Here is a 57,671-nt window from a genome sequence, read left to right as displayed (position 1 = left end):
TCTTTAAAAAAATCAATTTGTTCGTTTGGGTCATCTGGAGTTATTCCTGTGTAATGGTCACGGTCGGTACGTTGCCCGCCGTAATAGAAGATTAATGAATTTTTATCATCATTAAAATTTATTTGGTAATCTAAACTTGCCATAAGAACGTGGTGGTCTCTTTCTTCCGACTGTTGTGTTAAATAAGCGGGTTTGTCTACAATTTCTCCGCCATAGCGATATTCATATAGTTTGCTTAAATTGACTTCTAATTTAGAATTTTCTGTAGGCAAATAAAAGGCATTTACGCCAAAAGAAGTATTTTTAAGTTCGGGTAATTCTGAGAAGTTGTCGTTATTAGCGTCGTATGCTGTTCTCTTTCGGTTGCTTATAAAGAAAGTAGCCCCTGATTTGTAGTCTTCACTTACTACGGTTGCGTTTCCGTTTATTAAATTTTGATCCGCACCGCCATCTATATTTTGGTAAGCATAACTAAAGTTATAACCATTTTTTTTTGGTATTTTGGTAATAACATTAACGGTTCCACCAATGGCACTGGATCCGTAAAGCGCCGAAACGCCACCGCGAACAACTTCAATGCGTTCGATCATATTTACTGGGATTTGTTCTAGGCCATACAAACCGGTTAGTGGGCTAAAAATTGGACGACCATTAATAAGAATTTGAGAATAACCACCTTGAAGCCCATTCATGCGAATTTGACTGTAGTTACAAGTTTGGCAATCCATCTCTACGCGTAATCCTGGTTGGAAGCGTAAGCCTTCAGAAAGATCAGTAGCGACTACTTGTTGTAATGTTTCACTGTCAATTAAATTTACAATTACGGGAGAGTCTGTGCGTCGTTTTTCTGTCCTTGTTCCGGTAATAACAACTTCATCTAAATCGTTTTTATAGTCTAAATCAAAAGAAACATAAGCATTGTCATTGGTTATTATGGCTTGCTTAGTTTTTGTTTTAGCGCCAATAAAAGAAGCTATTATAGTATAAGTGCCTGGTTTCAGGTTTTTAATGCTGTAGTTTCCATTTTTGTCAGAGACTGCTCCCTCGGAGATGTCTTCAATATAAATATTTGCAAACGATAGAGGTTTTCCTTCTGAGGTTATCTTCCCTTGAATTTGATAAGTGTTTTGTGCGTTTACAAAAGCACATGATGTTAATATGAAAAGTATTATTAGTCTCATCTTTATTTAATTTTGCGCAAATATAAAATTATTTTTAGATGAGTCTAAAAATATTTTAATAAAGATATCTTTTCTATATTTGCAGAACACGATAAATCTATGATTACACTAACAGAGGAAAACTATATTAAAGCTATTTACCACTTAGGAAGTAATGGTGAAAAAAACGTTAATACTAACGCGATTGCAACAGCTTTAGAAACCAAGGCGTCTTCTGTTACGGATATGATTAAGAAATTATCTGAAAAAGGATATGCTGATTATAAAAAATATCAAGGAGTTACTTTGACAGACGAAGGGCGCCGTGTTGCTTTAAATATTATCAGAAAACATCGCCTTTGGGAGGTGTTTTTGGTGGAAAAATTAAATTTTTCTTGGGATGAGGTCCATGAAGTTGCCGAGCATCTTGAGCATATAAAATCTGAAAAGTTAATAGACGAATTAGATGTCTTTTTAGGTTCTCCTTCTCACGATCCGCATGGTGATCCAATACCAGATAAAGCGGGTAACTTTAAGCATATTGAAAAAATAGTTTTAGCTAAAGCTGAAACCGGAGGTGTCTATAAGTGTGTTGGAGTGGATGATACGTCCTCAGAATTTTTGAAATATTTAGATAGTAATAATATTGCGTTGGGAACAATAATTACAATACAACATAAAGAGCCTTACGACAATTCGGTGAAAATTGAATTTGATAAGACAGAGATAGTGGTGTCTCAGAATGTTGCCAAAAATCTTTATTTAAAGAAGGTTTAGTTCCTAGAAATAATGTGCTTGTAATTAACCACTATAAACTATTGTAAATAAGTTTTTTTTTGATTTATGGTTTTGCTAAACGATAAAAATAAAAACAATTTAATTCTAAAATTGTTGATAAAAGTATGTCGTTTTAAATCCTTAGAGCCTGATTGTTTTTGAAAAGATAATTATGCTAAAACACAGGAGGTTTATCATGTAATAGTTTATTATAGGATGTGTCATGTGTCATGTGTCATGTGTCATGTGTAAGTGTTAGTTGTTTTTTTAACTACAAATTTCTAATAGCGGTAAATCTTATGTCTCGGATTTGCTTTTTGAATAGTGGGAGGGTATGGTTTTTGATAGTTATCTGAAAACCAATCTTATGAAACCTTCTGTAATTATCCTGCTTTTTGTTTTTTTAACCTCTTGTATACCTGTAAAAATTGCACCCACCATAGAAGGGGATAAGATTATGGTTGCTAAAAAGTTTAAAAGGAAGTTACCTAAACAGTATTCGTTAATCTTTGAAGATCCTAAAGAGGCTAACGAATTTTACAATTTTATAAATACAAAGTATCAGTTAGATCATGTAAATGTGGAAAATAATGTGGCGTTTAAGATTGAAAATCAACCGTTTTATTTTTCGTTTTACGAAACAAATAAAGATACTAAGACTATAAATTTAGTGCCGATTTTAGTTGATGCAAAAAGAGACGCTAATGGTACTGATCCTTTGTTTTCCGATATGCATACTTCCAGAAAAGGCAAGTGGTATTTGGTTTTAATAGCTACGGATTATGATAGTAATGATTGTTTAAATCCCAAACACACAGATTCTAAAATAGTCGAAAAATATCTCAGAGATTTAAAAGTAGAATATCTTAACACTAGTAATTATATAGAGTCTATGTTGCGAAACAATTAATGGCAACCACAGTCATCCGTTCCGCAAGCTTTTTTTGATTTCGTTTTAACGAAATATTTTTTATACAGAAAAAACAAAGCAAATCCTAAAGTGGTAAATACAAGTATATTTTGAATAATTGCGTTCATAATTTTATTTTAAAAATTGATAGGCTATTAATGCACTAATATAGGCAATAGCTGTCATGATTAATAGTTGTAAGGTTGGCCATTTCCAAGTGTTAGTTTCTTTTTTAACAACAGCTAGCGTGCTCATGCATTGCATTGCAAAGGCGTAAAACAATAGCAAGGAAACGCCGGAGGCAAATGTAAACACCGGTTTATTGGTTAGTTGGTGTGTTTCTGATTGCATTTTGGCTCTAATTGTTTTATTGTCTTCGTCTTCTATTTCGCTTCCTACGCTATATATTGTAGAAAGGGTGCTTATAAAAACTTCTCTGGCAGCAAAACTGCTTACTATAGCAATTCCTATTTTCCAATCATATCCCAAGGGTTTTATTGCTGGTTCAACAACTTTTCCTATGTAGCCTAACACTGAATTTTCTAATCTTAAAGAAGCTATTTCATCACTTATGACTGCTTCTTTAAATAAAGGTGTTTTGGATTTAGTGGAATCCATAACTCGAGTTAAACTAAGTGTTGAATCGACCTCTCTTAAACTTTTTTCATAACGATCAATCTTGTTTTGGATAGAAATTTTTTGAATTTCACTAAAGCCATTTTGAGTAATCTCTTGATTTACAATTTCTTTAGCATTTGTGTAATTAGAATTGATACCTATTGATCCTAAAACCCAGATTATTATTGAAATTGCTAAAATGATTTTTCCAGCTCCAAATATAAAGGACTTTGTTTTTTCGAGTACTGTTATTGCTACATTTTTAAATAAGGGTAATTTGTAGTTCGGCATTTCTACTACAAAAAAGGTTTTACTCTTTATTTTTAATACTTTATTTAATACGTATGCAGACATAACTGCAGCCCCAAAACCTAATAAATACAATAGCATTAATGTTAAAGCCTGATAACTGATTAGGCCTAAAAAGCGTCCTTCGGGGATGACTAATGCGATAATGATTAAATATACAGGTAATCTTGCAGAGCAGGTTGTAAAAGGGGTTACTAGTATGGTTATTAAGCGCTCTTTCCAGCTTTCAATATTTCTAGTAGCCATAATAGCAGGAATCGCACAAGCAGTCCCAGAAATTAAGGGGACAACACTTTTTCCACTTAAGCCAAAACGTCGCATGACTCTGTCCATTAAAAATACGACACGACTCATGTATCCTGTTTCTTCCAAAATAGCAATAAATAGAAATAAGAAGGCGATTTGTGGGATAAATATAACAATTCCTCCAAGTCCGGATATGATACCTTCGGCTAATAAATTAGTGAAAGCGCCAGCGGGTAATGTATTTTTAACCCAGTCACTCAAGCTTGCAAATGCACCATCAATAAAGTCCATTGGCACTGTTGACCAATCGTAAATAGCTTGGAAAATTAGTAGTAATATTAAAAAGAAAATCAAGTAACCCCAAACTTTATGGGTTAGAACTCTGTCAAACTTACTACGTAAATCTTTAGCTTGACTAATGTCTATAGTTTGTCCTTTTTTAAGTGTGTTATTTATAAATTGATAGCGCTTAATGGTTTCTTTTTGCTGTAGTCGTTTTAAATCATTTTTAGATTTCGTTTTAAAACTAGCAAGTGCTTCGACTTCGTTTCTGTCCATTTTACCAAAATTCACATCTTGGGTAATGACTAGCCAGAGCTTGTAAAGTAATTGGTTAGGGAAAGCTTGTCTTAGTTTGTCAAAGTACTCTTTGTCAATTTCTGAGGCACTTAAACAGGGGGTTGTTGATAAATCTCTGTAATTAGAAATTAATAATTTTAAATTATCAATACCTAGATTTTTTCGGGTACTGATAACGGCTATTTTTGTTTTTAATTCTTGTTCTAAATGTTCAATATCTAAAGAAATCCCTTTGTATTTCATTCTATCTGCCATGTTAATGACTAAAATAGTGGGGATCTCTAAATCTTTAATCTGTGTAAAAAGAAGTAAGTTTCGTTTTAAATTTTCAACATCACTAACGACAACAGCAACATCGGGAAAGTCTTTATCGTTTTTGTTAAGCAGTAATTCAATAACAACGTTTTCATCTAGAGACGAGGCATTCAAACTGTAAGTACCCGGTAGGTCAATGATATGCGCTTTAAGACCTCTAGGTAATTTGCATATACCTTCTTTTTTTTCGACAGTAATCCCAGGGTAATTTCCAACTTTTTGGTTTAAACCTGTCAGTGCGTTAAAAACCGAGGTTTTTCCTGTGTTTGGATTACCAATTAAGGCGATGTTTATTTGCTTGCTCATAAAACCTCTTTTTCAATAATGATATGAATGGCAGTTTCTTTTCTAATCGCTAAATGACTCCCGTTGATATTAAGATATAATGGATCCGAAAATGGAGCGACTTGCACCAATTGGACAGTATTACCTGGTAAACATCCCATTTCTAGAAGTTTTAGTGGGATCAAATGTGAAGATACGTCTATTATTATAGCGCGTTCTCCTCTTTTTAATGTGTCTAATGTATGGCTCAAGCTTATTTAGATTGATTTTAAAGAAGCAAAAGTATGGCTAAATTTCAGCTTAAAAAAATTGAAAGCAAAAAACTACTCTTTGTATTCTTTTTTTAACTTTTGAATATCTTTTAAAAGGGTTTTAATATCTTCTTTTTTTGTGCCATCATAATACCCTCTGATTTGGCTTTTTTTGTCGATGAGCATAAAATTCTCGGTGTGTACCATCCCATAGTCGTCAGGCATCCCATCATCTTTCACTGCTAAATAACTTTTTCTGGCAAGTCTGTAAATTTGGCCTTTATCTCCTGTGACTAAGTTCCATTTTTTATCATTAACTCCTTTTTCTATGGCATAGCGCTTTAATTGTGCTACGGTATCAATGTCCGGAGTTACGGAGTAGGAGAGTAACATAACATCATCGTCATTAATAAGTTCATCTTGGATTGTTGCCATGTTACCAGTCATAGTAGGGCAAATAGTTTGACAAGTTGTAAAAAAGAAGTCGGCAACGTATATTTTTCCTTTATAATCGGCTTGAGTTATGGTCTTTCCGTTTTGATTGGTTAAACTAAAATCGGCGATTTTATGATAGTTTATTTTATGTTGAATGGTGCTATCGACCAATTCTGTATTAACCATGGCGGGTTGGTAAATGGGTAAGGGGCTTTCTACTTTTAAAATATTATAAAAAATAGACATTATTATGATTGAAATTATACTGAATACAATAGCAAACCATTTGTAATCTTTAAAAAACGATAACATTTCAGTGATTTTTAATTATTATACAAAAATACAAGTAAAGCGGAGCTTAGCATATGACATTACTCATAAAATTTGTTAATTCTTAAAAGCATTAAAGCTATTGTTTTCTAAACTAAGGGTAAATAGTTACTTTTGGCGATTATTAAAAAGAATAGAAACACTACATGGAGTTTATTATAAAAATTGGACAGTTTTTGTTAAGTCTGTCATTACTAATTGTTTTACATGAGTTAGGACATTTTATTCCTGCAAAATTATTTAAAACTAAAGTCGAAAAGTTTTATTTGTTTTTTGATGTAAAATTTTCATTGTTTAAAAAGAAAATAGGTGAGACTGTTTATGGTATTGGTTGGTTGCCTCTTGGTGGTTATGTTAAAATTGCTGGGATGATTGATGAGAGTATGGATAAGGATCAGATGGCTTTACCGCCACAACCTTGGGAGTTTAGATCAAAACCAGCGTGGCAACGTCTAATTATTATGTTAGGTGGTGTTTTTGTAAATTTTGTGCTAGCTTATGTGATATATGTCGCTATGTCTTTTACTTATGGAGATACAGATATTACGGCTTCTAGTATGAAGGATGGGTATTGGATTGATAACCCTTTATTAAATGATATAGGTTTTAAAACAGGAGATAAAATTATCGCTGTAGATGGTATTAAGGTAAATAGCCATTTAGATGTGGTTAAAAATCTAATTAAAACAGAAAAATATACGATTGACAGAAATGGAGAAACGGTTAATATAGATTTACCAGTAGATTTTCTTGGTCAATTATCTTCGCGAAAAGTGAAGGGTAGTCTTTTTAAATTAAGATTTCCGTTTATGGTGGGAGAGGTTTCTGATACCATGGCAAATAAAGGTGTGGCTCTAAAAGAAGGGGATATATTATTGTCAATTAATAATAAGGAACTTAGATATTATGACGAATTAGCACCAAGATTATTAAACTACAAGAATCAAACAGTTGCTACGACGTTTTTAAGAGGCAAAGAGACTGTTAAAATAGATTTAAAGGTCGATGCTAATGGTAAATTTGGTATTGGTGCAGCGGAAGACGCTAAGCGCTTTGATGAGCTTGGTTATTATAACAAGACACTAAAAGAATATACGTTTTTAGAAAGTTTTGGTGGTGGTAAAGATAAGTTTGTGGCGCAAGTCAGTGGTTATTTTGATCAATTAGCTAAAATTTTTAGTCCAAGTACAGGGGCTTATAAAGGTGTGGGTGGCTTCAAAGCTATTTACGATGTTTTTCCAGGAACATGGATTTGGCAAAACTTTTGGGGTTTAACAGCCTTTTTGTCTATTATGTTAGGAGTGCTTAATTTATTACCTATTCCTGCTTTAGATGGAGGACATGTCGTGTTTTTATTGTTCGAAATTATATCAGGACGTCAACCAAGTGAAAAGTTTTTAGAGAAAGCTCAAGTGGTTGGATTTTTCATTTTGATAGCGTTAGTGCTGTTTGCGAACGGTAATGATATCTTTAAAGCAATATTTAATTAAAAAAAATCAAAAATTATTTTGCAGAAGTTAAAAAAGATATTATATTTGCACTCGCAATAGCGAAAAACACTCCTCCTTAGCTCAGTTGGTTAGAGCATCTGACTGTTAATCAGAGGGTCCTTAGTTCGAGCCTAAGAGGAGGAGCAAGTTTAAATAAGCCACTAGAAATAGTGGCTTTTTTTATGGGGTAAAGTTAAGTTTGGTAAAGCATAAAAAAAGCCTCTAGTACGACTAGAGGCTTTTTTAGGTTTTAAGTGAGTTGTAAATTATTTGCTTAAGTTTTTAAGCATGTCTTTAGTGATGCCATCTAAGTCAAATTGATGCTTCCAGTTCCATTGTTCTCTAGCTTCTGTATCATCAATACTGCTTGGCCAAGAATCTGCGATTGATTGTCTAAAGTCTGGGTTATAGGTTATTTCAAATTCAGGAATTTGTTTTTTAATAGAATCAGCAATTTCTTTGGGTGTAAAACTTATACCTGATAGGTTGTAAGAGGATCTTATTTTAACTTTTTCAGCATCAGCGGACATAATGTTTACTGTTGCGTTAATAGCGTCATCCATGTACATCATAGGTAATGCGGTGTCTTCGCTTAAAAAGCATTCATATTGCTTTTGTTTTAGCGCTTCGTGATAGATTTCTACTGCATAATCTGTTGTGCCGCCCCCAGGAAGTGTTTTCCAGCTAATAATACCTGGGTAACGTAGGCTTCTTACATCTACACCATACTTCTCGTGGTAATACTGGCACCAACGTTCTCCTACTTGTTTGGTAATACCATATACGGTTGTTGGTTCCATTACGGTATGTTGAGGTGTGTTTTCGGTAGGTGTTGTTGGTCCAAAAACAGCAATACTTGAAGGCCAGAATACTTTTTTAATAGCTTTCGCTTTTGCTAGGTTTAGAATATGAAATAACGACTCCATGTTTAAATCCCAGGCTTTCATAGGGTATTTTTCACCTGTGGCACTAAGGATGGCTGCCATTAAGTAAATAGTGTCAATATTATGCTTTTCGCAACAAATCTTAATTGAAGCATAATCCATAGCGTCAATTATTTCAAAAGTACCAGAATTTACTAATGCTAAATTGTTGTAATTTAAGTCACTTGCAATAACATTAGAGTCACCGTGTATTGCTCTTAATTTGTAAGTAAGTTCAGAGCCAATTTGACCACCGGCTCCAATAATTAATATCTTTCCACTCATTTCTTTGGATTATTTATAAAATATGGCTCCAAAAGTAATAACATTTTGAAGATTTATCAATCAAAAAATTATAAAAGTCATTATAAAAAACAATTTTATGTTTTGGTAAAATGTAACTCATTAATCTAATATATTTGTACGTCAAATATTTAATTTTTATTATGAAATTTTTTAGGTTTTTATTAATTATTACTTTTTTGTTTTCGGCTTGTAAAAAAGAGGTTGCCAAAAAGGTTGCTGATGATGCTTTGGTGATGGTAGATAGTTTGGAATTGTCTAGTAAAGATATAAAAAAAATTAATTATCAAGATATAGCTTTAGATGCAAAAACTAATGCGATAATTGCTGATTGGCAAGCGTATTTGACTGTAGCAAATGGAATACAAAGTATTACAACTCCTGATTTTACTTTTTTTAATGCAGATGTAGATTTGTTTAATTCTACAATAAAGGATCTTGAGGAGACTATTCCAGAAGCGATAAATACGCAGCCTATAAAAGCAAGAGTGTTGGTTTTAAAAACAATGTTATTAAAGTTTCAAGAAATAGAAAGTTTGGGGGCTAGTACAAAAAAAGAAAAGTTGTTAGCCATACGTCAAGTGTTTTTTGCTCAGTCCAATCTTAATTTACAAATTAATAAAAAGGTTGAAAAGGAAAATCAGACAATTGTTAAGCCGTATTAATTATGAAATTTTTTAAGTTTTCTATTTTCTGTGTAGTACTTCTTTTTTCATGTAAAAATGAAGAAGTTAGGTTGGATTCCGCTTTGGTTAAAAAAGCTATTAATACTAATATAGAGGCTTGGCATAAGGCGGCGTCAGATGCTGATTATGAAAGTTATTTTGATTTAATGACAAAAGATGGTGTTTTTATTGGGACTGATGCTTCAGAAAATTGGCAGTTAGCAGATTTTAAATCGTATGCTAAACCCCATTTTGATAAAGGGAAGGCGTGGAGTTTTTCTACTTTAGAAAGAACTATATATTTGGATTCTAATCAGAATATGGCCTGGTTTGATGAATTGCTTGATACGCAAATGGAAATTTGTCGTGGTTCGGGTGTTGTTCAATATGTAGATGGACAATGGAGGATTAAGCATTATGTATTGTCTATGACTATTCCAAATGATAAGGTGGGAGATGTTATTAATATAAAGAAAAAAGCAGATAGTATAGCAAGAATAGAATTGCTAAAATGATAACGTATTTGTTTATTTTATGTATTTTATCTATGTTTTTGGTATATAATCGTTAATTTGATAAAAATTCAGTTATTTTTGTTGTAAAATACTGAAAATGAAAAAATTATTATTCTTATCATTCTTGTTAATGGTGTCCATTTCCTTTGGGCAGTTTAATCAAGATGCGCCATGGATGAGTAGTTTAAAGCTAGCATCAAGGACGGATTCAAACACTATAAAATTTCAAGAAATAGTCAGTGCTTTTGATACGTATTGGGAAACTAAAGATCCTAACGTTAAGGGGAGTGGTTATAAACCTTTTAAAAGGTGGGAAACCTATTGGTCTAATTTTGTTAAAGAGGATGGGACCTTGCCAACTGCATTAGAGCTATGGAATACATATTTACAGGTTAAAGGAGATAAAACTAATCAAAGGAGTAGTGATGGCGTTATGGTTGATAACAGTAATTGGGTTCCGATAGGACCTTTTTCTCATACCAATACGGGGTCTTGGTCGCCAGGTCAAGGTCGTGTAAATGTAGTCGTTCCTGATCCTAATACGCCGACAACAATTTATGCAGGTGTTCCTGCTGGTGGTTTGTGGAAATCGGTAGATGCGGGTTTAACTTGGATTACAACAACAGACGATTTACCACAAATAGGAGTTTCAGGGATTGCTGTAGACAATAACAATACTGATATTATTTATATTGCTACAGGAGATGATGATGCAGGAGATACATATAGTATTGGTGTTATGAAATCAACAGATGGTGGTTTAACATGGAATACAACAGGGTTAAGTGTTAGTAATTCTCCTGATTCGATGAACGATATTTATATTAACCCAAATGATTCTAATATGTTATGGGTAGCCACTAATGATGGTGTGTATAAATCTATAGATGCTGGGGCTACTTGGTCTAATCAAAATACTTTAGGAGCTTCAAATGGGACTTCTGGAATAAATATTAAAGACTTAAAAATAAAACCGAGTGACCCAAATGTATTGTATGCGGTTTCGAGTGATGCGTTTTATATCTCTACAAATGCTGGGGAATCTTTCTCTTTAAGCGGCTCGGGGTTGCCAGTATCAGTAAACAGCTCAGGGTTGCCAGTATCAGTTGTTTCTAGATATGTAATAGATGTCACGCCGGCTAATCCAAATGTGGTGTATGTATTAGTTTCAGATGCGTCTTTTGATTTTGGAGGAGTGTTTAAATCCGTTAATTCTGGTGGCACATTTACTCAGGTAGCTTCAGTAGAAGATAATGGTGATATTTTTGAATCGACACAATCTTGGTATGATTTAGCTTTTGCTGTTTCAGATACAAATGAAAACGAAATTTATACAGGTGTTTTAAATATTTGGAGAGGTGTTGTTAGTGGCACTCAAACTAGATTTACAAAACTAAATGATTGGGATGCTCCTTTTCAGTCGGCATATTCTCACGCAGATATTCATTTTTTAAGATTTTTTAATGGGGATTTATTTGCAGGCACTGATGGTGGATTTTATAAATCGACAAACGACGGGATTAGTTTTACTGATTTGACAGCAGGAATGCAAATTAGTCAGTTTTATAGAGTGGCTGTTTCTAAGCAAACATCGGATAAATTAGTAGGAGGGTTGCAGGATAATGGTGGACATGCTTTTAATAATGGGCAATGGCAAAATTATTATGGGGCAGATGGAATGGATACAGCTATAGATCCTGTTAATTCTGACAATTTTTATGGTTTTATTCAATATGGAAGTAATTTATATACGTCTACCTCGGCAGGAGCTAGTGTTGCAGGTAATGTTTCGGCTCCAATTGGTGAAAAAGGTAACTGGATAACGCCGCTTGTTATGAATAGTAATAGTGAGTTGTATTCTGGTTTTAGTGCTTTATATAAATTGCAAAATAATAGTTGGGTAGCAGTATCGCCTTCTTTTTTACAGAATATAGATGTTTTAGAAATAGATGATTTAGATCCTGAAAATATTTATTTGGCTACTAATGCGGTACTAAGAAAAAGCACCAATGCAGGTGTTGACTTTTCAACAATCCAAACCTTTCGATCAAACATAACGTCAATAGAAATTAGTAACACAGATAGTGATATAATATATGTATCAACCTCTGGTACGAATGGTCAAGTGTTAAAATCTATAGATGGCGGGGTTAATTTTAGTAACATATCAAACGGTCTACCAAATGTTACAAAAAACAGTATTAAACATCAAGCTTTACATCCTAAAAATCCATTGTTTTTAGGGACTAGTTTGGGGGTTTATAGATATGATGACGATACGTTAACTTGGGAGGTATTTAATGTTGGTTTGCCAAATGTGGCAGTTACGGATATAGAGATTAATGTGTTGGATGGTAAAATAACAGCAGCGACTTATGGTCGAGGAATTTGGCAATCAGAAATATCTACAGAATTATCGGCTACAGATGTTAAATTAGTTACAGTAAATGGGATAACAAGTTCGGCGGATTGTAGTTCTAGTGTTTCTGCTCAAGTAGAAATTGAAAACAATGGGCTAAATGATATTTTTTCTGTAGATTTTACATATTATATTGATGGAGTTCCAGATAGTTTTACTTGGACAGGCAACTTGGTTTCGCAAGCTTCAACACTTGTTGATTTGCCTCAGTTGACATTGGAGAAAGGAACGCATGTGTTTAAAGTCAATTCGACAACAGTTGGCGATGCTTATGAAATTAATAATAACTCTGAACAAAAAATAATTCACGTTAATGGTACTGGTACAGTAGGCGTTATTAATACTTTTCAAACTATTGAAGAAGAGCTTTTAGTTATTGATGATGGTGCGACAACTCAATATTGGCAACGCGGTGTGCCTAGTGGGGCGGTATTAAATAATACTGGAGGAGATTTAAGTAATCAAGTTTATGCTACAAATCTTTCTGGAGATCATGTTAACAATGTTAAAAGTTATTTGATGTCTCAATGTTTTGATTTAACAACAGTGTCTAATCCTATGATTAAGTTTGATATGGCGTTTGAGTTAGAAACCGATTGGGATATTGTATATATGGAGTATTCAGCAGATCAAGGTTTGTCTTGGGATGTTTTGGGTACAGCGACGGATGCTAATTGGTACAATAGTGCAACGTCTGAAGGGCAGAATGGGACGTGTTTCAATTGTCCTGGCGCACAATGGACAGGTGTTGATTCGCAATATGCAACCATGACAGAATATAGTTATGATTTAGCGGCATTTAGTACTCAAAGTAGTATAATGTTTAGGTTTGTATTTCACTCTGATCAAGCGGTAAGTGAAGAGGGGGTGCTTGTGGATAATCTGGTTATTTCTGGAGGCGTATTAAGTCTGGACAAATTCCAGGAAGATGCTTTTGTAGTTTATCCAAATCCATCTCAAGGAATATTTAATATTAGGACTAAAGCTAATCCATCTTTAAGCATTAATGTCTATGATGTTACGGGGAAGTTAATTTACACTAAGGATGTTGCTAAAATTAATAATAATAGCTATAGGTTGGATTTAAGCGACTATGCTACGGGTGTTTATTTCTTAAATTTAGAATCTAAAACGAGCAAAATAACTAAAAAAATAGTTGTTAATTAATAGTTAATTTAAACATAAAAAAAGCACCTTTTACAATCTGTAAAGGAGCTTTTTTTATATCTTCCTAACCTAAAAAGTTTTTTAAATACTATTTATATGAAAATCAACCTTAAAAAAACAACTGTAATAGGTATAGTTGGCTGTTTAACCGTCTTAGGATGTAAGGAAGAACAGAAACCGGAACCTGTAGCAAAGCCTGTTGCGCAGGTAGAAGTCGTTCCTGGTATCAATTTAGATTACATGGACAAAACAACAGAGCCAAAAGAAGACTTCTTTAAATATGTTAATGGAAAATGGTTAGAGAATAACGAAATTCCAGATGATCAATCCACTTGGGGTAGTTTCCAAGAATTACGTAAAAAAACAGATGCTGACGCATTAGCAATCTTAAAATCTGCGATGTCTGATAATAAGGATTTAGATAATATTAAAGTATTACCAGGTTCAGATCAAGAGAAGGCAGTGCATTATTATCAAACAATAATGGATACCGTTGGCCGTAATAAGTTGGGTATTGATCCTGTAAGACCTTATTTGGAGAAGATTGCTGCAATTAAAAACAGTGATGATTTACAAGCCTACATGATAGAAATGGAGCCGAAAGGTGGTGGAGGTTTATATGGTTTTGGAGTAAGCTCAGACCCTAAAGATAGTAATCGTAATGTTGCTTATTTAGGAGGAGGAAGTACAGGGTTACCTGATAGAGATTATTATGTAAAAGATGATGCGGACTCTAAAGAAAAAAGACAACAATATGTGGCGCATATTACTAGAATGTTACAGTTTTTAGGAGATAGTGAAGCAGATGCCAGAACACAAGCTAACCAAATTTTAGCTTTTGAAACCAGATTAGCAGAAGCTAAAATGGATAAAGTAGATCGTCGTGATGCACGTAAACGTTATAACCCAAGATCTATTGAAGATGTTCAGAAAATGGTGCCAGCAGTAAATTGGAAAAACTTTTTATCAGGTATTGGAGTTAAAAAAGTGGATACTGTTATTGTTGGAGACTTAGGATATTTTAATAGGTTACAAGAGGTGTTGGTTGAAGGTAACGTTAGTGATTGGAAAGCTTATTTAAAATGGTTGACATTTAATAATTCAGCAGGATTTTTAAGTACTGATATTGAAAATGCTAACTGGGACTTTTATGGAAAAGAATTAAATGGAGCTAAAGCACAACGTCCAAGAGATGAGCGCGCATTAGGAGCATTAAACGGAACTATAGGAGAGGCTTTAGGTAAATTGTATGTAGATAAAAAGTTTCCGCCAGAAGCTAAAGTTAAAGCAAAGAAGATGATAGAGAATGTTATTTTAGCATTCGAGAATCGTATTAACAAGTTGGATTGGATGAGTCCAGAGACGAAGGTTAAAGCGATCGAAAAATTAAAAGCGACTAAAGTTAAAATCGCATATCCTGATCAATGGAAAGATTATTCAGAATTACAAATTAGTAGTGTCGATAATGGTGGGTCTTATTTACAAAACTCATTAAACGCTCGTGCTTGGAGTTTTAAAGAAGATTTAGAAAAGTTAGCTAAGCCTGTTGATAAGTCAGAATGGTATATGGCACCACAAGTCGTTAATGCTTATTTTAATCCAGCATACAACGAGATTGTTTTTCCTGCAGCTATTTTACAACCACCTTTTTATAATTTTAATGCAGATGATGCTGTAAATTATGGTGGAATTGGAGCGGTAATTGGTCATGAGATTTCTCATAGTTTTGATGATTCGGGATCACGTTATGATAAGGACGGTAATTTAAACAACTGGTGGACGGATGAGGATCTTAAACAGTTTGAAGGTTTAGGAAAAGCATTAGCTGATCAGTATTCTGCAATAGAAGTATTGCCAGAGACTAATATTAATGGTGCGTTTACCTTAGGTGAAAATATTGGAGATTTAGGAGGTGTGCTTGCTGCTTATGATGCATTACAAATGAGTTTTGATCAAGAAGGTAAGAGACCTGAAGATATTGACGGTTACACTGCAGAACAACGCTTTTTTATGAGTTGGGCAACAGTATGGAGAACTAAAATGCGTGATGATGCATTAAAGACAAGAATTAAAACAGATCCACATTCTCCTGGAATGACAAGAGCTGTACAACCGTTATTAAATATTGATACGTTTTATGAAGCGTTTGATATTAAAGAAGGTGATAAAATGTATATCGCACCAGAAGATAGAGTAAGGATCTGGTAGTTAGATTTATATAGTTATATTTAAAATTAAAAAAGAGCAACCAATTGGTTGCTCTTTTTTTTTGTTTCATTCTATTGAATAGTAGTGATGTTAAATCGGTTTTTGATGTTTTTAGACGGTTTTAATTTAAGAAAATGCGCATTTTAACGGATTTATGTTACACTTAGTCTAATTTCACATTGATATAATTCGAAAGTGCTTTTTCTTACAAATATTTTAGGTAACTTTTCTTGTGATTGCACTATTTTTAATTTTAGTGTCATATTGAGTTGTCATTGAGAAAGTTATGTAGACTGATGTTTGCAGTCTAGTCAGATTATATTGAATATTGAAATAAGTTATAATTTATATATATGAGAAAAATTACTATTCCTTCCGGACAGACTAAAATATCATTCTGCTCATCTAAAGTGAGCGCGGTAATAAGGTCATTAGGCAGTGTAAAAAAAGATTTATTTAAGTATGGAGGTTTTTCTCTCTTGTATTTGTTTTTGATGAGTTCTTCTCTGGCAGCTCCAATTGTTGCAGATGAGAATTGTGTTGATGAGTTAAACACTAGTGCCTTTTTTGCAAATCCTGTTTTGGATCTTAATGGTGTAACCGTCGGTGTTGATAAAGATGCTCAGTTTAGTCCTACGCCTGGTACTCTTAGCAGGCTAGCAACAGTGCCAATGTTGTCTTCTGATACAAATACCATTTTAACAGCAACGATTAGCTTTGCGGGTACTGTGGATGGAACAGAAAATTTATATAGTAATTTTGGCGGAGTCAATAATTTTTTTCTTTTCACTGATGCTTCAAATTCTCAGAGTTTTGTTGTTAATGGTACTACAATTATATTAACTCAAAACTTTACAAACTTTACAATTGCAGAAGTTGGGGGTAATTCAATACCTAACGATGATTTTTTAGAATTCCTAAATTCATTATTTTATTATCACAATACCAATACGCCTACACCTGGAATACGTACAGCTACAATAGAAGTGACTGACCCTAATCTAGCAGCAGCTAGTGCGCAGAGTGTTATAAGAGTTTTTGCAACAGGACCTGTTGCTACTGATGATACAAACACTATAGCAGGAAATAGTACAGGTGCAATTACGGGAAATGTCTTAACTAATGATACGGGTGCTGGACTTTCTGTGTCAGAAGTTGATGTCTATCCAAATGAAGTTGCAAATGGTTACGAAACGTTATTTGGTATAATTACAATTCAAGCAAACGGTGACTATATTTACGATGTAGATGAAACTAATCCATCTATTGTTGGCCTAAAAAGTGGAGAAGCATTAGTTGATGTCTTATCTTATACAGTTAAAGATAATGCTGATATCATAGATTACGGTATTATTTCTATTACGATTAATGGTGTTGATGAGGCGCCCATTGCTGTTGATAATAACGATTCAATCACGGTTGTTACGGAAATTGACGTTTCTGGAAATATTATTACAGATGAGGGTGTAAATGGTGTTGATGCTATAGATAGAGGTTTATCTACCTTGGTTTGGGAGAATGAGTTTTCTACAGCTGGACCTAATCCGCTTTATTCTACACCGGTTACAGGGCAAATCAGGACTGTGGATGGGGTTGGACTTGCTTTTTCATCTACAGATCCTGACAATATCGGAGTGTTAAATCAAAATCAAACAGTTGCTATATCAGGAACCAATGGAGGTCACTTTGGATACTTAAGATATGCAATAAATGCGGCTACAAGCCCCTCTGCGGATACAGAGCTTATTATTCAGTTTGATGAACCTGTTTTCAGTTTAGGTTTTTTTCTAGTGGATATTGATTTCTCACAGGGGAGTGTTTGGCAAGATCAAATTAACATAAGCGGTTTGTTAGATGGTGTAAATTCAGCGTTTAAAATTGAGACTACGGGAGGGGTAGTTAATGCAGGAGGTAACACGTACTATGGAATAGGTAATGCTATTGAAAGCGATGCTACAGGAAATATAAATGTTCTTTTTGAAAAGCCAATCAATGAATTAAAATTAAGTTACAATTACGGTCCTAATGCAACAGATAATGATAAAGGAACACAGATAGCTGGTGTTTCAGATATTTACTGGCAAGGAAAAGCTGAAAATGTTGTTATTTTAGAGATAGATGGTAATCCTGTGTCTGTGGGGTCTGTTTTTGTGGGAACATATGGAAGTATTCAAGTCAATCCTGATGGATCATATACGTATACTCCAGATACTAGTAATCCTGCAGTAGCTGGTTTATTGACAGGAGATACACTAACAGAAAATTTTGCATATGTATTAACGGATGGCGTTAACTCTGATAATGCTAATTTGATAATTACGTTAAATGGAGATAAAACAGCACCAACAATTACAATTGATACACCTATTGAGGGAGATGGTGTTATAGATAGTGCTGAGGTAGGTACTGTTTCTATATCTGGAACTACAACAGATGTAGAAGACGGGCAAATAGTTACAGTAACTTTTTTTGATGGAACAAATACAATTACTACAACAGCAACGGTAAGTGGCGGAGTTTGGACAGCTACAGATGCTGATATTTCTAGTCTTAATAACGGAACTATTACGGTGACAGCAGATGTTACCGATTTTGGTGGTAATCCAACTAGTGATGTTGAGTCGGTGACTCTTGATAGTGTGATTTTAGACCCTTGCGATGCACTCGCTTCTGGTAATCCAGATAATGATGGCGATGGTGTAAGTGATAGTTGTGATCTAGATGATGATAATGACGGTATTTTGGATACGGAGGAATGCGGTGTGCCTCTTCTTGCTGGAAACTTAATGGGAACTGGGACAAATGCCATCACCGGAAATTATATAGCAGATTTATTTACTGCAGACTTTAGTTTAACATCTCCATCAACGCCGGAGCAACCATTAGGAAGTCCCGCTCCAGTTGAGATTAATAATTTTACATCTGGTGTAACAGATGGGTTAATGGTAATTTGGGATGAAGGATCTGTTAATCCGGGTAGTGTTTTTGATATGAAACTTACCATTGATAATGTGCAAGGCGGTCAAATAACAAACTTTAGAATAGCTAGTAATGCACCATCATCTACTTATGGGGCTCAAAATGCCGACAAGGAGTTAACACTGACTTGGAACGGAGGTGGAACAGGTGTGCTTTATGATCCATTAAATGAGATAGTCAATTTGCCAAATGGCGCTATTGTTAGCTCTGGAGACTTACTAGATTACAAGGCAGGAGGTATGCAAATTAGGGATTCGCAATGGTATTTAGACGTAGATTTATCTAGTACAACGTTTCCATTTGTATTAGATTATAATACTGTTTCTAGTGTGTTAACTAGAAATGAAGGTTTTGCTTTTATACCTACTGGTTGTCGAGATACTGATAATGATGGAATTATAGATTCTTTAGATCTAGATTCAGATAATGATGGATGTAATGATGTCTTAGAGTCTGGTGGTCTAGATCCTAATGGTGATGGAATTTTAGGAGCAATACCAACTACAGTAAATAGTAATGGCTTAGTTATAGGAAGTTCTCCATCAACAGGAGGCTACGACGGAGCAAATGGAAATGAAATAGTAGCAACTCAAGTAAGTGTCGCTGCAACGGAGCCCGCCGATCAAACTGCTACTACAGGTGAGTCTACAGCATTCACGATTGCAGTAACAGCAGATAACTCGACTGGATTTACAACAGGTACACCAGATTACAGTACTCCTGGGAATGCAAATTCCGGAATAAATTACATGTGGTACTTAGGTGATCCAGATACATCTGGGACATTGATTAGTGCATCAGATTCAAATTATAGTGGTGAGAATACAAATTCATTAACAATTAATGATGTAGCTGGTCTAGACGGCACGGAATACTTTGTTGTAGTTACTCATGATGATAATGTGTGTTTTGTAGAGAAACGTTCGGCTACGTTAACAACTTTGCCAGATCCTTGTACAGACGGAGCTATAGTTGGCACTGTTACGGCAAATGATCCTGATGCAGATGGTATCAATAATGCATGCGATTTAGATGATGATAATGATGGGGTTTTAGATGCAGAAGAGTTTAATCGTGATTGTAGTTCAGTAACGACTCAGGATATTCATTTTGCGGATTCCTCATTCAATCAGGTGGCTGCAAATTCTAACGACGGAGATTTAGTGGCTTACATAAAGGATTTTGTAAGTGATATAACAGCAGTCTCAACAACGACTATAGGAAATGGAACTTTCTCGGTTAATAGTCCAAATTATACTGACGGAGGCGTACAGGTGGATATGCAGTCTCGTAATGGCACTACAGATCCGGTGACTGGAACAACCACAGAAATTGTGTTTTCTGAACCTATTTTTTCACTTGAGTTTAATTTAAGAAGCTTAGCCAGAAATGCCTCAGGAACTTATAATGAAAGTCAAAATATTAAATTTTATAATGAAGGTATTCAAGTGCAGTTTCCGGCTGTAATTTACAGTGGGAATGTTAATCCTGTTGGTGCCGGAGCTTCATATGATCAGATAACGGGAGATGCAATAGCTGCGATATTAGGGGGGGCTGCACAAGAGGCCAATTTCAGATTTGATATAAATAAGCCAATTGATAGAGTTGTTATATCACAATTAGCTTCTGCAAATGCAGATAATATTGGATGGCGTTTGGTTCCACTTTGTGCGGCTTATTTAGACACTGATGGTGATGGAATCTTTGACCATCGTGATATCGATAGCGACAACGATGGTTGTAATGATGTATTAGAATCTGGAGGTCTCGATCCAAATGGAGACGGTGTCTTGGGCGCTTTGCCTATAACTGTTGATGCTAATGGTCTAGTAACAGGAACGGCTCCTGCTACAGGTGGTTATGATGGAGTAACTGGAAATGAAACATTAGCGACGCAAGTTAGTGTCGCGCCAATGGAGCCTGCTGACCAAACAGCTACTACCGGCGGATCTGCTATATTTACTGTAGCAGTAACAGCAGATAACTCAACTGGATTTACAACAGGTACGCCAGATTACGGTACTCCTGGGAATGCAAATTCGGGAATAAATTACATGTGGTACATAGGTGATCCAGATACGTCTGGAACATTGATTAGTGCAGCAGATACTAATTATAGTGGAGAAAATACAAATTCATTGACCGTTAATGATGCAACTGGTTTAGATGGTACAGAGTATTTTGTGATAATTACTCACGATGATAATGTTTGTCTTAGAGAAGTACGTTCAGCTATACTTAATATTGCACAATCTGATATAAGTATAGATAAAGTATTAGTAGATAGTAGTCCTTATTTAGTGGGCGATACAGTGATCTATACACTTGTAGTAAGTAACGCAGGTCCTGATGAAGCAACAAATATTGTTGTTACTGATATTCCAGAAAACTTAACTATTACAAATGTATCTGGAGGGGGATGTACAGTATTTCCTTGCACAATAGCTACCCTTGCTACGGGAGCATCTAATGATGTTACAATAACGGTTACAGCAACAATCGATAGTGAAGGAGCTTTTTCAAATGGAGCTTCGGTAGTCGCAGACCAAGATGATCCAGATTTGACAAATAATCAAGATTTATCAACAGATGCTAATAATCAAGGAACTGTTCCAAGTGTTGCACCAGTGGCACAAAATGATGCAAGTGATCCGAGTATTCCTGGTAATACGGTAAGTTTAGATCCTACTGCCGATAATGGTAATGGAGTAGATGTAGATCCTGATGGTACATTGGATGTAACAAGTGTGAGTTTAGTAGTTCCAGCAGGAGCTACAATGGTCCAGACCGATGCAGCTGGAGATATTATAGGTTATACGGTACCTGGCGAAGGAGTTTGGGAAGTAAATCCTGTAAATGGTGAGATTAGTTTTGCGCCATTAGCTAGTTTTAATGATGATCCAACAGATTCTGCAGTGTATACTATAGATGATACTGCAGGGAATACATCGAATCAAGCAACAGTAACTATAGATTACGTACCTGTTGCAACTGCAGATATAAGTGCAGGTAATGATACTGGAGTTCCAGTAATTGTTGATGTGCTAGGGAATGATGTTGATGGCGATGTTGTAGATCCGACAACGGTACAGATTGTAGGTACAACCAATCCTGGAGATGACTTAGTTGTTACAGGAGAGGGGACTTGGAGTGTTGATCCAGTTAGTGGAGCAATTACATTTAGTCCTTGTACAGTAGTTTCTTTACCTGATTGTCCAGTAGTATTTACTGCAAATCCAACTGATATTGAGTACGTGGTTTCTGATGATGAAGGTAATATTACAGACGCTGTAAGTGTTAGTGTTAGTTTCGATCCAGAATCGCCTATTGCAATGGATGATGCTAGTAACAATAATATGACTGGCGATCCAGTGCTTATTGATGTTGCTGGGAATGATATGGATCCTGATGGGACATTAGATTTAACTAGTGTTCAAATTGTAGGTACAGCAAATCCTGGTGATGATTTAGTGGAGCCAGGAGTAGGGGTTTGGAGTGTTGATCCAGTTAGTGGAGCAATTACATTTACACCTTGTAGTGCCGCAGGAGTTCCTGATGCTAGTTGTGTTGGAGTATCTACTCAAGATCCACAAGACATTAGTTATACAATAAATGATAATGATGGTAATGTATCAAATGCAGCGACAGTATCTGTGATGTATGATGCAGAGCCACCAGTTGCTCAAGATGATATTAGTTTAGCTAATACACCAGGTGCTACGGTAAGTATAGATCCTACTGCCGATAACGGTAATGGAGTAGATGCAGATCCTGATGGTACATTGGATGTAACAAGTGTGAGTTTAGTAGTTCCAGCAGGAGCTACAATGGTCCAGACCGATGCAGCTGGAGATATTATAGGTTATACAGTGCCTGGCGAAGGAGTTTGGGAAGTAAATCCTGTAAATGGTGAGATTAGTTTTGCGCCATTGGCTGGTTTTAATGATGATCCTACAAACGCAGCTAGTTATACGATAGATGATAATGATGGTAATCCATCAAATGCAGCAACAGTAACTATAGATTACGTACCTGTTGCAACTGCAGATATAAGTGCGGGTAATGACACAGGAGTTCCAGTAATTGTTGATGTGCTAGGGAATGATGTTGATGGGGATATTGTAGATCCAACAACGGTACAGATTGTAGGTACAACCAATCCTGGAGATGACTTAGTTGTTACAGGAGAGGGGACTTGGAGTGTTGATCCAGTTAGTGGAGCAATTACATTTAGTCCTTGTACAGTAGTTTCTTTACCTGATTGTCCAGTAGTATTTACTGCAAATCCAACTGATATTGAGTACGTGGTTTCTGATGATGAAGGTAATATTACAGACGCTGTAAGTGTTAGTGTTAGTTTCGATCCAGAATCGCCTATTGCAATGGATGATTCTAGTAATAATAATACGACTGGAGATCCAGTGTTGATTGCTGTTGCTGGGAATGATATGGATCCTGATGGGACGTTAGATTTGACTAGTGTTCAAATTGTAGGTACAGCAAATCCTGGTGATGATTTAGTAGAGCCAGGAGTAGGGGTTTGGAGTGTTGATCCAGTTAGTGGAGTAATTACATTTACACCTTGTAGTGCCGCAGGAGTTCCTGATGCTAGTTGTGTTGGAGTATCTACTCAAGATCCACAAGATATTAGTTATACAATAAATGATAATGATGGTAATGTATCAAATGCAGCGACAGTATCTGTGATGTATGATGCAGAGCCACCAGTTGCTCAAGATGATATTAGTTTAGCTAATACACCAGGTGCTACGGTAAGTATAGATCCTACTGCCGATAACGGTAATGGAGTAGATGCAGATCCTGATGGTACATTGGATGTAACAAGTGTGAGTTTAGTAGTTCCAGCAGGAGCTACAATGGTACAGACTGATGCAGTTGGAGATATTATAGGTTATACGGTACCTGGCGAAGGAGTTTGGGAAGTAAATCCTGTAAATGGTGAGATTAGTTTTGCGCCATTGGCTGGTTTTAATGATGATCCAACAGACGCAGCTAGTTATACGATAGATGATAATGATGGTAATCCATCAAATGCAGCAACAGTAACTATAGATTACGTACCTGTTGCAACTGCAGATATAAGTGCAGGTAATGACACAGGGGTTCCAGTAATTGTTGATGTGCTAGGGAATGATGTTGATGGCGATGTTGTAGATCCAACAACGGTACAGATTGTAGGTACAACCAGTCCTGGAGATGACTTAGTTGTTACAGGAGAGGGGACTTGGAGTGTTGATCCAGTTAGTGGAGCAATTACATTTAGTCCTTGTGCAGTAGTTTCTTTACCTGATTGTCCAGTAGTATTTACAGCTAATCCTACTGATATTGAGTACGTGGTTTCTGATGATGAAGGTAATATTACAGACGCTGTAAGTGTTAGTGTTAGTTTCGATCCAGAATCGCCTATTGCAATGGATGATTCTAGTAATAATAATACGACTGGAGATCCAGTATTGATTGCTGTTGCTGGGAATGATATGGATCCTGACGGGACATTAGATTTGACTAGTGTTCAAATTGTAGGTACAGCAAATCCTGGTGATGATTTAGTGGAGCCAGGAGTAGGGGTTTGGAGTGTTGATCCAGTTACTGGAGCAATTACATTTACACCTTGTAGTGCTGCAGGAGTTCCTGATGCTAGTTGTGTTGGAGTATCTACTCAAGATCCACAAGATATTAGTTATACAATAAATGATAATGATGGTAATGTATCAAATGCAGCGACAGTATCTGTGATGTATGATGCAGAGCCACCAGTTGCTCAAGATGATATTAGTTTAGCCAATACACCTGGTGCTACGGTAAGTATAGATCCTACTGCCGATAACGGTAATGGAGTAGATGCAGATCCTGATGGTACATTGGATGTAACTAGTGTGAGCTTAGTAGTTCCAGCAGGAGCTACAATGGTACAGACCGATGCAGCTGGAGATATTATAGGTTATACGGTGCCTGGAGAAGGAGTTTGGGAAGTAAATCCTGTAAATGGTGAGATTAGTTTTGCACCATTGGCTGGTTTTAATGATGATCCAACAGGCGCAGCTAGTTATACGATAGATGATAATGATGGTAATCCATCAAATGCAGCAACAGTAACTATAGATTACGTCCCTGTTGCAACTGCAGATATAAGTGCAGGTAATGATACTGGAGTTCCAGTAATTGTTGATGTGCTAGGGAATGATGTTGATGGCGATGTTGTAGATCCAGCAACGGTACAGATTGTAGGTACAACCAATCCTGGAGATGACTTAGTTGTTACAGGAGAGGGGACTTGGAGTGTTGATCCAGTTAGTGGAGCAATTACATTTAGTCCTTGTACAGTAGTTTCTTTACCTGATTGTCCAGTAGTATTTACAGCTAATCCAACTGATATTGAATATGTGGTTTCTGATGATGAAGGTAATATTACAGACGCTGTAAGTGTTAGTGTTAGTTTCGATCCAGAATCGCCTATTGCAATGGATGATTCTAGTAATAATAATACGACTGGAGATCCAGTGTTGATTGCTGTTGCTGGGAATGATATGGATCCTGATGGGACGTTAGATTTGACTAGTGTTCAAATTGTAGGTACAGCAAATCCTGGTGATGATTTAGTGGAGCCAGGAGTAGGGGTTTGGAGTGTTGATCCAGTTAGTGGAGTAATTACATTTACACCTTGTAGTGCCGCAGGAGTTCCTGATGCTAGTTGTGTTGGAGTATCTACTCAAGATCCACAAGATATTAGTTATACAATAAATGATAATGATGGTAATGTATCAAATGCAGCGACAGTATCTGTGATGTATGATGCAGAGCCACCAGTTGCTCAAGATGATATTAGTTTAGCTAATACACCAGGTGCTACGGTAAGTATAGATCCTACTGCCGATAACGGTAATGGAGTAGATGCAGATCCTGATGGTACATTGGATGTAACAAGTGTGAGTTTAGTAGTTCCAGCAGGAGCTACAATGGTACAGACTGATGCAGTTGGAGATATTATAGGTTATACGGTACCTGGCGAAGGAGTTTGGGAAGTAAATCCTGTAAATGGTGAGATTAGTTTTGCGCCATTGGCTGGTTTTAATGATGATCCAACAGACGCAGCTAGTTATACGATAGATGATAATGATGGTAATCCATCAAATGCAGCAACAGTAACTATAGATTACGTACCTGTTGCAACTGCAGATATAAGTGCAGGTAATGACACAGGAGTTCCAGTAATTGTTGATGTGCTAGGGAATGATGTTGATGGCGATGTTGTAGATCCAACAACGGTACAGATTGTAGGTACAACCAGTCCTGGAGATGACTTAGTTGTTACAGGAGAGGGGACTTGGAGTGTTGATCCAGTTAGTGGAGCAATTACATTTAGTCCTTGTGCAGTAGTTTCTTTACCTGATTGTCCAGTAGTATTTACAGCTAATCCTACTGATATTGAGTACGTGGTTTCTGATGATGAAGGTAATATTACAGACGCTGTAAGTGTTAGTGTTAGTTTCGATCCAGAATCGCCTATTGCAATGGATGATTCTAGTAATAATAATACGACTGGAGATCCAGTATTGATTGCTGTTGCTGGGAATGATATGGATCCTGACGGGACATTAGATTTGACTAGTGTTCAAATTGTAGGTACAGCAAATCCTGGTGATGATTTAGTGGAGCCAGGAGTAGGGGTTTGGAGTGTTGATCCAGTTACTGGAGCAATTACATTTACACCTTGTAGTGCTGCAGGAGTTCCTGATGCTAGTTGTGTTGGAGTATCTACTCAAGATCCACAAGATATTAGTTATACAATAAATGATAATGATGGTAATGTATCAAATGCAGCGACAGTATCTGTGATGTATGATGCAGAGCCACCAGTTGCTCAAGATGATATTAGTTTAGCCAATACACCTGGTGCTACGGTAAGTATAGATCCTACTGCCGATAACGGTAATGGAGTAGATGCAGATCCTGATGGTACATTGGATGTAACTAGTGTGAGCTTAGTAGTTCCAGCAGGAGCTACAATGGTACAGACCGATGCAGCTGGAGATATTATAGGTTATACGGTGCCTGGAGAAGGAGTTTGGGAAGTAAATCCTGTAAATGGTGAGATTAGTTTTGCACCATTGGCTGGTTTTAATGATGATCCAACAGGCGCAGCTAGTTATACGATAGATGATAATGATGGTAATCCATCAAATGCAGCAACAGTAACTATAGATTACGTCCCTGTTGCAACTGCAGATATAAGTGCAGGTAATGATACTGGAGTTCCAGTAATTGTTGATGTGCTAGGGAATGATGTTGATGGCGATGTTGTAGATCCAGCAACGGTACAGATTGTAGGTACAACCAATCCTGGAGATGACTTAGTTGATCCAGGAGTTGGGGTTTGGAGTGTTGATCCAGTTAGTGGAGCAATTACTTTTACGCCTTGTACTGGTGCAGGTATACCAGATGCGACCTGTACAGGATTGTCTGTAGAAGATCCAGCAGTTATCTCTTATACTGTAATGGATAATGATGGAAATACAAGCGAACCAGCAGAAGTCGTTGTTTCTTTTGACGAATGTAATGGACAGGGACTTGGAGATTGTGATGGTGATGGTGTTTCAAATGAGGATGAAGTAAATGGTGGTAGTAACCCTAATGACCCTTGTTCTTATAATGATATAGATCAGGATTTGACTATTGTTACAGGAGAATGGAATAGTCTTGATTGTGATATGGATGGTCTTAGTAATAGTGAGGAAGCTACAGGAATAGATGATCCGTCAACACCAAATGATCCAAACGGTAATACAACAGACCCACAAAATCCTGATACGGATGGCGATGGTGTAACCGATGGAGATGAAGCTGGAGATATGACAGATCCAAATGATCCTTGTGCTCTTGAGATTGCGAGCCAGACGGTAACAGCTACAATGGCATGGAATGATCTTGATTGTGATATGGACGGATTAAATAACGGAGAGGAACTTACTGGAATAGATGATCCAACAACACCTGCAGATCCAAATGGTAATACAACAGATCCACTAGATAATGATAGTGATGGTGATGGTGTTACAGATGGTCAAGAAGCACTTGATGGTACAGATCCTAATGATAATTGTAGTTTAATTGTCGCAAATCAGACGGAAACGCCAGATACGGCTTATGACACTGCAGATTGTGATATGGATGGTCTTACTAATATTGAGGAGACTACAGGAATAGATGATCCATCAACACCAAATGATCCAAACGGTAATACAACAGATCCACAAAATCCTGATACGGATGGCGATGGTGTAACCGATGGAGATGAGGCTGGAGATATGACAGATCCAAATGATCCTTGTGCTCTTGAGATTGCGAGCCAGACGGTAATAGCTACAATGGCATGGAATGATCTTGATTGTGATATGGACGGATTAAATAACGGAGAGGAACTTACAGGGATAGATGATCCAACAACACCTGCAGATCCAAATGGTAATACAACAGATCCACTAGATAATGATAGTGATGGTGATGGTGTTACAGATGGTCAAGAAGCACTTGATGGTACAGATCCTAATGATCATTGTAGTTTAATTGTCGCAAATCAGACGGAAACGCCAGATACAGCTTATGACACTGCAGATTGTGATATGGATGGTCTTACTAATAATGAGGAGGCTACAGGAATAGATGATCCATCAACACCAAATGATCCAAACGGTAATACAACAGATCCACAAAATCCTGATACGGATGGCGATGGTGTAACCGATGGAGATGAAGCTGGAGATATGACAGATCCAAATGATCCTTGCGCATTTGAGGTGTCAAGCCAGACAGTGGCTGTTGCTACCGCATGGAATGATCTTGATTGTGATATGGATGGATTAAATAACGGAGAGGAACTTACAGGAATAGATGATCCAACAACACCTGCAGATCCAAATGGTAATACAACAGATCCACTAGATAATGATAGTGATGGTGATGGTGTTACAGATGGTCAAGAAGCACTTGATGGTACAGATCCTAATGATAATTGTAGTTTAATTGTCGCAAATCAGACGGAAACGCCAGATGCGGCTTATGACACTGCAGATTGTGATATGGATGGTCTTACTAATAATGAGGAGGCTACAGGAATAGATGATCCATCAACACCAAATGATCCAAACGGTAATACAACAGATCCACAAAATCCTGATACGGATGGAGATGGTGTAACCGATGGAGATGAAGCTGGAGATATGACAGATCCAAATGATCCTTGCGCATTTGAGGTGTCAAGCCAGACAGTGGCTGTTGCTACCGCATGGAATGATCTTGATTGTGATATGGACGGATTAAATAACGGAGAGGAACTTACGGGAATAGATGATCCAACAACACCTGCAGATCCAAATGGTAATACAACAGATCCACTAGATAATGATAGTGATGGTGATGGTGTTATAGATGGTCAAGAAGCGCTTGATGGTACAGACCCTAATAATCCTTGTGATTTCTTAATAAGTAGTGTGACGTTGCCTATAGATCTTGATTTTTCTACTCTCGATTGTGATGGTGATGGCGTAACTAACGGTCAAGAAGTTTCTGACGGAACAGATTTTATGGATCCTTGTGACTTCTTAGTAATTAGTCAAACAGTAACAACTTCAGAAGAATGGGGTGCAATTGATTGTGATGGTGATGGAGTAGTAAATGGACAGGAATTGTTAGATGGAACTGATCCGCAAAATCCATGTGATTTTGATCCAGATAGTCAAAACATCGCAATTATCACGATGAATTATGATGATTTAGATTGTGATGGTGACGGTGTAACTAATGGTCAAGAAATGGAGGATGGAACTGACCCTAACGATTTATGTGAATTAAATTTAACAAGTCAAAATGTAACGCCTAGTACAGAATGGTATGATGAAGATTGTGATGGAGATGGTGTTACAAATGGAACGGAGTTAAATGACGGTACGGACCCTCTAGATGGTTGTGACTTTGAATATACTAGTCAGACAGAACCAATCAGTAATAACTTTTCAGATTTAGATTGTGATGGAGATGGTGTTACTAACGGTCAAGAAATTGCTGACGGTACAGATCCAGCAGATCCTTGTAGTTTCTTGGTGTCTAGCCAAACGGTTACAAGTTCGGATGCATTTAATAATTCAGATTGTGATGGAGATGGCGTTTCTAACGAAATTGAGAGTATCGATGGAACAGATCTTTTAGATCCTTGTGATTATGAGTTTACAAGTCAAACAATCGATTACGAGACGCAAACAGTTGAAGGTGTTAGTGCAGATTGGTTGCTTTTAGATTGTGATGGAGATTCTACTTTAAACGGTGATGAAATCTCAGATAATGATAATAATGGGGTTCCTGATTATGAAGAAGCTGATAATGGAGATGCTGATGCATCAGATGGTTTAGTAGTTTTTGATATTATGACACCTGATGGAGATGGAAATAATGATGTGTTTGTTATTAGTGGTATACAACAATACCCAGAAAACACTTTGAAAATTTACAACCGTTGGGGAGTTAAAGTTTATGATGTAGATGGGTATGGTCAAGGTAATAATTTCTTTAGAGGTTTTTCTGAAGGTAGAGTTACAGTTAAAAAAGATGATAAACTACCTGTCGGTACTTATTATTATGTGTTGACTTATATTACTAGTGATGGTAAGTCTGTACAGAAAGCGGGTCCATTATATATTAATAGAAAATAAATTATCAAATACCAGTAATTCAAAAGAGTTACTGGTTTTAAACTTATAAAAAACATGAAAAATTATTGCATAGTTATTTTAGCCTTAATGGGATTAGGATTTTATTCTAACCAAAGTTATGCGCAGCAAGATGCTCAATACACTCAGTACATGTATAACACGCTAAGTGTTAACCCCGCTTATGCAGGATCTAGAGATGTCTTAAGTTTTATTGGTTTATATAGGACGCAGTGGGTAGGCTTGGATGGTGCGCCAGATACGTTTACGGCATCATTGCATTCTCCCGTTGGAGAAAAAGTTGGATTAGGACTTAATATTACTCAGGATGATATATTTATTACAAGTGAAACTTACATAGACCTATCTTTTAGTTATACGCTTGATTTAGATAATGATGCCAAATTGGCTTTAGGAATTAAAGCGGGTGCTCACTTATTAAATATTGATACTAATAAGTTAAACACAGGTGCTTTTAATCCAGGTGATGCTAATACTGAAATTAACATTGATAACAAGTTTTCACCTCAATTTGGTTTAGGTCTTTATTATTACACCGATAAATTTTACTTAGGTTTAAGTGCTCCAAATATTCTAGAGACAGAGCATTTTGATGAAAATGCTGCAAATAATGATTCTTTTGCAACAGCTAAAGAAAAGGTTAATTTTTATGTAATGGCTGGTAAAACATTTGATATTAATGATGACCTGAAATTTAAGCCTTCAACTTTATTTAAATTCGTGGATGGCGCGCCTTTTCAAGTAGATTTATCTGCCAATTTTCTAATAAAAGAGAAACTGACTCTAGGATTAGCTTATCGATGGAGTGCAGCTATGAGTGCTATGGCTGGTTTTCAAATTTCTGATCAATTGATGTTAGGTGTTGCTTATGATAGAGAGACTACAGAATTAAAACAATATAATGATGGGTCTTTTGAAATATTTTTAAGATTTGAATTGTTTAAAAGAAGTAACCGTATGATCTCTCCAAGATTCTTCTAATTCCAAAAACTAATTAACATGAAAAAAATAATTACAATTTATATTAGCTTATTTTTTCTTTCAATAAATGTTTTATCGGCTCAAGATAAAAAAGCTGTAAAAGAAGGGAATAAAGAGTTTGAAAATTTGGCATATATAGAGGCAAGGCAATCTTATTTGAGAGCTTCTAATAATGGTGTTTTGTCAGATAATTTATTAAAAAACTTAGGGGATTCATATTACTTTAATGCGGATTATAAAAATGCAGCTAAATGGTATGGGCAACTTTTACAGACATCGGATAGCATACCATCTGAGTATATTTATCGTTATGCATTATCCTTAAAAAGTGATGAAAGATATTTGGCTTCCGATAATATGATGGAAAAATTTCACAAAACGAAAGGAGAAGACTATCGTGCTAATCTGTTTATAAATGAAAGAAATTATTTAGAGGAAATTGAACTGCAATCGGGACGTTTTGAACTTATTAATGTAGATTTTAATTCTAAATTATCGGATTTTGCACCTTCATTTTATCAAGGAAGTTTAATTTATTCTTCAAACAGAAAGCAAAGACACGCGTCTAAAAGAGTCCACGATTGGAATGATCAACCTTTTTTAGACTTGTACAAATTAAATAGTACAGAAGTATTAAAAACTAGTAGTTCTAAATTTAGTAGTACAATTAATTCTATTTATCACGAGTCTACAGCGGTTTTTACAAAAGATGGATTAACCATGTATTTTACAAGAAACAATTATACTGATAAAGATTATAAAGAAGACGAGGATGGCACAAATAGATTAAAACTATATAGGGGAACACGAAATGATACAGGTAATACAGATTGGAATGTTAAAGAATTACCATTTAATAGTGATCAGTATTCAGTGGCGCATCCTGCTTTAAGTCCCGATGAGAAAACATTGTATTTTGCAAGTGATATGCCTGGGTCAAAGGGACTATCTGATCTATATAAAGTAGCGATTAAAGATAGTGTTTTTGGCGAAATAATAAATCTTGGAGATAAGATTAATACAGAAGGAAGAGAAACGTTTCCTTTTATTAGTGAAGATAATAAATTATACTTTGCTTCGGATGGGCATATCGGTTTAGGAGGTTTAGATGTTTTTGTCTCAGAATTAAATGACAACAAAATTGGTGATGTTTTTAACTTAGGAAGACCTGTTAACGGACCAGAAGATGATTTTACGTTTATTATAGATAGTAAAGGGTTAGGTTATTTTGCGTCTAATAGAGAAGGAGGACTTGGGTTTGATGATATCTATAGCTTTAAAATGTATAAACCATTAATATCTAGATGTCAACAGTCTATAAACGGTGTGGTCTTAAATAAAGAAAACGACCAACCTATTGCAAATGCAATAGTGTATTTGTTAGATGAAAATAATAAAGTTCTAGACGAAAAAAAATCTCTTGTTGATGGTAGTTTCGACTTTACATTAGATTGTGCACAAGGGTATTCTATTAGATCTACAAAAGAAACATACGTTACAGCAGAAAAGATATTTAATACTCCTAATAAAACAGGGGTAATTGAGCGTACATTGTTTATGAAAAAACAAGAAGAACTTCCTGCGCCATTAGGCACGGATATCGCACCTTTGTTAGGAATAAATATTATTTACTTTGATTTAGATAAATCTTTTATAACTAAGAATGCTGAAGTAGAATTGCGTAAGGTTATCGATCTTATGTATGTATATCCTAATGTTAATATAGACGTAAGATCTCATACCGATAGTCGTAATACGGATCAGTACAATATGGACTTATCTGATAGAAGGGCTAAGTCTACAGTAGATTATTTAGTGACTGTTGGAGGAATTAGTAAAGCTAGGTTAACTGGGCATGGTTATGGAGAAAGTCAATTAAGAAATAAGTGTAGTAATGATGTTAAGTGTAGCGAATCTCAACATCAGTTAAATAGAAGAAGTGAATTTATTATAGTAAAATAAATGTAGTAATATTCTTTTTGCAAAGTTTAAAGAGCAGCCGTAGGCTGCTCTTTTTTGTTTGTAAGGCATTGTATTCTAGTTGCAGTGTTGTTTTTGCGTTTTGGACAACAAATCAAACGCTCTTTGTCTGAGAAACAGAGTGTTTCGTCGAATGGTTAGGCTAAATAAGACTTTACTCTTTTATTTTTTAAGATTATTGCATCGAATAACACTTTTTATGCCAAAATCTATAAAAAGTTAAACAAATCGTATTTTATTTTAGTTATCGCTTATGAAGAAAATTACTTTGCCCAATCCAAAATCAAGAATATCCTATTTATTAGGACTTTTTGTTTTTCTAATATCATCGTTTAGTTTGCACGCGCAATGTGATATTACAATAATTTCTACATCAATGGTTTCAGCTTGTAGTGATGGTGGTACAACACCAGATCCAAGTGACGATACTTTTACTGCAAATATTACTGTTACTTTTGATGCTGCTCCAGCAACTGGAACTTTAGATATTTCAGGAGATAGTGGTGTTTTATCTGTTCCTGTAACAGGACTTACTACTGCTACTTCACATACATTTATGGGCGTATCTATGCTTGCAGATGGAACAGCTATTGATATAACAGCTTCTTTTGTAGGCGATCCAACATGTGTTTCTACATTAAACGAACCAGCTGCAGGATTTGCTCCGGCATCATGTAGTCCCGATTGTCAGATCGATACAATAACGACTTCTAATATTAGTGGATGTAGTGATAACGGAACACCAGCAGATCCTAGTGATGATACTTTTACTGCAGATGTGACTATTAACTATAGTAATCCTCCTAGTTCAGGGACATTACAATTAATAGGGGATGGAACAAATTCAGTTGGAGTAGGTGCTATTGGAGCAACTTCTTATACTTTTTCTGCAATATTAATGTCTGCGGATGGAGGTGCTATCGATTTAACAGCGTCTTTTGTAGGGTCAGGAGCATCATGTGTATTAAATGTACCTATGGCTGGAATAGCTCCAGCATCATGTAGTACAAATTGCGAAATTTCTAGTATATCAGTAAGTGCTATTTCTGGATGTAACGATGGAGGGACTCAAGGAGACCCAAGTGATGATACATTTACAGCAGATATTACAATTACTTATGCTAATCCACCAATAGGTGGTGATCTTGTTTTATCTGGAGATGGAGTAAATTCAGTTGGAGTTGGTGCTATTGGAGCAACTAATTATACTTTTACAGGTATGGTTATGTCTGCAGATGGTGGCCCTATAGATTTAGTTGCTACTTTTTCTGGTGGATCATCTTCTTGTACTTTGTCTAGTTCACCTGGTACAGCACCAGATTCTTGCAGTCCAGAATGTTTAATCACAAATATTACAGGAGATAATTTATCTATATGTAATGATGGAGGTACACAAGGTCCTGGTCAAGAAGCAGACGATACATTTACAGCAGATATTACGGTAACTTTTGATTTTGCTCCAGCTTCTGGAACATTAGATTTGACAGGTGATGGTTCGGCCTCAGTCGGAGTAGGAGGTTTAGATACTGCAACAAGTCATACTTTTATTGGCGTAGTTTTTCCTTCAGATGGAGGTCCTGTGGATTTATCGGCAAGTTTTTCGGATGCATTTACATCATGTTTGCTTAATGTTTCGGATGCATTTACGGCGCAATCAGAATGTAGTGTTCCTGTTGGAGATGGTGGTTTAGTTATCTCAAAAAGTCATTGTGATTGGGGATATACCACGAATGATAGATATAGAATAAGATATACAGGAACATTAACAAATAATGGAATTAATCCCATTTATAATATAAATTTATCGGATGATTTAGGGACTCCTTTTTTAGGAGATGCTAACATAGTGAATATTATTTCGCGTTCAGCTAATGGTCCACTTGGATTAGGAGTAGGGCCTAATGGTGCTTTTAATGGAACTTCAGTGGAGGATGTAATTATTATTCCTGAGTCAAGTGAATTGGCTCCAGGAGAAAGTATTACTTATGGTTTCTGTATTGAAGTCGATGCTATTCCAGGTCTTGATGGAGCGACCGTTGTAAACGAAATTTTTGTGACAGCTAATGATGCAGTTTCTGGATCGGCGTACGAAACTAGTGCAACAGATACAGAGCAGTTTGAAGAAAACTTATCAATATTAAGTGCAGGTTTAGAAATAAGTAATGCTGCGCCTGTTGTTAATACTGATGGAACAAGTGATTTCTTTTACACGATAACATTAAGAAATTCAGGATCAGGTATAGCATCAAATGTGCAATATGTAGATTCTTTTGATCATTTATTTAGTAACGGTGTTCCAATTAATAGTTTTGTCGTTACACAATTGTCAGGGGCATTAAATTTAAATTCAGGATTTGATGGTGGTTCAGGTGTTGTCGGAACGTCTGCAAATTTATTAGATCCGGGACAAAGTATGGCTGCGGGTACAAGTGCAAGTTATAGAGTGGATTTAAATGTAGGTCCAACTTCAAATCAGTCAACTAGAAATACTCAAGGCGTCTTTTCAGGTGAAGATAGTACTGGTAAGGCGGTCTCTGATATATCAAGACGAAATCTTACGGCAAATCATGATGACGAGCAATGTGCATGTGAGGAAACTCCAGTAAGATTAAGTTATACTCCAATACCTGTTATTACCAAAACACTTGTAAATGATGACCCAGCAGGAACATTTGGGAATAGAGATTTGACATTTCAAATTGAAATAGAAAATGATCCATTGTCTCCTGTAGATTTGATTAATTTACAGATTACAGATGATATTGGTGCAATGTGTCCTGGAAATATCGTGAGTATTAACGCTCCAGTAATTATTTCATCTACTGCTACAGTTGCTCCAGTATTGGATGGGGCATATACAGGTCAAGGATTAAATGATATTTTTTTAAATAATACAGGGACATTAGCTCCTGGAGAAAGAGTAATTGTTCAGATTGAAGTTGAAGTTACATTACCTTGTGCAGGTGATAATGTAGCGACTTTTACATCAACTAATCCTAATGGAGATACTATTCCAGCAGTGTCATCATCAGCTAGGGTTAATAATCCGCCAGAAGCGACTGATGATTCAGGTTCTACTGCTGTTGATACTACAATTACAATAGATGTTGTTGATAACGATTCGGATCCAGATTTAGATCCAATTGTAATTACTGAAGTGGATGGGATGTCGATTTCGGATGGCGGTGTTGCTATCGTTCTTTCGGACGGTACAATAGTTCAAGTTGTTTCTGGAGAGCTAGTAATTACGCCTCCATCGGGAAGTACAACGCCTGTTTCATTTCCTTATACTATACAAGACACACAAGGTAACCAAGATACAGCTAATGTATTTGTTACTATTTTACCTTGTATAATAACAGCTATAAATACGTCAGATGTTAGCACTTGCGACAGTAATGGTACAAGTGGAGACTCTTTAGACGATACGTTTACTGCAGACATTACGGTGCAGTTTGATAATGTTCCTGGTTCTGGAAATTTAGAATTATCAGGAGATGGGATTGCTACAGTTCCTGTGTCTTTAATAACGGCAGGAGCCTCTTCTTATACCTTTCAAGATGTGGTGATGTCATCAGATGGTGGTTCAATAGCTTTAACAGCATTATTTACAACAGGTTCTTGTGCGTTTACGGAAGCAGATGCAGGAGTAGCGCCGGCGTCATGTAGTATACCTGTTGCAGATTTAAGTATTACTAAAACATTAAATGAAAGTGGTCCTTTTATTTCAGGGGATACAGTGTCTTATACAATAGTGATTAGTAATTTAGGGACGGACACAGCAACAAATGTTTCTGTTACAGATTCGCCTTCTAATTTAACCATAACTAATGTCGCTGGAGGTTGTACAACCTTACCTTGTACAATATCAAGTATCGCTGCGGGTTCTCCTGCAAATGATGTGACTATAATAGTTACAGCTACAATAGATAATCCAGGGGCGTTCACAAATATAGCATCGGTTAGTGCAGCGGAAGATGACCCTACACCAGCAAATAATATAGATGATGGTACAGATGGAAATAATGATGGTATTGCAACAGGAACAGCAGGTTTAGTTACTGTTAAAACGTTAGCTAGTAGTGATACTACACCTGCAGAAGGTGATATTGTTACATTTACTATTACGGTTTCAAATAGCGGGCCTAATGATGCTACAAATGTTTCATTAGCAGATGTTATTCCTAATCAATTAACAGCGACTGTTAATAATGGAAATACAGGAGGGGATCAATCGTCTTCTTATACAGCTCCAAATTGGACAATTCCATTTATTGGAAGTGGACAATTTGTAACTTTAACTATTGAGGGTGTCGTTAATGCAGGAGAAGATGGAAATACCATTACTAATACTACTACAGCAGCTACAACACCAGATCAAATAGATCCAACCACAACTGGAGATGATTTAACAGAAAGTGTAATTGTAGATGGTGCTATTCCAGATCCTTGTGATGCAATAGCTTCTGGGAATCCTGATAATGATGGTGATGGTGTCAGTGATATTTGTGATTTAGATGATGATAATGATGGTATTTTGGATACTAATGAAGGTAATGGAACTTTAGATAGTGACAATGATGGTATTTTTGATACATTCGATTTGGATAGTGATAATGATGGTTGTAATGATGTTTTAGAATCTGGAGGAACAGATAATGATAATGATGGTATATTAGGAGATACAGCCACAGTTGTAAATGCGGATGGATTAGTAATAACACCAGGAAGTGGAGATACAACAGGGGGTTATAATGGTGCAAATGGAAATGAAACAGTAGCTGTACAAGTAAAAGTAGATAGTCCACCAGCAAATCAAACGGTAAATAATGGTTTAGATGCTACTTTTACAGTAGGGGTTACAGCAATAAGCACGACAGATTATTCAGGTTTTGCTCCTAGTACAATGCCAAATTATACAGGAGGAAGTGCAATGGATGTTTCGGGGTCAACAACTTACCAATGGTATTTAGGGAATCCTGAAACTACGGGGACACTTTTAGTTGGTGAAACAAATGCTTCACTAACAATAACTGCTGTAGATGAGACCAATGATGGAGCTCAATATTGTGTCATAATTACACATCCTAACACTGTTTGTTTTACGCAAACTGAGTGTGCAATTTTAACGGTAGTCAGTTATAATTGTTCACAGGTTTTAGATGAAAGTATAGACGTTTGTGCTATTCTTCTTGCGGAACCAAGCAATCCAATTGGTTTATTAGATTGTGATGGTGACGGTGAAGATAATGCGACAGAATGTGCAAATAACACAGATCCAGCAGACCCTTGTAGTAATACAACAGCTTCGACCCAGACAGACCCTATGATGTTAGGTACGGAGGAGCAAGCAGCTTACAACGTATGGGCAGCAGCAGATTGTGATGGAGACGGGGAGAGTAATGGTACAGATCCAAGTCCATTTGATCCATGTGTTCCAATGACAACAGCTCTAGCGTTAACAGATACAGATGGAGATGGTCTTACAGATTGTGAAGAAACTACAGGAATAGATAATCCTGCAACAACAGAAGTTCCAACAGGAACAAGTAATCCAACAGATGCATGTGATCCTATGGATACGACATTTGCATTAACAGATACGGATGGCGATGGTCTTACAGATTGTGAAGAAACAACAGGGATAGATAATCCTGCAACAACCGAAGATCCAGCAGGTGTGACTAGTGATCCAGCAGATCCATGTAACCCAGGGTCTACAGCTTTAGCATTAATAGATAGTGATGGTGATGGTCTTACAGACTGTGAAGAAACAACAGGAATTGATAATCCAAACACGTTATTAGTACCACCAGTAGATTCCGATGGACCAACATCAAATCCATTTGATGCTTGTGATCCTATCTCAACATCAAGTGTAGTAGATAGTGATGGCGATGGCTTAACAGATTGTGAAGAAACAACAGGAGTTGATAATCCAAATACAGCATTAATACCAGTTGGAACAACTGATCCAAATGATGCTTGTGATCCAATAGAAGGATCATCATTAGTAGATAGTGATGGCGATGGTTTAACAGATTGTGAGGAAACAACAGGAGAAGATAATCCAAATACATCAACAATTCCAACAGGAATAAGTGATCCAAATGATGCGTGTGACCCAATTGAAACCTCTGCACTAGTAGATAGTGATGGTGATGGTCTTACGGATTGTGAAGAAACAACAGGATTAGATAATCCAGGAACACCACTTAGTCCAGGAGGCGTAACAAGTGATCCGCTAGATGCTTGTGACCCTATCTCAACATCAAGTTTAGTAGATAGTGATGGCGATGGCTTAACAGATTGTGAAGAAACAACAGGAAACGATAATCCAAATACACCATTAATACCAGTTGGGACAACAGATCCAAATAATGCTTGTGACCCAATATCAGGTTCGTCATTATTAGATAGTGATGGTGATGGCTTAACGGATTGTGAAGAAACAACAGGAGTTGATAATCCAAACACAGTATTAATACCAGTAGGAACTACTGATCCAAATAATGCCTGTGACCCAATAGACGGTTCGTCATTAGTGGATAGTGATGGTGATGGCTTAACGGATTGTGAAGAAACAACAGGAGTCGATAATCCAAACACACCATTAATACCAGTTGGAACAACAGATCCAAATAATGCCTGTGACCCAATAGATGGTTCGTCATTATTAGATAGTGATGGCGATGGCTTAACGGATTGTGAAGAAACTACAGGGGTTGATAACCCAAACACACTATTAATACCAGTGGGGATAACAGACCCAAATAATGCCTGTGACCCAATAGATGGTTCGTCATTATTAGATAGTGATGGTGATGGTTTAACAGACTGTGAAGAAACAACAGGAATTGATAATCCAAACACGTTATTAGTACCACCAGTAGATTCCGATGGACCAACATCAAATCCATTTGATGCTTGTGATCCTATCTCAACATCAAGTGTAGTAGATAGTGATGGCGATGGCTTAACAGATTGTGAAGAAACAACAGGAGTTGATAATCCAAATACAGCATTAATACCAGTTGGAACAACTGATCCAAATGATGCTTGTGATCCAATAGAAGGATCATCATTAGTAGATAGTGATGGCGATGGTTTAACAGATTGTGAGGAAACAACAGGAGAAGATAATCCAAATACATCAACAATTCCAACAGGAATAAGTGATCCAAATGATGCGTGTGACCCAATTGAAACCTCTGCACTAGTAGATAGTGATGGTGATGGTCTTACGGATTGTGAAGAAACAACAGGATTAGATAATCCAGGAACACCACTTAGTCCAGGAGGCGTAACAAGTGATCCACTAGATGCTTGTGACCCTATCTCAACATCAAGTTTAGTAGATAGTGATGGCGATGGCTTAACAGATTGTGAAGAAACAACAGGAAACGATAATCCAAACACACCATTAATACCAGTTGGGACAACAGACCCAAATAATGCTTGTGACCCAATATCAGGTTCGTCATTATTAGATAGTGATGGTGATGGCTTAACGGATTGTGAAGAAACAACAGGAGTTGATAATCCAAACACAGTATTAATACCAGTAGGAACTACTGATCCAAATAATGCCTGTGACCCAATAGACGGTTCGTCATTAGTGGATAGTGATGGTGATGGCTTAACGGATTGTGAAGAAACGACAGGAGTCGATAATCCAAACACACCATTAATACCAGTTGGAACAACAGATCCAAATAATGCCTGTGACCCAATAGATGGTTCGTCATTATTAGATAGTGATGGCGATGGCTTAACGGATTGTGAAGAAACTACAGGGGTTGATAACCCAAACACACTATTAATACCAGTGGGGATAACAGACCCAAATAATGCCTGTGACCCAATAGATGGTTCGTCATTATTAGATAGTGATGGTGATGGTTTAACAGACTGTGAAGAAACAACAGGAATTGATAATCCAAACACGTTATTAGTACCACCAGTAGATTCCGATGGACCAACATCAAATCCATTTGATGCTTGTGATCCTATCTCAACATCAAGTGTAGTAGATAGTGATGGCGATGGCTTAACAGATTGTGAAGAAACAACAGGAGTTGATAATCCAAATACAGCATTAATACCAGTTGGAACAACTGATCCAAATGATGCTTGTGATCCAATAGAAGGATCATCATTAGTAGATAGTGATGGCGATGGTTTAACAGATTGTGAGGAAACAACAGGAGAAGATAATCCAAATACATCAACAATTCCAACAGGAATAAGTGATCCAAATGATGCGTGTGACCCAATTGAAACCTCTGCACTAGTAGATAGTGATGGTGATGGTCTTACGGATTGTGAAGAAACAACAGGATTAGATAATCCAGGAACACCACTTAGTCCAGGAGGCGTAACAAGTGATCCGCTAGATGCTTGTGACCCTATCTCAACATCAAGTTTAGTAGATAGTGATGGCGATGGCTTAACAGATTGTGAAGAAACAACAGGAAACGATAATCCAAATACACCATTAATACCAGTTGGGACAACAGATCCAAATAATGCTTGTGACCCAATATCAGGTTCGTCATTATTAGATAGTGATGGTGATGGCTTAACGGATTGTGAAGAAACAACAGGAGTTGATAATCCAAACACAGTATTAATACCAGTAGGAACTACTGATCCAAATAATGCCTGTGACCCAATAGACGGTTCGTCATTAGTGGATAGTGATGGTGATGGCTTAACGGATTGTGAAGAAACAACAGGAGTCGATAATCCAAACACACCATTAATACCAGTTGGAACAACAGATCCAAATAATGCCTGTGACCCAATAGATGGTTCGTCATTATTAGATAGTGATGGCGATGGCTTAACGGATTGTGAAGAAACAACAGGAGTTGATAATCCAAACACACCATTAATACCAGTGGGGACAACAGACCCAAATAATGCCTGTGACCCAATAGATGGTTCGTCATTATTAGATAGTGATGGTGATGGCTTAACGGACTGTGAGGAAACAACAGGAATTGATAATCCAAACACGTTATTAGTACCACCAGTAGATTCCGATGGACCAACATCAAATCCATTTGATGCTTGTGATCCTATCTCAACATCAAGTGTAGTGGATAGTGATGGCGATGGCTTAACAGATTGTGAAGAAACAACAGGAGTTGATAATCCAAATACAGCATTAATACCTGTTGGAACAACTGATCCAAATGATGCTTGTGACCCAATAGAAGGATCATCATTAGTAGATAGTGATGGCGATGGTTTAACAGATTGTGAGGAAACAACAGGGTTGGATAATCCATTAACTTCAGAAGTTCCTTCTGGAACAAGTGACCCGACTAATGCTTGTGATCCTGTTGATACGGAATTCGCATTAACAGATACGGATGGAGATGGTGTAACTGATTGTAACGAGATTGCAAATGGGACAGATCTAAATGATCCTTGTATCGGTGGAAATCTAACAAGTGTTGACTTAACAGATACAACTAGTGCATGGTACATGGCAGATTGTGATGGAGATGGCGTTTCAAACGGAACAGAGGTAGATCCTGATACGAGTGGTACAGCTGGTCCAAATGCAACAGATCCAAATGATCCATGTGATTTTAATGTTGAAGATGTAACTCTTACTCAGAGTGGCGCTTATTTAGCAGCAGATTGTGATAGTGACGGAGTTATTAATAGTGATGAGATTGCAGATGGTACTGATCCAAATGACTCTTGTGATTTCATAGCATCTAGTGTAACTGTTGTTCAAAGTGATGTGTACTTAAACGCCGATTGTGATGGAGATGGTGTTAGTAATGGTAATGAAATACTTACAGGTACTGACCCTATCGATCCTTGTGATTATGATGCTTCAGGACAAAATATTAATATAGTTTCTTTTGAATGGTTAACAGCCGATTGTGATGGAGATGGTGTTAGTAATGGTACAGAAATTAATGATGGCACTAATCCACAAGATCCATGTAGTTATCTGTTAATGTCACAAGATGTAACAGTTGTTACTGCTATGTGGGAAGCATTAGATTGCGATGGTGATGGTGTATCAAATGGTACAGAATTAATTGATGGAACCGATCCTCAAGATCCATGTGATTTTGTAGTGTCAAGTCAAACATTAACAGTTTCAGAAGATTTTACTACTTCAGATTGTGATGGCGATGGAGTTACTAATGGTACAGAAATAATAGATGGGACAAATCCTTTAGATCCATGTGATTTTAATGTGACAAGTCAAGATACTACACCAACAACCGTTTGGAATAGTTTAGACTGTGATGGTGACGGAGTAACAAATGGAGATGAAGTTATTGATGGAACAGATCCACAAAATCCATGTGAGTTTATGTTAGCTAGCATATCAATGCCGCAAACGCCTATTTGGGAAGCATTAGATTGTGATGGAGATGGTGTTTCAAATGGAACAGAAATTATGGATGGAACAGATCCTCTAGACCAATGTGATTTAGACTACACTAGTATTGATACTACACCTGCAGATGTTTGGAACGCTGGAGATTGTGATGGAGATGGTGTTATAAATGGTACAGAAGTTATAGATGGTACTGACCCATTAGATCCATGTGATTTTATTGTAGCAAACCAGACCTTGGAAACATCAGGGGACTTTATAATCGCTGATTGTGATGGTGATGGAGTAACTAATTTAACAGAGATCGCTGATGGTACAAATCCAAATGATCTTTGTGATTTCTTAACAGCAAGTCAAACAATTACACCGTCAGTGGAATGGAACGGTACTGATTGTGATGGTGATGGTGTTATTAATGGACAAGAATTATTAGACGGTACAGATCCGCAAAATCCTTGTGATTTTGATGTCAATAGTGTAGATATTACTATTATAACAATGAATTTTGATGATTTAGATTGTGATGGTGATGGAGTGACTAATGGAAATGAATTTGAAGATGGGACCAATGCTAATGATCCGTGTGACTTTGTGCTAATAAGTCAGACAGTTGCACCTTCAGGCGAATGGAATAATGGAGATTGTGATGGCGATGGTGTTGCAAATGAAGATGAAGTGTTAGATGCTACTGACCCATTAGATAATTGTAGTCTAGTAATAACCAGTCAAACACTTGTAACAGATTCATTCTTTAATAATGGAGATTGTGATGGCGATGGTGTTACAAATGAAGATGAAATATTAGATGATACAAACCCTTTTGATAGTTGTGATTTCCTTGTAACTAGTCAAACAGTTGCTACTTCAGAAGGATGGAACCTTGCCGATTGTGATGGTGATGGTGTTGATAATGGAACTGAAGTTATTGATGAGACTGATCCAAATGATGCTTGTGATTTTGACTTCGAAAGTCAGGATATTACAATAGTTAGTGATGCTTGGTTAAATGCAGACTGCGATTGTGATGGTGATGGAGATGGCTTTACAAATGGAGAAGAATTAGCTGATAATAATGATAATGGAATTCCTGATTATGCAGAGTGTAATAATGGTAATCCTGAAGCTGAAGACGGTTTAAATATATTTGATATTATGACGCCTAATGGAGATGGAAATAATGATGTATTTGTAATTAGTGGTATTGAAAACTATCCAAATAATACACTACAGATTTATAACCGTTGGGGTGTTGAAGTATACAATGTAGATGGTTATGGTATAGGTGGTAAATTCTTTAGAGGTGTTTCTGAAGGTCGAGTTACTGTTAAAAGGGATGAAAAACTTCCTATAGGAACGTACTATTATGTATTAACTTATTTCAACAATGATGGTAAATCTGAGCAAAAAGCTGGACCATTATATATTAATAGAAAATAAATTATCAAATCCCAGTAACTCATTTCTGAGTTACTGGTTTAAACATATACAAAATGAAAAATTATTACATAATTGTTTTAGCCTTAATAGGACTAGGGTTTTATTCTAACCAAAGTTATGCGCAACAAGATGCGCAATACACTCAATACATGTATAACACGCTTAGTGTTAATCCTGCGTATGCAGGTTCTAGAGATGTATTAAGTTTTGTAGGCTTGTATAGAACACAATGGGTTGGTTTAGACGGTGCACCAGATACCTTTACAGCGTCATTACACTCGCCTGTAGGGGACAAGGTTGGAGTAGGTCTTAACATTACACAAGATGAAATATTTATTACTAGTGAAACCTATATTGACTTATCTTTTAGTTACACCTTAGACTTGGCAAATGATGCTAAGTTAGCATTAGGACTTAAGGCTGGTGGTCATTTTTTAAATATAGATACCAATAAGTTAAATACAGGGGCTTTCAACCAGGGTGATTCTGATACGGAAATAAATGTGGATAATAAATTTTCGCCACAATTTGGATTAGGGCTTTACTATTATACAGACACGTTTTATTTAGGATTAAGTGCTCCCAACATTTTAGAGACAGAACATTTTGATGAAAACGCAGCAAATAACAACTCTTTCGCAACAGCAAAGGAAAAGGTTAATTTTTATGTTATGGCAGGAAAAATATTTGACTTAACTCCGGATATCAAATTTAAACCATCTACACTATTTAAAGTTGTTGATGGAGCACCATTACAAGTAGATTTATCTGCTAGTGTTTTATTAAAAGAAAAGTTAACATTAGGTCTTGCTTATAGGTGGGATGCCGCAATGAGTGCTATGGCTGGTTTTCAAGTTTCAGATCAGATTATGCTTGGTATTGCGTATGATAGAGAAACGACAGAATTGCAGCAATTTAATGACGGATCTTATGAAGTATTTTTAAGATTTGAATTATTCAAAAGAAATAACCGTATGATTTCTCCAAGATTCTTCTAACCCCCAAAAACAATTACTATGAGAAATAAAATTACAATATATATAACCTTATTTTTTCTGTCAATAAATGTTTTATTGGCGCAAGAGAAAAAAGAAGTCACAGAAGGAAATAAAGAGTTTGATAAATTAGCCTATATAGAGGCAAGAGAGTCTTACTTAAAAGCAGCTAGCGATGGCGTTAATTCCGATCAACTATTAAAAAACTTAGGGGATTCTTATTATTTTAATGCGGATTATAAAAATGCAGCTAAATGGTATGGTCAATTATTTGATTCATCGGATAATATAGAACCAGAATATATCTATCGTTATGCGCTGTCTTTAAAGAGTGATGAAAAATATTTTGCTTCAGATGTCGTAATGGAGAAATTCCATGAAACTAAAGGAGAGGATTACCGTGCTAATTTATTTGTAAATGAAAGAAATTATTTAGAAGAAATAGAACTCCAATCGGGACGTTTTGAACTTATAAACGTAAACTTTAATTCTAAATTATCAGATTTTGCTCCGTCGTTTTATCAAGGCGCTTTGATTTATGCTTCTAATAGAGATACTAGAGGGTTTTCTAAAAGAGTTCATGATTGGAATGAACAACCTTTTTTAGACCTATATAAATTAAATAATACAGAGGTTTCAAAACCTAGTAGTTCTAAGTTTAGTAGTGATATAAATTCTATTTATCATGAGTCTACTGCTGTTTTTACTAAAGATGGTTTAACGCTATATTTTACAAGAAACAATTATACTGATGAAGATTATAAACAGGATGAAGAGGGTACAAATAGACTAAAATTATACAGAGGAAAAAGAATTGATAAAGGGAGTACACATTGGGATGTGGAAGAGTTGCCATTTAATAGCAATCAATATTCTGTAGCACATCCAGCCCTGAGTCCTGACGAAAAAACATTGTATTTTGCTAGTGATATGCCTGGAACAAAAGGATTATCAGATTTATATAAAGTGGAAGTAAACAATGGTGTATTTGGAGAAATTAAAAATCTTGGAGATAAAATTAATACTGAAGGAAGAGAAACGTTTCCATTTATTAGTAAAGATAATAAACTGTATTTTGCATCAGATGGGCATGTCGGTTTAGGAGGATTGGATATTTTTGTTTCAGATTTAAACGATAATAAAGTAGGCGATGTTTTTAATTTAGGAAGACCTGTAAACGGACCAGATGATGATTTTACTTTTATTATTAATAATATAACTGGGATTGGGTATTTTGCTTCAAATAGAACTGGAGGTGTTGGAGATGATGATATTTATAGTTTTAAAAGTATAAAACCATTAATTACCAAGTGCGAACAATCTATCAATGGAATTGTATTAGATGTTAAAGATGACCAACCAATAGCCAAAGCTGTGGTGTATCTGTTGAATGAAAACAATAAAGTTATAGATGAAAAGACGTCTAGAATAGATGGTAGTTTTAATTTTACTTTAGATTGTTCTCAAACCTATTCTATTAGGTCTACTAAAGAAGCGTATAGCCCAGCCGAAAAAGTGTTTAATACACCAAATAGGACAGGTGTTGTAGAGCGTACTTTATTTATGAAAAAACAAGATGTGCTTCCTGCGCCATTAGGAACGGATATTGCACCTTTATTAGGTATAAATATTATTTACTTTGATTTAGATAAAGCTTATATAAGACAAGACGCAGAAGTAGAATTACGTAAAATCATTGATTTCTTAAATGTGTATTCTAATGTTAATATTGATGTGAGATCGCATACGGATAGTCGTAATACAAGTGCGTATAATCTTGATTTATCTAATAGAAGAGCTAAATCTACAATAGACTATTTAGTTAATGTTGGAGGTATTAATAGCGCAAGACTAACAGGTCAAGGGTATGGAGAAACACAACTGCGAAATAGATGTAGTGACGGTACGCCTTGTAGTGAGTCTGAACATCAATTAAACAGAAGAAGTGAATTTATTATAGTAAAATAAATCACCTATTTAGTAATAAAAAAAGCCTTCCAATTGGAAGGCTTTTTTTATGAGTTAGTATTAAATTAGTTTTCTGTCTTTGTTGCCTCTTGAGGTGATAAAGCATTTTTAGCAAGTTGAGCCATATTAAAACCTGGCTCAATAGCTAGAGCTTTGTCTAGAAGTAATAAAGCTGCAGGTTTATTAGTGTCTTTGTTTTCATTAAATTTTACTAAGGCATCTAGATAGTAAAAAGCAGATTTTAAGGGAACCTTGTAAGGTTGCTGGGTTTCGTAAAAACTTTTACCTTGGCTGTCTTTTACATCAACAAAACCTAAATCTATGTATTTTTTAGCATCAGTAAGGTTGTTTAGATTTAAGTTTATTTCAGCTAATTCATAAGCGACTTGCGGATTTTGATACTTAGTATAAATGGTTTCAAAAAATGGCAGAGACGCTTTTATATTTCCTAAAGATTTTAATGATACAGCTTTTACTTCCAGAGCCATGTCAGAATCTGTAGATTTTTGTTCTATACCAATAGTATTTAACGCTTGATTAAACTTTCCTTCGTTTAAATAAACATAAGCTAGAGTATCTTTTCTAGCTTCAGATGGCTTTAAAACATTAAGATGTGTTATTGCGTTAATAATACCTTGAACATCTCCTTGAGTCTTCATTTGTTTGTAATAGGCTTCGTAATGTTTAGCCAACGCATCATTGGATTGGGCAGTAGCTCCAAAACTAAAGCTGAAAATAGCTAGATAAATTATGTTTTTCATTGTTATGTTTTTAATTATGTCAAAATTATGAAAATATTTCATGTTTTGTCTTAAAGGGTTATTAATTAATGCGTTGATTTTATTTGATTATAATCGTCTTTTTTATCACGACCGCATCATTTAAAACAAAGGGTTTTGGAATCATATTCTCACTTCTTTTTGGGATACTAAACAAGTCATTATTTAACAAGTCAAAAGACGCTTCAAATAATTGTAATTGAGTCGTTTGGTTTTTAGGAACGCTAATCTGCATGTCTAATGTTTCATCTTTACTCACAAAAAAGCTAAACAGTCTATTATGCTTTCGGTTTTTAAAGACTAAAGAATCACCTTCAGATCGATAAGCGTCAATACCATTAATTTTGAAAGATTTATAGTGGTTTGTCGAATCTGAAAATAGCTCCATGCGTTGTACATTACGTTGTGGCATGATGCAAATATCAAAATAACGGGTGTCACCAATGATTGTATCGTTAGAGACTTCAATTTTTGGCCTAGGAATAGCTTTTACAGGCGCATTAGAAGCATAAGTAAAACCTGTGGCATACTTACTGCCAAATGTATTGCTGTTTAAAGCAGAGGCTTCTGTAGGCGCTTCTCCGATAAAGTTTTTAGTATAGTTATCCAACACGGTATCGTAAGTGGCCCAAAGTGCGGTATTGTCATCCGTATTAAGGGTATAAACTAAACTATTTGGTTTTGGAGTGTCCGGTGTAAATGCCGAATTAAGATGTGCTATAAAAAAGGCAATCATTCCGAAGAAAAAGAACAAGTAACTCCATCTCTTTTTATGCTTTAAAAATCCAAAAACAGGTAAGCATAATCCAAAAAGGAGCACCGTAAAAATAGCACTGACCACTACCATTTTTAAACCTAAGCCAACAGGAAACATTTTAATAAAAGGGGATAGGATAAATAAGGCAGGAATGCATAATAATGCCATTCCTATTAAGTTGGGTTGCTGTTGTCTAATTAAAACATAAAGTGCTAGTACCCCAAAATAAACAGGAATTATAAAAAAGCTAGCTCCTTCCAATTGTAATGCTACTGCTGTGCAGATTAGTAACCAAAAGGTTAAAGGGGCAATTATTAAACTGGCAGTATTATTTATTTTATAAATCTTACTGTAAAATAAAAAGCTAATACCTAAACTTAGTAATACAAAAAACCAAATATAAGTGTGACCATTATAAGTAAAACCGTGCAGTAGTTCTCCATATTTAGGATATAGCATATTTATAAATTGCCATCCAAAAAAGGTAATGATGCCACTAAAAGCGAGACTTAGTATAAAAGCTAAAAATCCTTTACCAACTGCTTTAGGTTGGAGTTTTTTATGTCTAAAACCATAAATAATTAGCCCAATAAAAAGGATACTAGCTACTAGTAACATGGGATATATCCAGCTAAAAGGATAGATTACAGTATTAAAAAATGGGACGTTAAAGTAAATATAGTCTTCTGTGCTTTTTACTTGGTTTAAATTGGCTTGGCTAAAATGATGCAATAAAGGCATGATGTAACTGCCTTGATGTTCTAAAGTGTTTTTGTCCAACCGTTCGTAATTATCCATTTTGGTATGATAATCAAAATGATCGTCGATAAACGCAAAATTGAAACCTTCGATATCACCATCACGTCTAAAAACCGTTAAGTCGGTATCATTTGGCAGCATCTTGTATATGCTGTAGGCTAAGGAATTTGCTACAGGGAATTTAGGATGCGCAGCTACAAATTGTTTCATCAAATTGGCATTTCCACCATTAGTTTCGATAAGCATATAACTTGGGCCACCACTTCCTCTAGCTTCAAAATTTAAAACTAAACCAATATCTTTGGCCCATTGGTGTTGGTTAACAAACAAATCGGCACCATTTAAACCTAATTCCTCAGCATCTGTAATACCAATGATTATATCGTTTTTGGGTTGTTTGCCTTCTGCTAAAAAAGCACGTACACCTTCTAGGATTGTTACAACTCCAGAACCAGCGTCACTGGCACCAATAGCACTATGTGGATTGCTATCGTAATGCGTTAATAGCATTAATGCTTTAGTATTTGCAGTTCCTTTTATTCTAGCAAGTATGTTTATTGGTTTTGCCAAATTACCCCATTTACTTATTGTATACCCTTCTTGTAGTTGGGTCTCCAATCCTAATTTCTCTAATTCTGAAACAATATAGTGTCTCACCTTTGCGTGCGCTTCGCTACCGGTATAATGTGGTTTTTTAGAGATTTGGGCTAATTGAATTAAAGCACGTTCTGTAGAAAACTGATGTAAAGGGGTTTCTAAATCAGAAATTTTATTTGGTAATAAGGCATCAAAACTGGCGTAAACAGCAAGAATGATTATAAGTATAGCAATTGCTTTTTTTAACATTTTAAGGCGCGTTAATTAGTTGATATAAAAGTAATCAAATATTGTGTGTGTTAAGGGTTTAGGTTAAATGCTTTAAAATCAGTAACTTTAAGTGAAATAAAATAATAGATATGGGAATTAAAAGTTTTGAAGGACCAAGAAAAGGGCAACAGCAAGCAGAAAGTAATCAATCTTTAAAGGTTAGTGATTATATGACAAGAGATTTAATAACTTTTAAAGCGACACAAAGTGTGGAGGAAGTGATTGATACGCTGATAAAGTATAAAATTTCTGGAGGACCAGTGGTCAACGAGAAAAATGAATTAATTGGTATTATCTCTGAAGGGGATTGTATCAAACAAATTAGTGATAGCAGATATTATAACATGCCAACGCAAAACAATAGTGTAGCGCAGCATATGGCTAAAAATGTAGAAACTATAGATGGTAATCTTAATGTTTTTGATGCTGCTAACCGCTTTTTGGAATCTAAACGTAGGCGTTTTCCAATAGTAGAAGACGGAAAATTAGTGGGGCAAATTAGTCAAAAAGACATACTAAAAGCCGCTATGCAATTAAAAGGACATAACTGGAAATAAGATGTATTAAGCACGACCAAATTTTGGTCGTAAAGCTTCAGGACTATCGGTAATTAAAATTTTATCTTTCGGTTTAGCCGTAAGTGAGGCGATACGTGAGTAATTGTAATCCTTTACAGGATCTTCTAGTTTTATCCATTTAACATGGCCAGCTACAGTTACAGGTTCTCCAACTTCTAAAATTGCTTCGCTATAACGTAGCTGTTTGTTAAAACCAAAAAAGGTTTCTGATTGGATATTATAGTATTCTAAAAGGGCTTTAAATCCTGGGGTTGGATCATTAAATGTTCCAGAACTAGTATTTCTATCTGTAACCAAATAGTCATAATAGTTGTTTTTATTTACCGTCGGTAATATAATAAGGCGTTCTCCTGTTTGTTCAATAAAAAAATCTTGGATGACCTTTTGGTCAACGATTGTTTCCCAACGCGAATTTTTACCTGAACTTACCTTTTTCTCGATTTTAATTTTATAATACACACATTTACGTTTGCTTAATGGCGCTATTAAAGGATCTTCAATATTCAGGGCAAGACCTTCAATTTTTGCAAATTTGTTATTTTGTAAACTACTAATGCGACTAAAAGACACTTGTTTTAAACGTCTTAAGATTTTTGTTTTAGAGCTAAAATAGTAGTTTAGAAAAAATATAACTGCTACAGTTAATCCAAATAGTGAAAAAATAATGTAAGTTATCATTGAAAAATAAGCATTTAGGTTGGTTAATTATTAGTCTATAAAAGGACGGATTAGTTACAATTTTTGTGCTCCTGATTTTAAAGCGTACAATGCAAACGAAGCCAACCAATGGGCACCAGCATATTCTCCCGTGTCCATTTTATCATAACTAGCATTAAAATGTGTATTAGCTAAGGCCTTCATGTTTTGATTGTCTAATATCAAACCCATTTCATACAAGCACCAAGCGCGACTAAAATTTAAACCGTCCAAATGTGCCATTTTACCATCTGTTTTATCAACCACTTCTACAGTGTTTATAAATTGAGAAGGATTGTGTCTAAACCCAGGTAAAAACGCATCTAGCCACTTGATATATTCTGTTTTTGGAAGCACTTTAGCCATAAGTGAAGCTTCTTGTAAGCAAGGTGATAAAAAATCAAAACCTCCAGGCTCCCAAGTTATCGGGCAACCTTCATCTTTTAAGTAAAACACTTTGGCTTTGTCAATAATTACCTGCTCTAATTCGGGACTGTATTTTTTTGCGTAATCTAATGCAAAACTCATCCCAAAAGCGGTATTTGGATGTTCTCCAACGCGGATTGGATAATTTAATTTATTAAAAAAGGCGATGCACTTTTCTTCAATAAGTGCTGTTAAAGGCGTTAAGTTTTTTGATAGTTGTTGGCCTTCTGGCGTGTCCCATTCTTTTAAGCTTTCGGCTAATTTAAGTAGCCAAGCCCAACCGTAAGTACGTTCAAATGTTTTGTTGTATTGGTCATCAAAATAGTCAATTTCCTTTAAAATATTGGTTTCAGTTAAGGTTGCTTTCAGCTTAGCTAAAACAGCATCTCTAGATTCAAAATCTGGAAAATCTTTTAAAATAGTAACTAAAGTCCAATGTCCATGTACAGAACTGTGCCAATCAAAACAACCATAAAAAGCAGGGTGTAATTGCTGTGGCGTTTTTAAATATGTGCCATCTCCCAAAACCTGATTTAGTTTGTTAGGATATTCTTGATCTACACAATCGTATGCAAAATGATATAAATACGTTGCTTTTTTTCCGTCAAGCGGAATGGGAGTTACGTTAGCGACAACATCATTTTTATTTTCTTGATCGGTAGAGGTCGCTACGTTAGTTTTAGAATTGCAGCTCCAGTTGAAAACTAGCAGTAAAAGAAGTAATTTTTTCATAGTATTATTGGCGTTTTACAAGTGCATAAAAATCGTTGTCTAAAGGCAAGTAACCTTGATCATAAACAAAATAATAAATAGTACCAGCTTTTGTAGTGTAAATACTTGTAAAATAATTAAAATCGAAACCTTTGGCGTCTAATTTAGTTTTGGTGGTTTTTGTTTTTTGATCAGGATTTAAGCTTTCTAAAATGCGCCAATTTTTACGTAAACGGTTATTAATGTTGCGGATTAAGTTTTTACCATCTTTATTAACCTTGTTGTTATGGGCATTTCTGCAACCGTCACTACAGAATTTTTTATCTATACGACCGACTATTTTATCGCCACATTCTGGACATGCTTTATTCATGATTGTTTATAAATTAGGGTTTGTAATGGCATACCAACGTAATTGTACAGCGTCTTCGGGATAGTAAAAATCTTCAATGTAATCTAAACCAATTTTTAATAGGGCATTATGTGACGCTTGATTATTTATTTCGGTTAAACCGAAAATAGTATCTAACTTCAGGGTTTCAAAGCCGTAATTAACAGCTGCTTTTCCAGATTCTGTGGCATAGCCTTTATTCCAATATTTGGGTATAAGTCGGTAGCCAACATCGTAAAAATTAGTCCGATTGTTAAACGTGTAATCGTCAATAAGTCTTAAGCCAGACCAGCCAATAAAATCGCCAGACTCTTTTTCTATAAGTGCTAATCTACAAATGCCATGTGCTTTATATTTTTGCTTGCATGTGGCAATGTATTCTAAACATTGGGCTTTATTGGTTACGGGTTTGTTTCCTAAATATTTGTGGACTAGTGGATCGGAATCTAATGCAAACAACCCATCAATATCTTGGTCTTCAAACTCGCGAAGTATTAAGCGTTCTGTTTCTATATAAATACGCATACTTATTTTTTATAGTTGAATTTTATGTTCTCAATTATTATTTCAAAATATATTCTAGTTTCTGAGTGATAGAAAATAATGGTGTAAATAATTGTGTCGTAAATAGTTAAATTGAAAAGGAAAGATACATAATTTCCGTTTACAAACGACAACAAACGTTTACAACCGACATTAAATGCGTAACTACCGATTACTATTTGGTTACTGAATCATCTTTGCAGTGTTGAATGGAACTAATGAAATTCAATACTATTAAAACCTTATCTTATGAATACGTTAAGAAACAAAGTACAGTTAATTGGAAACCTTGGACAAGATCCTGAAATTATTAATTTAGAATCTGGTAAAAAGTTAGCAAGATTTACATTAGCCACAAACGAAAGTTATAAAAACGCAAAAGGAGAGAAAATTACAGATACACAATGGCATCAAATAGTGGCATGGGGCAAAACGGCGGACATTATAGAAAAATATGTTATTAAAGGAAAAGAAGTGGCTATAGACGGAAAGCTAACCACCAGAAGTTGGGAAGATAAAGATGGTATGAAACGGTATACGACTGAGGTGCTTTGTAATGAATTGTTGCTGCTCGGGAAATAATATTTATAGGCCTATTACAATTATAAATTATTTTGGAATGACTTTAAAAGCACTCATTAATTTGAGTGTTTTTATTGTTTTAAAACTCCTCTAAATTGATAAAAGAAACGTTCTATCAGTCTTAAATCTTCTGTTATGATTTCAGCCGAACCCCTCATTTCTTGTCTAAAATCCAATGTCTTATTGTAAGATGTGATTAGGGTTTTTGGTAGGTTGACTTTAACAAGATATAAGCCTTCGGCATCTGGGATTAAAGAGATATTGTTTATTGTTCCTTTTAGGACTCCAAATTCAGTATCAGGATAGTTTTCTATTTTTATATTTACCCGTTGCCCTTTTTTTATTTTTCCAGAATTTTGAGCAGGTGTTTTTAGTTTAGCAATAAATGAAGAGTTTTCACTTGGAATAATTGTAAAGATTAAATCGCCCTGATTTACCGTTTGGTTGATATCCCAATAATTTAGAAATGCGACTTTACCGTCCATATTAGATTGTAAAAGATATTGAGACTCCCAATCTTTAATGGCTTTTTTTAATTGATTAAAAGTCTGAATGACGTTTTTAAGCAAACTCATTTCTTCTTTTACTCTATTTATTTCTGTGCCTTTAGATGTTTTTTTTGCATTACTAATACCCTCTCTTATTTGTGAAATAGATGATTCGAAATTCTTGTAATTGCGTTCTGCTTGGGCAAATTCTATCTGTTTATTTTCATAATCTTGAGCAGAAATGACACCTTTTTTGAATAGGGTTTTAGAGGTCAGTAGCTAAATTCGTATCTTAACTATCAATAAATATATGATATTATGGACATCTTTAAAGGTCAAAATCTTCTAGAGTTCTCTGATCACTTTAAAACAGACGATGATTGTAAAGAATACCTAGCTTCAATCAAGTCTAAAATAATATTTAAATGTTCAAGATGTAACCATACTGCCTGTCAATCAGGAGGTGATTTTTCTAGACAATGTAATATTTGTAGGCATACCGAGTCAGCTACTGCGGATACGCTTTTGCATAAAGTTAAGTTTGGTGTTAGAAAAGCATTTTTTATCTGCTTTGAGATGGCTGCATCGACTAAAAGTTTATCAGCTAGTTACATGAGAGTTCGTTACGGTGTAACCGAAAAGACAGCTAGACTATTTATACTCAAGGTAAGAGAGGCAATGTCTTCAAGTGGTTAACCCTATGGATGGAGAGGTTTTCGTTGATGAGTTCGTTTTAGGTGGTCGCGATAAAGGTAAAACTGGTAGAAGCTACGATGGTAAGAAAAAGAAAGCAATCACCGCTATCCAGTTCACCAAAGAAGGAAAGGTTAAGAGAATGTATGCTATAAAAATAGAAGACTTCTCCGACCAATCACTGCAATATATTTTTATTAATCATATAAGTCGAGAGGCTAACGTAACGACAGATAAGTCGAGAGGTTATAGGCCTATAGCAAAAGCTCACGATATCACACAAATAGAGAGTAACAAAGGATTAAACTTTAAGGCACTCATACCATGACACATCAAGTTAAGTCTTGGATAAGAACAACGTATTCTTGGGTAAGCGATGACAACTTAAATAGATACTTTAACGAATTCTGTTTTAGAATAAACCGATCACAAAGTAAGACTACAATATTCAATAATCTAATCACTAAAATGGTAAAAGGAAATAAAATGTATCAATCTCAATTAATAAGCAATTAACTACTGACCTCTATAAAATCATATTATTTTAGTCTTCTTGTAGCCAGTTGTCTTCCACTTTTTCTATAAAATTAAAATTAGTCTTCATAAATTCCTCATCCTCTTTCTCGTTTTTCTTGCTAAATCCAAGTTCGGATAGATCGGTTTGATCTATAATAAACCCGTAAGTGTTTTTAAAAAGATATTTTATTTTTTGTAGTTTTAATTTATCTACTAAACAGTTCTTTTCGCTATACAAATTCCCTTTATATAACATAAAACAAGTGCTTGCATTTATAAACCCAGTTAAGTTATTGCGAACATTGTCGTACTCAAATTTTTTGGCATTTTCTTTTAAGATATCTTTTATTTCTGTGAGTCTATTGCTATTAACTTGGTGGCTGTGATTTATTAAAACATAATAATCTGGATTTATATCTATAATTGTATCATTTGTTATTTCAATACCTATTTTTTCTTCTGTAGGGAAACCTTCTTTTGTAATCAATTTTATTAATTCTCCATCAACTATTTGGGTTGTTTCA

28 protein-coding genes, 1 tRNA gene and 1 pseudogene (2 of these 30 cut by a window edge) are annotated in these 57,671 nt (G+C 35.6%); 17 read left to right on the top strand and 13 right to left on the bottom strand.

Annotation, left to right across the window (positions count from 1 at the left end):
- On the bottom strand, positions 1–1,181 hold the 5' portion of the coding sequence (locus E9099_RS06310; protein WP_136582840.1) for a TonB-dependent receptor. Its footprint begins 1,120 nt before the window's first position; only the first 1,181 of its 2,301 coding nucleotides appear in the window; it begins with the start codon at positions 1,179–1,181; its stop codon lies off the left edge, out of view.
- 99 nt (positions 1,182–1,280) lie between these two features.
- Between E9099_RS06310 and E9099_RS06305 the strand changes: the two genes are divergently transcribed.
- Entirely contained in the window at positions 1,281–1,937 is a 657-nt protein-coding gene (locus E9099_RS06305) for a metal-dependent transcriptional regulator (RefSeq protein WP_136582839.1), read from the top strand.
- A 367-nt stretch (positions 1,938–2,304) separates the two neighbouring features.
- On the top strand, positions 2,305–2,847 hold the full coding sequence (locus tag E9099_RS06300; protein ID WP_136582838.1) for a hypothetical protein: 543 nt from the start codon (positions 2,305–2,307) through the stop codon (positions 2,845–2,847).
- Between the two features lie 132 nt (positions 2,848–2,979).
- Here the strand turns inward: E9099_RS06300 and feoB are convergent, their stop codons facing one another.
- From feoB to E9099_RS06280, 3 genes are all read right to left on the bottom strand, one after another.
- On the bottom strand, positions 2,980–5,220 hold the full coding sequence (feoB, locus tag E9099_RS06290; RefSeq protein ID WP_136582836.1) for a ferrous iron transport protein B: 2,241 nt from the start codon (positions 5,218–5,220) through the stop codon (positions 2,980–2,982).
- Positions 5,217–5,450: a ferrous iron transport protein A gene (locus tag E9099_RS06285; RefSeq protein ID WP_136582835.1), complete on the bottom strand. Its 234-nt coding sequence runs from the start codon at positions 5,448–5,450 to the stop codon at positions 5,217–5,219. The genes feoB and E9099_RS06285 overlap by 4 nt, the downstream gene beginning before the upstream one ends.
- A gap of 72 nt (positions 5,451–5,522) precedes the next feature.
- Positions 5,523–6,197, bottom strand: a complete 675-nt coding sequence (locus E9099_RS06280; RefSeq protein WP_136582834.1) for an SCO family protein — start codon at positions 6,195–6,197, stop codon at positions 5,523–5,525.
- Positions 6,198–6,361: 164 nt separating this feature from the next.
- On the opposite strand from E9099_RS06280, the gene rseP reads away from it, so the two are divergent.
- Complete coding sequence (gene rseP / locus E9099_RS06275; RefSeq protein WP_136582833.1) at positions 6,362–7,705, top strand: RIP metalloprotease RseP; 1,344 nt, start codon at positions 6,362–6,364, stop codon at positions 7,703–7,705.
- A gap of 70 nt (positions 7,706–7,775) precedes the next feature.
- Positions 7,776–7,849: transfer RNA gene (locus E9099_RS06270), tRNA-Asn, on the top strand.
- A gap of 122 nt (positions 7,850–7,971) precedes the next feature.
- On the opposite strand, the gene E9099_RS06265 is transcribed toward E9099_RS06270, so the two are convergent.
- Complete coding sequence (locus E9099_RS06265) at positions 7,972–8,913, bottom strand: NAD-dependent epimerase/dehydratase family protein (RefSeq protein ID WP_136582832.1); 942 nt, start codon at positions 8,911–8,913, stop codon at positions 7,972–7,974.
- A 161-nt stretch (positions 8,914–9,074) separates the two neighbouring features.
- Between E9099_RS06265 and E9099_RS06260 the strand changes: the two genes are divergently transcribed.
- The 10 genes from E9099_RS06260 (at position 9,075) to E9099_RS06215 (ending at position 48,361) form a co-directional block, all read left to right on the top strand.
- Entirely contained in the window at positions 9,075–9,596 is a 522-nt protein-coding gene (locus E9099_RS06260) for a hypothetical protein (protein ID WP_136582831.1), read from the top strand.
- A 2-nt stretch (positions 9,597–9,598) separates the two neighbouring features.
- A complete protein-coding gene (locus E9099_RS06255) occupies positions 9,599–10,111 on the top strand; it encodes a nuclear transport factor 2 family protein (protein WP_136582830.1) in 513 nt (170 codons plus the stop codon).
- A gap of 97 nt (positions 10,112–10,208) precedes the next feature.
- Positions 10,209–13,697 carry a T9SS type A sorting domain-containing protein gene (locus E9099_RS06250; RefSeq protein WP_136582829.1) on the top strand — a complete coding sequence of 1,163 codons (3,489 nt, stop codon included), beginning with the start codon at positions 10,209–10,211 and terminating at the stop codon, positions 13,695–13,697.
- Between the two features lie 96 nt (positions 13,698–13,793).
- Complete coding sequence (locus tag E9099_RS06245; protein ID WP_136582828.1) at positions 13,794–15,905, top strand: M13 family metallopeptidase; 2,112 nt, start codon at positions 13,794–13,796, stop codon at positions 15,903–15,905.
- A gap of 353 nt (positions 15,906–16,258) precedes the next feature.
- Positions 16,259–30,607 carry a gliding motility-associated C-terminal domain-containing protein gene (locus E9099_RS06240; RefSeq protein ID WP_136582827.1) on the top strand — a complete coding sequence of 4,783 codons (14,349 nt, stop codon included), beginning with the start codon at positions 16,259–16,261 and terminating at the stop codon, positions 30,605–30,607.
- 54 nt (positions 30,608–30,661) lie between these two features.
- Positions 30,662–31,606: a type IX secretion system membrane protein PorP/SprF gene (locus E9099_RS06235; protein WP_136582826.1), complete on the top strand. Its 945-nt coding sequence runs from the start codon at positions 30,662–30,664 to the stop codon at positions 31,604–31,606.
- 18 nt (positions 31,607–31,624) lie between these two features.
- The gene (locus E9099_RS06230; protein ID WP_136582825.1) at positions 31,625–33,568 is read left to right on the top strand and encodes an OmpA family protein; all 1,944 of its coding nucleotides are present in this window, start codon (positions 31,625–31,627) and stop codon (positions 33,566–33,568) included.
- Positions 33,569–33,839: 271 nt separating this feature from the next.
- Positions 33,840–45,398, top strand: a complete 11,559-nt coding sequence (locus E9099_RS06225; RefSeq protein ID WP_136582824.1) for a gliding motility-associated C-terminal domain-containing protein — start codon at positions 33,840–33,842, stop codon at positions 45,396–45,398.
- 53 nt (positions 45,399–45,451) lie between these two features.
- A complete protein-coding gene (locus E9099_RS06220) occupies positions 45,452–46,396 on the top strand; it encodes a type IX secretion system membrane protein PorP/SprF (RefSeq protein ID WP_136582823.1) in 945 nt (314 codons plus the stop codon).
- 18 nt (positions 46,397–46,414) lie between these two features.
- On the top strand, positions 46,415–48,361 hold the full coding sequence (locus tag E9099_RS06215; protein WP_136582822.1) for an OmpA family protein: 1,947 nt from the start codon (positions 46,415–46,417) through the stop codon (positions 48,359–48,361).
- 65 nt (positions 48,362–48,426) lie between these two features.
- On the opposite strand, the gene E9099_RS06210 is transcribed toward E9099_RS06215, so the two are convergent.
- Both E9099_RS06210 and E9099_RS06205 read right to left on the bottom strand, forming a co-directional pair.
- Positions 48,427–49,122, bottom strand: coding sequence for a hypothetical protein (locus tag E9099_RS06210; protein WP_136582821.1), 696 nt, complete (start codon positions 49,120–49,122; stop codon positions 48,427–48,429).
- Between the two features lie 79 nt (positions 49,123–49,201).
- On the bottom strand, positions 49,202–51,502 hold the full coding sequence (locus E9099_RS06205; RefSeq protein WP_136582820.1) for a M28 family peptidase: 2,301 nt from the start codon (positions 51,500–51,502) through the stop codon (positions 49,202–49,204).
- A gap of 110 nt (positions 51,503–51,612) precedes the next feature.
- On the opposite strand from E9099_RS06205, the gene E9099_RS06200 reads away from it, so the two are divergent.
- Complete coding sequence (locus tag E9099_RS06200) at positions 51,613–52,080, top strand: CBS domain-containing protein (protein WP_136582819.1); 468 nt, start codon at positions 51,613–51,615, stop codon at positions 52,078–52,080.
- 6 nt (positions 52,081–52,086) lie between these two features.
- On the opposite strand, the gene E9099_RS06195 is transcribed toward E9099_RS06200, so the two are convergent.
- Genes E9099_RS06195 through E9099_RS06180 form a run of 4 tightly spaced genes read right to left on the bottom strand, consistent with a single transcriptional unit; the run spans position 52,087 to position 54,850 of the window.
- Positions 52,087–52,779, bottom strand: coding sequence for a hypothetical protein (locus E9099_RS06195; RefSeq protein ID WP_136582818.1), 693 nt, complete (start codon positions 52,777–52,779; stop codon positions 52,087–52,089).
- A 54-nt stretch (positions 52,780–52,833) separates the two neighbouring features.
- Entirely contained in the window at positions 52,834–53,955 is a 1,122-nt protein-coding gene (locus E9099_RS06190; RefSeq protein ID WP_136582817.1) for a DUF2891 domain-containing protein, read from the bottom strand.
- A gap of 4 nt (positions 53,956–53,959) precedes the next feature.
- Positions 53,960–54,307: a hypothetical protein gene (locus tag E9099_RS06185; protein ID WP_136582816.1), complete on the bottom strand. Its 348-nt coding sequence runs from the start codon at positions 54,305–54,307 to the stop codon at positions 53,960–53,962.
- A 6-nt stretch (positions 54,308–54,313) separates the two neighbouring features.
- Positions 54,314–54,850: a GNAT family N-acetyltransferase gene (locus E9099_RS06180; protein ID WP_136582815.1), complete on the bottom strand. Its 537-nt coding sequence runs from the start codon at positions 54,848–54,850 to the stop codon at positions 54,314–54,316.
- A gap of 267 nt (positions 54,851–55,117) precedes the next feature.
- Here E9099_RS06180 and E9099_RS06175 point away from each other — a divergent pair, with 267 nt between their 5' ends.
- Positions 55,118–55,450 carry a single-stranded DNA-binding protein gene (locus E9099_RS06175; RefSeq protein ID WP_090841774.1) on the top strand — a complete coding sequence of 111 codons (333 nt, stop codon included), beginning with the start codon at positions 55,118–55,120 and terminating at the stop codon, positions 55,448–55,450.
- A 71-nt stretch (positions 55,451–55,521) separates the two neighbouring features.
- Here E9099_RS06175 and E9099_RS06170 read toward each other — a convergent pair whose 3' ends face one another.
- Positions 55,522–56,025 carry an HlyD family secretion protein gene (locus E9099_RS06170; RefSeq protein ID WP_240788962.1) on the bottom strand — a complete coding sequence of 168 codons (504 nt, stop codon included), beginning with the start codon at positions 56,023–56,025 and terminating at the stop codon, positions 55,522–55,524.
- 231 nt (positions 56,026–56,256) lie between these two features.
- Here E9099_RS06170 and E9099_RS06165 point away from each other — a divergent pair.
- A pseudogene (locus E9099_RS06165) lies at positions 56,257–57,147 on the top strand (IS1595 family transposase).
- Positions 57,148–57,175: 28 nt separating this feature from the next.
- Here E9099_RS06165 and E9099_RS06160 read toward each other — a convergent pair.
- On the bottom strand, positions 57,176–57,671 hold the 3' end of the coding sequence (locus tag E9099_RS06160) for a hypothetical protein (RefSeq protein ID WP_136582813.1). It continues 1,289 nt past the right edge of the window; the window shows 496 of its 1,785 coding nt (coding positions 1,290–1,785); its start codon lies off the right edge, out of view; the stop codon is at positions 57,176–57,178.

Source organism: Psychroserpens sp. NJDZ02 (assembly GCF_004843725.1).
Taxonomy (GTDB): domain Bacteria; phylum Bacteroidota; class Bacteroidia; order Flavobacteriales; family Flavobacteriaceae; genus Olleya.
Note: the sequence above shows the minus strand (reverse complement) of the source record. Positions and strands in the feature narration are given on the sequence as shown.

Coding starts and splice junctions, on each gene's coding strand:
- E9099_RS06305 (WP_136582839.1), top strand. CDS start 1,281: ATGATTACACTAACAGAGGAAAACTATATTAAAGCTATTTACCACTTA.
- E9099_RS06300 (WP_136582838.1), top strand. CDS start 2,305: ATGAAACCTTCTGTAATTATCCTGCTTTTTGTTTTTTTAACCTCTTGT.
- feoB (WP_136582836.1), bottom strand. CDS start 5,220: ATGAGCAAGCAAATAAACATCGCCTTAATTGGTAATCCAAACACAGGA.
- E9099_RS06280 (WP_136582834.1), bottom strand. CDS start 6,197: ATGTTATCGTTTTTTAAAGATTACAAATGGTTTGCTATTGTATTCAGT.
- rseP (WP_136582833.1), top strand. CDS start 6,362: ATGGAGTTTATTATAAAAATTGGACAGTTTTTGTTAAGTCTGTCATTA.
- E9099_RS06265 (WP_136582832.1), bottom strand. CDS start 8,913: ATGAGTGGAAAGATATTAATTATTGGAGCCGGTGGTCAAATTGGCTCT.
- E9099_RS06260 (WP_136582831.1), top strand. CDS start 9,075: ATGAAATTTTTTAGGTTTTTATTAATTATTACTTTTTTGTTTTCGGCT.
- E9099_RS06255 (WP_136582830.1), top strand. CDS start 9,599: ATGAAATTTTTTAAGTTTTCTATTTTCTGTGTAGTACTTCTTTTTTCA.
- E9099_RS06250 (WP_136582829.1), top strand. CDS start 10,209: ATGAAAAAATTATTATTCTTATCATTCTTGTTAATGGTGTCCATTTCC.
- E9099_RS06245 (WP_136582828.1), top strand. CDS start 13,794: ATGAAAATCAACCTTAAAAAAACAACTGTAATAGGTATAGTTGGCTGT.
- E9099_RS06240 (WP_136582827.1), top strand. CDS start 16,259: ATGAGAAAAATTACTATTCCTTCCGGACAGACTAAAATATCATTCTGC.
- E9099_RS06235 (WP_136582826.1), top strand. CDS start 30,662: ATGAAAAATTATTGCATAGTTATTTTAGCCTTAATGGGATTAGGATTT.
- E9099_RS06230 (WP_136582825.1), top strand. CDS start 31,625: ATGAAAAAAATAATTACAATTTATATTAGCTTATTTTTTCTTTCAATA.
- E9099_RS06225 (WP_136582824.1), top strand. CDS start 33,840: ATGAAGAAAATTACTTTGCCCAATCCAAAATCAAGAATATCCTATTTA.
- E9099_RS06220 (WP_136582823.1), top strand. CDS start 45,452: ATGAAAAATTATTACATAATTGTTTTAGCCTTAATAGGACTAGGGTTT.
- E9099_RS06215 (WP_136582822.1), top strand. CDS start 46,415: ATGAGAAATAAAATTACAATATATATAACCTTATTTTTTCTGTCAATA.
- E9099_RS06210 (WP_136582821.1), bottom strand. CDS start 49,122: ATGAAAAACATAATTTATCTAGCTATTTTCAGCTTTAGTTTTGGAGCT.
- E9099_RS06205 (WP_136582820.1), bottom strand. CDS start 51,502: ATGTTAAAAAAAGCAATTGCTATACTTATAATCATTCTTGCTGTTTAC.
- E9099_RS06200 (WP_136582819.1), top strand. CDS start 51,613: ATGGGAATTAAAAGTTTTGAAGGACCAAGAAAAGGGCAACAGCAAGCA.
- E9099_RS06195 (WP_136582818.1), bottom strand. CDS start 52,779: ATGATAACTTACATTATTTTTTCACTATTTGGATTAACTGTAGCAGTT.
- E9099_RS06190 (WP_136582817.1), bottom strand. CDS start 53,955: ATGAAAAAATTACTTCTTTTACTGCTAGTTTTCAACTGGAGCTGCAAT.
- E9099_RS06185 (WP_136582816.1), bottom strand. CDS start 54,307: ATGAATAAAGCATGTCCAGAATGTGGCGATAAAATAGTCGGTCGTATA.
- E9099_RS06180 (WP_136582815.1), bottom strand. CDS start 54,850: ATGCGTATTTATATAGAAACAGAACGCTTAATACTTCGCGAGTTTGAA.
- E9099_RS06175 (WP_090841774.1), top strand. CDS start 55,118: ATGAATACGTTAAGAAACAAAGTACAGTTAATTGGAAACCTTGGACAA.
- E9099_RS06170 (WP_240788962.1), bottom strand. CDS start 56,025: ATGAGTTTGCTTAAAAACGTCATTCAGACTTTTAATCAATTAAAAAAA.